Genomic DNA, 53,710 nt, shown 5'->3' with positions numbered 1-53,710 from the left:
CGCTGGAAGACTATGCGACGGCGATGCGATTGCTGACGGACCGCCGCGCCATCGGGCGCGTGGTGCTGGCGATGCGCTAGGTTGTAGCCGTCACCCTGAGGTGCCGTAGCGAAGCGGAGGCCTCGAAGGGCGACGGCTCTGCGCGAAGTTCTGTCCGCATCCTTCGAGGCTCGCCGCAAGGGCGGCTCGCACCTCAGGATGACGGCCCGAACGCCCTGCTGTCGCAGGGTTACTTGTATTCCCGCTCGGTCCACCACGGGAAATACGACGGCATGTCCTTCGACACGGTCTGCGCGAATTTCGCGGGCCGCTTTTCGAGGAAGGACATCACGCCTTCGCGCACGTCGGCGGACTGGCCGCGCGAGTAGATGCCGCGGCTGTCGATCTTGTGGGCTTCCATCGGATCGTCCGCGCCCAGCATGCGCCACATCTGCTGGCGGATCAGCGCGATCGACACCGGCGCGGTGTTCTCCACGATCTCGCGCGCGATGGCGCGGGCGGTGGTCATCAATTCATCGGCGGGCACGACCTTGCTGACGAGGCGGCCAGCGAGGGCTTCGCCGGCGGGGAACACGCGGCCCGAATAGCACCATTCCAGCGCCTGCGAGATGCCGACGATGCGCGGCAGGAACCAGCTCGAGGCCGCTTCCGGCACGATGCCGCGCCGCGCGAACACGAAACCGAACCGCGCATCGACCGAGGCGATCCGGATGTCCATCGGAAGCTGCATGGTGACACCGATGCCGACCGCCGCGCCGTTGATCGCGCCGATCACCGGCTTCAGCGACTTGAAGATGCGCAGCGTCACGCGGCCGCCACCGTCGCGCACCGCATCGTCGCTCCACTCCACTTCGCCATTCGCGCGCAGCGGCGCGGTCTTGCGATCGGGCCGTGCCGCGCGGTCGAATGTCGCGCCGCCTTCGGAGAGATCCGCGCCCGCGCAGAACGCGCGTCCCGCGCCGGTCACGATAATGGCGCGGACATTGTCGTCGGCGTCGGCGGCATCGAACGCAGCGATCAGTTCGTCCATCATGATGTGCGTGAAAGCATTCATCTTGTCGGGACGGTTCAGCGTGATGGTCAGGATGTGGTCCTGAACCTCGTATTTGATCTGCTGATAGGCCATCGCGCATTCTCTCCCGCTGGTTTTCTTTTGTTAATGCCGTTTGAAGCCTCATCCTAGCGTGCCTGCCTGAGTGCTGGCAATTTACGCAGGCGGGACGCCACTATGCGATGGACGTTTTAAACGGCGAAGCTTAGCCTTGTGCCAATCGGAATGGAGACTGGAATGCGCGCGGTTCTTGAACATTGCACAGGCGGGCGGGAGACACACCTTGCCGCGGACACGATTCTGATCCGCGAGGGTGAAACCACCGGGCGGCTGTATGTTCTGCTCAATGGCCGGCTTGATGTTCTGAAGGGCGAAACGATCGTCGCAACCGTGACCCAGCCCGGCGCGATCCTCGGCGAGATGTCCGTGCTTCTGGGCCTGCCGCATACCGCGACGGTGCGCGCGACGGTGGCATCGACGGTTTATCAGTTCGATGATGCCGCCGCGTTCCTGCGCGCACAGCCTGCGGTTGCGCTCCTTGTCGCGCAGCTTCTCGCGCACAGGCTCAATGCAGCGACGACATATCTCGCCGACATCAAGCGTCAATATGCCGATCACGGCAATCATCTGGCGATGGTCGGCGATGTGCTCGAAAGTCTCGTCAACTTGTCTCCGGGCGCGGCGTCGCCGGGATCGGACCGCCAGCCTGAGCGGCTGCCGGACTCCCGGCTGTAAGCCAGTCCGGAAATGCCTGGAGATTGTCCGCGGGCCGCCGCAGCGGCTTGCCGAGATCGATCGACTGCTCGCCTGCCGCCGAAAACCAGTAGGCCCTGTCGCTGTCCAGCTCGAGTACGATGTGCGCGGGCGTCGGCCCGAACTGTTGCCCCATATTAAAGACCCACGTGCCGCCGATCCGGTCGAACCACGAGCCGTCCTTGACGAACGGCGACTGGTGGACATGGCCCGACAGAACGATGTCCGGCTTGTAGCTATCGATCCACTGCACGAGCTCGGCGTCGCCGAACGTGCGCGCGCCGCCCCAGCTTGTCGGTGAGTTCGCGGCGGGCGCGTGATGTATCCAGATCCAGCGTCCGCGATGCGCGGCGGCGGCCTCCTCAAGCTGCACGCCGATCTGTTCCTTGACGCGAGGACCGTCCCACCACGGGCAGACCGTGAAGAAGGTCTCGCCGATGGTCAGGCTGTCGCCATCATGGGCAATGCCGAGATTGCCGAGGTCGCCGATCCAGCGCGAGATTCGCTCGCCCGCCTCATCCCGTTCGTCGAGATCGTGATTGCCCGAGCACAGGATCACGCGCGTCCTGGCTGCGAGACGTTCGAGATATTTCCGCACCACGACGATCTGGGCACGGAAATCGACAATCGATCCGATATCGAGCGCGTCGCCGGCGATGATCACCACGTCGAACCGCGGCGCGATGTTGAGCACCCAGTCGAACTGCGGCAGGGCGTAATGCAGGTCGGCGACCACAAGGCAGCGCATGACGAATCACACCCTTGATTCCAGTTCGCGAAAGGCTCCCGAAGGCACTGTTCGCTATGATCCGTCCGGCAAAAGACTTGTACCGTCAAACCCGAGCCGTGCAAATCGGCTGCGTGGAATTCAGCCGGGTTTATCGCCGCATGACATGCGATTGAGGCCTGCTATGCCTATGTTTTTTGCATTCGCGGGCGCGGGGACAGCGTAGCGGAGAGCGCTTCGGGGTGTTCTCAGCCGGTGCCGGAAGGGCTGACTTTCGGCCCCGGCGCGGGGCTCTGCGCGCCAAACCGGGCTTTCAGCCGCACCCCGCGCGATGTTACAACCCGCGCGCGCGGACGTGGCGGAATTGGTAGACGCAAGGGACTTAAAATCCCTCGATGGCAACGTCGTGCGGGTTCGATTCCCGCCGTCCGCACCAAGACAAATCGATGATGCTTTCGAAGAAGCGATGTTTTCAGGATACCAACGTGTTTTTCAGAACTGCCGGCTGCGCTGCATTCCTCGCCTCAAGCATACTGATCCCAACCGCCACACTTGCTCAGGAGTCAGCCTGGCCGAACGCGCTGGTCTGCCAGGCGAGCGTCCAGTCCTATTTCAACCTGACGCAACCGCCGCGCCAGATCGATGAAAGTTTCGGCTGGCTGATTTTCCGAAGCGCGCTTGGCGGCGTTTATGACTGCAAGGTGTGGGGCAGCTCCGTTTCGTTGAAATGGAAAAGCCACAACGGGACCATGAGCAACTACAATACGCAGGTCGACGCGAGCGGACCCGTGCTGACGGTGCGTCCCGGCGGCACGGGGCAATGGCGATTTCGCCGCGTCGCCGACGGATATGGTTTGTTAATCGGAGGCAAGCCTCGTTAAATGCGGCGACCGGGAATCTCCCGGAACCTCATCCGATTTGCCGACCGGAGGACCAGACAATGGACAAGAAAGCGCTGCGTGAAGAGACCGAGCGCCTCGTCCGCGAGGCGATGGAGCGTAAGGCCCTTGTGGTCAAGCAGGGCAACACGCGCTTCGAGGCGACCTGCGGCAAATGCGGCAAGGCCAACCGCGTTCTGGCCGCGAAGGGTACCAAGCGCGCGACGTTCGTCTGCAAGGAGTGCGGTCACAAGCAGGAAACGCTTTGATCGCCTTCGCTCCCGACCGCCCACCACAAATTCAACACGAAGACCCGCAACACGACGCATATGGAACACGAGTGGATGTTTAAGGGTCTGAACCGCGAACATGCGCGGCGAGGGGCGGGCGGGCCATGCTCCGTTCCGCGCGTCGCGCTCCTTGGCGCGCTGGCGATCGGCCTGGGCGCTTGCGCAGGCGGGGGCGGGTCAACTTTCGGGTCGAGCGTGTTTGTCGATCCGTCCAAGTACGATCTCTATAGCTGTCAGCAACTCCTTCAGGCCCGCAAGGACACCAACAGCCGCGTCGTCGAACTCGAAGGGCTGATGGCGAAAGCCGAAACCGGGGCGGGCGGCCCGCTGATTTCGGGCCTCGCGTACCAGACCGACTACCGCGCCCAGCGTGCGCAGCGCGACGACCTCGACGCGAGAATATCGCGCGAAAATTGCAGTGCCGAGGTTGCTGCTCCCCAGGCTTCGCCTGCGCCGCCGACAAGCAGGCGACGCCGCTGACCGGATCGGGAAAGGCGCATCACGACACGCGCCAGTCGTAGATCCAGTCCTGCCGCGACAGCAGCCGCGATCCGCCCAGCGCCCTGATGACCTGATCGCGCGCAAAGCCGACAGGCCCGCCAAGGTGATAGGTCTTGCCATTGTTGCGCGCCGTGCGCGTCACGCGCGTCACGCGCGGCGCGCGCATCGCCGCGTACTGCGCGAACGCCGCCGTTGGGCTGGCCGGCGAGCTTTCGAGGCATTTCGCGATCACGGCGGCGTCCTCGATCGCCATGCCGGCGCCTTGCGCGGCGAACGGCAGCATCGCATGCGAGGCGTCGCCCGCAAATGCGATGGGACCCTTATTCCAGACCCCGCCGTCGCGCATCGCAAACAGCGCCCATTTGCGCCAGCCGTCGACCGCGCCGATCATCATACGCGCGGCGATCGGCCATCGCGGTGCTGAAAACTGATTGGCGATCTCGACGACGTCGCCGGGCTCACTCCAGCCCGGCCTGTTCCATTTGCCCGAGACGATGGCGACCACGTTGATGCGCTTGCCGTCCGACATCGGATAGGCGACCAGATGCGCGTTGGTTCCCATCCAGAGCTGCACGCGCTGCGTCTTGAAACCGCGCGGCAGCTGCGCGGCGTCCACCGTGCCGCGCCAGGCAATGCTGCCGGTGAACTGCGGCTGCGCCTCGGGGAAAATCTGATGCCGCACGCTGGACCAGACGCCATCGGCGCCGATCAGCGCCAGCGCCTGTTCCTGCTGCCGCGCCGTGCCCCGCCGCTGAACGACGGTGACGCCCTTCGGGTAGACGGCGACGTCCTCGAACTGTGCGCCGAGCCGCAGGTCGATGTCGGGGTGGCTCGTGACCCGCGCCACCAGCGCCGCCTGAAGGTTGGCCCGGCGGACGATCCAATAGGGTGCGCCATAGCGGAAGGTGGCGGCTTCGCCGAGGGGAATCCGGCCGATTTCCTTGCCGGTGCGGGCGGTCATGATGCTGATCGAGTCGGGCGCGATCACATGGGGCGCCAGAAGGGGCTCAAGACCGAGATCGATCAGAATGCGGCTTGCATTGGGTGACAGTTGCAGTCCGGCACCGGCTTCCTCGAGCCGCTCCGCCCGCTCGAGAACGATGACGCGGAAACCGCGCGCGGCGAGCGCCAGCGCAGCCGTCAGTCCCCCAATGCCGGCACCAGCGACAACGATGGTGCGCGAGTCGGCCACGGGCTTCTTAGGCGACCTTGTCTTTCAGCACGCATTCGGGAGGGCGTGCCTCGCCGGCCTTGAGATCGGCGGCATAACGATACAGCGTCGAGCAGTACGGGCAGATGATCTCGTTGTCATCACCGAGGTCGAGGAACACATGCGGATGATCGAACGGGGGATTGGCGCCCACGCACATGAACTCCCGCGAGCCGATTTCGATGATGGCCACGCCCGCATCGTTGTGAAAGTGAGGGACGACGTGATCCGCCATGAAAATCCTACCTTAAGTCCTTGTTCGACAGCCTGAACCCACGCACGGGCAAAGCGCGGCGGAACGCCGCCGCAGCCTCGCACCATACCGAGCGATACAGTTTATTCCTAGATTGCAGTGCCGGATTCGTCCAATTCGCCGCACCCGTCAGCATGTGAATTCGACACAATCCTGCCGCCTTGGGAAAGCCCTTCTTTCGTTGGGGAGGTTGTGTCCGAAAAACGGCACACCATGTCATCGGCCAGTCATGCCTTCCGAACTGGCGGGGCATTGAGGAGCTATCATTGAAGGCCAACTGGCGCATCGGTTTGACCCTCGCGGGTGCGGCGGCTTCGGCGGCGGCATTTGCCGCGTTGTGGCCCCATGCGCGTGACGCCTCGGCGCTGCTGCTGGCTCAGGACAACCCGGCGCAGTTGTCCGATATTCAGGTCGGTTCCGCCTTGCAAACGAATGCCGCCGCCATCGCGCAGGGCGCCGCGCGGGCGCTCGACGACAACGACGCGGATCTGGCGAAAAGCTTCACCGACCTGGCGCAGGACAAGGGCGTCCCGCTGCCGTCCGGTCTGGCGGCGCGGGTCGATGCGGCGGTCACGGACGAGAATTCCACCGCCAGCGTGGCGAGGCGCTTTGCCACGGGTCTGGTGACCGGCGAGGCGGACGATATGGCGAGCCTCTCCGGCACGGTCGCGGGCGACCTGTTCGTGTTCGGCGACATCCGCGATGTGGTGCGCGAGGGCAAGCGTTTGGCGATGGGCGAGAACGCCGACCAACTGGTCCTCGGGCTTGCGAGTGTCGGCCTCGTGGTGACGGCGGCGACCTATGTTTCTGTTGGCGGCGCGACGCCGGTTCGAGCCGGGCTGTCAATGGTGAAGGATGCGCGCAAGGTCGGCCGGCTCGGCGCGGGTCTCACCGAATGGGCGGGCCGCTCAGCGCGCGGCGTGGTCGATGCGCCGATGCTGCAACAGGCGGTGGCGAGCGCATCGATCGCGCGCCCTGGCCAGACCGTCAGTGCGGTGAAAGCCGCGTTCAGGGCGGAGAAGGCGGGCGCGCTGGTTCGTCTCGCCAAGGATGTCGGGCGCGTCAGCGAGAAAGCCGGCACCAAGGGCGCGCTTGACGTGCTGCGCATCGCCGACGGGCCGAAGGATGTCGCGCGCGCTGCGAAGCTCGCGGAATCCAAAGGCAGCCAGACCCGCGCCATTGTGAAGATTCTCGGCCGCGGCGCGCTGCTGCTGACCGCAGGCGCATTCAATCTGGCGTGGTGGGTGTTCGCCGCATTGCTGGCGTTGTTCGGGTTTATCGCCTCGGTCAAGGCAACGACCGAACGGCTCACGCTGTCATGGATTCAACGCTCCAAACTCAAACGCGCGCGGCGCGAACTCGCAGCGGCGCGAGCCACGCAGGCGATCTGACACGTCTGGTCAGGCGCGTTGCGTCCGGATAAACTGCAGTTCACATCATGACCGCTCCGGTCACGCCGTCTTTCCCCAACACTGGACTTACCCGATGCCGAGTTTCAAAAACGGCTCCGTTGAAATTGCGTATCTCGATGAGGGCGAGGGTGATCCGATCATCCTCGTGCATGGCTTTGCATCGACGAAGAACGTCAACTGGGTTTATCCGGCGTGGACCTCGACGCTGACCAAGGCGGGACGCCGCGTCATCGCGCTCGACAACCGCGGCCATGGCGATTCCACGAAGTTGTACGATCCCGAAGAATATCACATCGGCACCATGGCGGGCGACGTGCGCGCGCTGATGGATCATCTGAACATCGAACGCGCCGACATGATGGGCTACTCGATGGGTGGGCGCATCACGGCCTATCTCGGTCAGCGCAGCCCGGAGCGTCTGCGCAAGGCGATCCTCGGCGGTATTGGCATGGGTTTGATCGAAGGCGGCGGGCCGGGCGAAAATGTCGCCTCGGCACTGGAAGCGGCATCGCTCGACGATGTCGCCGATCCGGTTGGCCGGACATTTCGGGCGTTCGCAGATCAGACCCGCTCGGATCGCAGGGCGCTCGCAGCGTGCCTGCGCGGCTCCCGGCGGCTGATGACGCGCGAGGAAGCGGCCGCGATTGCCGTTCCCACGCTGATCGCAGTGGGCACCACCGACGACATCGCAGGCTCGGCATCCCGGCTTGCGGACGTCATTCCGGGGTCGCAAGTGCTTGATATTCCAAACCGCGATCACATGCGCGCAGTCGGCGATCGCGTCTACAAGGACGGCGTTCTGGAGTTCCTTGCAGAGCGGCCATGACATCGGCCCGTGAGAGGAGATGTAGATAATTATTCTACGGACGCGGGAGATAATTATTCCAACGTCAACCTTGGTAGCTGTTGCGGCCTTTCAACTTCCCATTATGTGGTAATATCTCCTCAGCGCCCATCAGCCGGACCCTTCACCATGGCCAAGCATCAACTTGATACCAAGTCGGCCCTTTCGACCGTCGATCCCGTCTGGACTCGTATCCGGGACGAGGCCGAGGAAATCGTGAGGCGTGAGCCGGAACTGGCGACCTTCATCTACTCCACCGTGCTGCATCATGACCGGCTCGAAGATGCGGTGGTGCATCGTATCTCCGAGCGTCTCGATCATTCGGCGCTGTCCGGCGATCTGATCCGTCAGGCCTACAACGACGCGCTGGAATCCGATCCCGACATTGGCAACGCGTTCCGCGCCGATCTCGTGGCGGTGTTCGATCGCGACCCGGCTGTGTCGCGGTTCATCGATGCGCTGCTCTACTTCAAGGGCTTCCATGCCATTCAGGCGCATCGCCTTGCGCACTGGCTCTACAACAACGGCCGCAAGGATTTCGCCTTTTACATCCAGAGCCGCTCCTCGGCGGAATTCCAGACCGACATCAATCCCGCCGCGAAAATCGGCCGCGGCATTTTCCTCGACCATGCCACCGGTTTCGTCGTCGGCGAGACCGCGGTGATCGAGGACGATGTGTCGATCCTGCACGGCGTTACCCTCGGCGGCACCGGCAAGGAAAATGAGGACCGGCATCCGAAGATCCGCCACGGCGTGATGCTCGGCGCGGGCGCCAAGATCCTCGGCAATATCGAAGTCGGGCACTGCGCGCGCGTGGCGTCTGGTTCGGTTGTGCTGAAGGACGTTCCGCACAACGTCACGGTGGCGGGCGTGCCGGCGAAGATCGTCGGAGAGGCCGGATGCGCCGAGCCGTCGCGCACCATGAATCAGATGCTCAACGGCGGCAATTGATTCCACGGGTGGCAATTTATCGCGATCCTGCACTAGCGATCCGCGCCGGATCGCTCTAAACCTGTCGCCAACAAACATTGTTCAGTTGGAGAAATGCCCGTGGACGTTACGGAAGTCAGAAAGCTCGACGCTTATCTCAAGCGCCTGTTCGGCAATCCCAAAATCCGCGTTGTGCCGCGTCCGAAGAAGGATGACTCGGCCGAGGTCTATATCGGCGAGGAGTTCATCGGCGTGCTGTTCGTCGATGACGAAGACGACGACCGGTCCTACCAGTTCCAGATGGCGATCCTGGAGACCGATATCGAGGAAGAAGTCTGATATCTAACGGCTCGTCGTCCCCGCGAAAGCGGGGACCCATCGAAAACGATATCGCGTCATCCTGAGGTGCGAGCCGTGCTTACGGCGAGCCTCGAAGGATGCTCGGGGAATGTGCGGACTTCGCCGTCGTCCTTCGAGGCTCGCAAGTACTCGCACCTCAGGATGACGGCGATCCGGGTGATCTTGCTATCTCACAATGTATTGTGGTCATGGGTCCCCGCTTTCGCGGGGACGACATTTCATTAAATGCGCTATTCGCGCAGTCTCCTAGCCGTGCGGCCTGCGCATCCGGATGATGATCTGATCCATCGCGCCCGCGACGTCGCGCCATTTCGACAGCCAGCCGCGCGGAAACCTGAACGTCAAATCCGCTCCCTCGATACGGCGCTCGGCAAGACACATGCCGGGCGTTTTCGCGTCGCGCGTGCAGCGCGCGATGATCTGCGGGGTTGAGGCGTAAACCAGATCCTCGTTCGCGTAGGGCGTGCCGTCGCGGAACGGGCGAATGCTCAGTCCGTCCATCAGGCTTCCTGAATTCTGATCGAGATAGCGCGGATAAATCGTCCGCGTCCGTTCGTCCGGCGACAGCGCGTCGTGATGCGCCGCGATCGACAGGAAGATGCGGTCGATGTCGGGCAGGTTCTCCTCGACCGTTTCCGCGCTGACCGGCTGCCGCGCCTCGGGCGCTTCAAGCGAGGGATAGGAGAAGTTGAGATCGATCCGCTCCTGCGGGCCGGTCCGCTTTTGCAGTTTCACCCGGATCGCCTGGGTCGGCACGTTGAACAGCGTGTTGCCGATGCTGATCGGCAGGCGTGACGGATCACCGGCCTTCTCGACACCCCAGGTCGGCCACAGCAGATAAGCCACGGCAGCGACCGCGCAGGCGCCGATCGCGCCCATGACCAGAAACGGCACGAGGTGACCGCGCTGGGCGCGCCGCGTGGAGGCCGGTCGGGGCGTTGTCGAAGAATACAGAGCCATGAGCAGGAGACAGACGTTCCAGAGAGCGGCTCGCCATATGCGTGCCGAATCGCGACGATTATGCCATGCGCCGGCCGATTTCCCGTAGGTTCCGCACGGGTGAGAGAACTCCGAGCCATGCGTCCCAGGCCCGGCGCGGTCGCGGTGTTAACCTTTCTTTAAGGATAAAGTGGCGGGCAAGGCAGCATTTTGCGAAGCCTAGGGACGAGCCTGCCGGCCAGTGCGGATCGCGTGACGCCGGTGTGCATCGAATTGTTCTCGTGCGTTGTGAGTCCCGGTTGATGTCGCCTGAAGCCCTCAATTCCTTCTTCGCCATTCTGATCGGATTTGCGCTCGCGGGCGCGCTGACCAGCGGCTTTCAGGCTTTCATGGAAAAGCCGCCGGGTTTCGGATTGCTGATGCAGGAGGCTTCGCCTAAGGCTTTCGCCGCCGTGCCGTTTCTGGTGTTCGCGGCTCCCTTCATCATCATGCGCAACACCGTGCGCGGCCGCTCGATCGAAGGCCGCCGGGTTCAGTTCGTCGCGATGGCTACCGTCATCGCCGGATTCTGGAGCATGATGTCAGGCACATTCGTGCTGATGCTGCTGGAAACCACCGGCATCATCGCCTGATCTTCACCCGTTCGCACACTCGCCAGACCCCGTTCGTTCGTGGCATGGTCGCGCCGGATTTAGTGCGCTGACTGGAGACAACAGGCGAAATGGCGATCTACGAACTCGACGGGCGCGCGCCCGAACTTCCTGCCGATGGACAATACTTCATCGCCGAGACCGCGACGGTGATCGGCAACGTGCGGCTGAAGACCAATGCCAGTGTCTGGTTCGGTTCGGTGCTGCGCGGCGACAACGAACTGATCGAGATCGGCGAGGGCTCCAACGTGCAGGATAACTGCACCTTCCACACCGATCCCGGATTTCCGCTGACCATCGGCAAGAACTGCACCATCGGCCACAATGTGATCCTGCACGGCTGCACCATCGAGGACGGCGCGCTGATCGGCATGGGTTCGATCATCATGAACGGCGCGCGCATCGGCGCGGGCTGCATCGTGGGCGCTGGCGCGGTCATCACCGAAGGAAAGCAGTTCGAGGAACGCTCGCTGGTTGTCGGTGCGCCTGCGCGCGTGGTCCGCGCACTGACGCCAGAGCAGGTGAAGGCGTTGACCTACGGCGCGCCGCATTACGTCCACAACGGCAAGCGCTTCAAGGCTGGCTTGAAGAAGATCGGATAGACTGGCGCTGCGCCTTGATCTTTACGGACGTCTCGTTTTCAGGGTGGGAACGTGAAGCGTTGTCCTCGCGCATCAGGCCTTTCGCGTCCGCAACCGCCTTGGCTGCTTCGCGACGGCTCGCGCATTTGAGGACGTTTTGCTCCCCCGACTGAACGATAAAATCCCGTCCGTCCCTGACGATCGCGTATCGCACCATGTGGCCGATCCCCGTGTTTACCGTCGCTTGTAGAGAAAAAAGCGCACGCCGTCGGCAAACATGTGGCGTTATACCCGACGCCGTTGCCGATGGTTTCCGGGTGATTAAGCCGATAGAACAGCATGCTCATTCTCGCAATGTTCGGAGCGGTCCACGCCACCCGGCTAGTTCTGGAACTCAACCCCGACGGTCGAACCCTTGCGCCAGACCACCTTGCACAACCGTCCTGTGCGCTCCTCCCGCGAGAACTTCAGGCTGAACGTCGGCTTCAGGAAGCGTTCGTCCTCGCAACGAAGTTTTGCGCCGGCCGCCGAGACGTCCAGCACCTTGCATTTGCGCGCGGCGAAATCGCCTTGCTGCGTGATCCACGCGTCGGTGTTGATCTGCCGGCGGGACGGGCGATTTTTTCGGCCCCACATGGCTCTGCTCCTTCGGCTGCGAGCAGAGTCAACGCCGATCGGCGTGCGCCGTTTCTGATGTGGAGAATTGGACTAAAAGCCAAACAAGGCGTGCTGCCTTTCGCGCACGGAGCCACTATATTGATGGTGTCGTCAACAAACGAAAGGAGGTGGTCCAGTGTCTATTACCAAACGCTGTCACCTCGCTGAGGCCGCCCGCTAAGCCATCATGGCTTCGGACAGGGCGGTCTTTCCGCCTGGTTCAGCGAGATTCGGGAAGGGCGCGTTGGGGGAACCCGGCGCGCCCTTCTTGCTTCGCGCGGGCGGATGGCGCTGTTCCGTCACTAGCCTACCAGCAAAAAGATCGCGCCGACGGCGAGCAGCGCGAGACCGGGCCATGTCTCCTTCAGGCTGAATCCGGCAGCGGGTTCGGATGGTTCCAAAGTGGGTTCTGGCGTCGCCGCAGGTGTCCGTCTGACAGAGCTGAGCCGCGCCCGAAGCATCGGCTGTGCTGCCAGGAATATCAGGCCGCCGAACATCAAGAGTGCGCCAAACAGAAGGGTCAGCATCCTCGCCTCCGAGGCTTGCCCCGAAAGAGTCAAACCCGCGCAGGCGACTTGGTTCCGGCAAGGCGGCATCATTGACGGTCTGGAAAAAGTTGCGGCCAGCTCTTGGGGGAGAGCTGGCCGCGCACGATCCGGTCTGGGACGGGGAGGGGTGGGGATACGACCGGAGCGTGGGTTCCTATGATTTCAAGTATTCATTTTCGAGCATGACGTTTCGATCATGCTCCAAATCTCAACGTGAACTTGCGGTGGCGACGGCCGGACGCGAGTCTCCGAGCGACACCCAGGCCTGCGCATCGGTCTGCGACTGACGCTTGACGAAGCGGTAGCCAGTCTCGGTCCACGACACGACTTCCTCGTTCTGGTTGTCGAGGATGAATTCACCCTTGTCGGACTTCACGGTCAGCACCGCGTGGCCTTCGCCCTTCTTGTCGCGCACCACCGTGATCAGCAGCGCTTCGCGCGGCCATCCGGCGTCGATCAGCATCTTGCGCTTGAGCAGGACATAGTCCTCGCAGTCGCCGTATCCGTCGGTGGGATACGACCACTTCTCGATAGCGCCCCAGTGATCCATGTCGGTCATCGGCTTGACGGTCTCGTTGACCCAGCGATTGACCCGCAGCAGATCTTTCCACGCGGCCTGCGTCATCACGATGTCGCGGGCCTGCGTCGCGCCGCCCCGGCAGTCACCGGGATTCTCGGTGCAGAACTCAACCCAGCCGATCGGCGCACGCGTGGTGTCGCCCAGGCTGGCATAAAGGACGCGTTCGCCTGCGGCATGCGCCGAGGCCGTTATGCTCATCAGGCCGGCGACAATCGCCAGACCAACTCCCCGTCCACGAATTGAAAACATTGTGGCCCCCGTTTCTTGTTGGGACCACTTTTCACACAAAGGATTTTCGCCGCAGCTAAGTCGTCAAAGTACAATTGAGACGAATACAAGTAAAAACTGAGGATAACTCGATCTATACTTGAATAAAATACGCATAAAATTTGAAATACTTGGATTTGATTCAAGTTTTATCTATTTCAGATAAGCAATTGATGTAATTGATGTTTTATGGCGCGCGCGAACGCGACCGGATCGGCCAGGCAGCCGCGCAAAATGGATCAGGGCGATACCCCGGATGCGGGTATCGCCCTGATGAGCCTCAAAAATCAGAGATTGGTAACCGCCGCTTTTTACCGGGCGCTTACGTTGTCCTCGACAGTCTCGGGAAGCTGCGCGTGTACGAACTCGATCGCGAAGCCTTCCTCGAGGTGACGGACGACCCGGGCCTGTACACGGCCGAGGGTCACGGGTTCGCCGACCAGCGGCTTGATTTCGGCGGCCAGGGCCGCGCCGGACAGTGAAAGGTCCATGATCCGGCAGGCCATCGCGCGGCCGTCGTCGAACTTGAGGATCGACATCGGGTTGCGCGGCACGATGCGGTCGTGGCGGCGGTCTTCCGGCAGATTGAGGATCTGGCGGTTGGCAAGCCAGGTGAGCTGGGCCGCGAGCTTGTCGCGCTTGCGGGGCGTCGCGCCGACCGTCATGGCAAAGCCGTTGTCGAGCAGGCGGGTGATCTTGCCTTCGACGCGGCCGATATGATCGAGATAGGCCACCACACGCTCACCGACACTGCCGATGCCGGGCGCCAGCATGGCAAGGCCGCCGGGAGACATATTGATAACCTGGCAAGGAAATTCGCGCCGGTCCGCCAGCATGTAGCGGCCGAGCAGATGAACCTTTACGCGCTGAAAGCGTCGCCGCTCCTGAGCGGACGGACGAATTGATTGTCTTTGCACCAACGCCATCATCACACCGGTCGACCGGTTTTTCGGTATGATGAACCTTACGGCGCTCACGGTTAACGATGTGTTAGCCCTAACGAAGTGCGCTGTCCTGGTGATCCGGTTCTGACATTCGCATCACCTCTTTCGCCAGCACTTTTGCGAATGTCAGAACCAAAGGATCACCAGAATCATAGTTTGCTAGTGTCCTTTCGTATCCGACGTTTGCACGGGAGCCGCGGCAAAATGAAGCAAACGTCGGATACGGGACACTAGCGCAGACCCTCGTAGACCGTCAGACCGCGGATCAGCGACCACTTCCGGAGCGCGCGCGGCCCACGCCGGTCCTGCTTCAAATGACGCCATGAGGTGAGGCTGAAGTCCTTCAGGCTGCCATAGGCCTGCGACTCCCCGAGAGGACTGAGCGGCGCGAGCAACCCGGTCATGCTGATCGGTGCGTGCGAACGGGCGCTGAACGGCAGCAGCAGCAGTTCGAGATGAATGCGCGTTCCATCAGGGGCCAGTGCCGCCGCGCCAGCAACGGTCGCCTGGGTTTCCTGGGCCACAATTCCGAGAATGTCCTGCACCTCTCCGCGATCGGCCTCGCGGAACAGGCTGAGGAGGCTTCGCCCCTTCAGATCGGCGCCGAGCAGGGCGCACATCCGGGTTCCCGCCACCCGGAACGGGTAGCCGGCGGAGGCATCGCAGGACAGCACGAAGATGTCGCCGAGCAGATGCCGAACGTGGCCGGGTTCCAGATCGCTCCGTTCGGGAGCGGCAGCGCCGGCGCGCTTCTGGTCCCAATAGGCATAGAATTCCTGGCTTGCTGGATGCTTCATGACCCGATTCCGCCCCGCGGACGACGTTGGCGGGACAGATTTGTCCCGCTTTCAGGCGCCGCGAGGCTCCTTTCTGTTGTGCGGGACTTGAGGTGCAGCGTCCATGCCGGAGCGGGGATTTGACGTTCCAGGAGCCGGGTTTGCGTTGTTAATATTAATTTAACTATGAGCTTCGTGGATCCACGCAGGACGGCTAGTGTCTGTTCACTCCAAGTTGCCGGTCTTCTCCAGGGATCGGCGGTTGCGAACTCAAGTTGAATACAGGCGGCGGAAAACGATCTGGTCGTTGTACGGGGAGGGGTGGGGATACCCGGAGCGTGAAGCAGCGCTCCTACTCGGACAGTCCGTACAAAAAGACCGGCGAGACCAAGGGAGGGCCTTCAAGCCCTCCCTTTTTCTTTTCCGAACCAGCCCTTGCGCTTGCGCCGCCCCGCCAAAGCCGCCTATCTCAGAAGAACGCTCGCTTTTTCCGGATATTGTGTGCCCTTGGACTCTCCTGAATCGCCCCGCGAACCGATCCTGACCATTCCGTTCGGGATGACAGCCATTCTTGTCATTATGGCTGTGGTCCATGGCGTGCGCGCCCTGTTGCCGCTCGCCACCGATCAGGAGGTGATCTGGACATTCGGCTTCGTGCCCGCACGCTACGATGCATCGGTGCTGGCCGGGCAATTTCCCGGCGGCGTCGGAGCGGAAATCTGGACGTTCCTGACCTACGCCTTCCTGCATGCGGATATCACCCACATCGCCTTCAACATGTTGTGGATGCTCCCGTTCGGCAGCGCGGTCGCGCGCCGGTTCGGCAACGCGCGGTTCTTCGCATTCTTCGCCGTGACCGCGATTGCAGGCGCGTTCGCGCACCTCGTGACGCATCAGCACGAGGTCGCGCCGATGATCGGCGCATCCGCCGCTGTGTCGGGCATGATGGCTGCGGCCATCCGCTTCGCTTTCCAGCACGGAAGTTTCCTGTCGTTCCGGCGCGGCGATGCGGAAGCCGCGGCGCGTGTCCCCGCGCTTTCGCTGGTGCGGTCGTTGCAGAACTCGAGTGTGCTGGGATTCCTCGCCGTCTGGTTCGGCCTCAATATCATCACCGGCCTCGGCGCGATTGCCATCGGGGCGTCGGCACAGAGCATCGCGTGGCAGGCGCATATCGGCGGCTTCATCGCCGGTCTGGTGTTGTTTTCATTGTTCGATCCGGTGCCGCGCGCGATTGTGCAGGACAACAATGCTGGCGTTTTGCCGCCTGCGTCAGACTGACCCGCGCCCGTTGCTTCTGGCTGCCCTGCGCAATACCTGCCGTCTTGCGAGCAGGTGGTATTTGCTCCATCATCCGGGCAGATGTTGGAGGTGCGAGAAACCAATCAGACGATACGTTGTTTGACTCGACAGCAGAATTGAAAGCCGCGCCGCGCACGACTTCAACGCGACGGCTCGCGGCCGAAGTTTCGGGAGACTAAAATGACGGTTCGAGCAGTTCTGGGTAACAAGGGTCACCAGGTGATCAGCGTGTCGCCGGACACCAAGCTTTCGGCGGCGATCAAAATCCTCTCCGAGCGCCGCATCGGCGCTGTCCTGGTGATGAGCGGCCAGAAAATCGACGGCATCCTCTCAGAGCGCGACGTGGTGCGCGTGCTTGGCGAACGCGGAGCAGGCGTGCTCGAAGAGCCGGTTCGCAGCGTGATGACGCCGAAGGTCATTACCTGCCAGGAAACCGATACCGTCGGCGCGATCATGGAAGTCATGACGTCCGGGAAATTCCGGCATCTGCCTGTCGTTGAGAACGACAGGATCGTCGGTCTGATTTCGATCGGCGACGTGGTGAAATGGCGCGTCGCCGAATACGAGCGCGAGCAGGAAGCGCTTCAGGACTACATCAAGACGGCGTAGGCGATCGTTGATCGCGTCATCCTGAGGTGCGAGCCGCGTTTGCGGCGAGCCTCGAAGGATGCGCGCCGTCCTCCTTCGAGGCTCGGGCTTCCGCCCTCGCACCTCAGGATGACGGCAAACATCCCTTATAAATGCTACGGCTGCGTCGGCTGCGCGGTGCCCGGCGTCTGATTGGTCGTCGGGCTCAACAGGCTGATCGCTTCCTGAATCGATTCGATGTTGCGTTCAGCCGCGCGCACGCCGTGGTTGATGATTTCCTCGGCGCGGTGGAAGTCGAACCATCCGACCTTGCCGACGCGCGGCGAGATCAGGACATCCGGCGGATCGCCCGCAAGGCGCGAGCGCGTGATGCGATCCTGCATGATGTTGAAGGCTTCGACCATCACGGTCGAAATTCCCGGACGTCCGGCGCTGCCGAAGAATTCACGTTTCACGGTTTTTTCGGCCGAGAAGAACTTTCCGAACCCGCGCTTCCCGGGCACCGCAGGCTCAGCCGGCGGCTCCGGCTCCACATCGGCCTTGCCGTGCGCGGAAATAATGGTGCCGTGTCCGAACACGTCGGTCGAAACATTGCAGGCGATCACGATTTCGGCGCCGAGCGCGCGCGCGGCCGACACCGGCACCGGATTGACCAGCGCGCCGTCCACCAGCCAGCGCTCGCCGATCAGCACCGGCTCGAAAATACCGGGCAGGGCATAGGACGCGCGCACGGCATCGACCAGCTTCCCGTTCGTGATCCAGATTTCGTGACCCGTATTTACTTCGGTGGAGACTGCCGCGAACTTCAGCGATAGCTCGTCGATGTAGGTGCCGCCGAACGTCGCTTCGAGCTGGGCCGCGAGCTTGCTCCCGCCGATCAGGCCGGAGCCGTTGAGGCGAATGTCGAGATAGCTGAAGATGTTTCGCGGCAGCAGTCCCCTGGCCCAGGTCTCCAGCGTGTCGAGATGACCTGCGGCATAGGAACCGCCGACAACCGCGCCAATGGAGGTGCCGACTACGATATCCGGTACAATTCCATTGGCGAGAAGTGTGCGGAGAATGCCGATATGGGCGAATCCACGCGCCGCGCCGCCGCCGAGCGCGAGGCCGATCGTCGGTTTTCTGATTACGGGCGCTCCCAGCTCCATCTTGTTCCTTGCGCCGTTCTGCCGAAATCCAATTAAACTCTCGAGCAACGCATATCTCCTGGGGGCTGATAACAGCGAATCGGTCGCCTTTGACCGGATATGGTCATCAGAACGCGAAATGGGTGTGATTGTGCCGTGGACACGCGTCCCGCGTAATCAGGAAATGTGACTGTAGCGCGGCCTGTCCCCGCGCAGAAGGCGTTATTCTCCCCAGGACAGCCCTTGAGGGCCGTCAAGCATGTTGTCAGGCTTGAATTTGCCTCGTTTTCGGTGAAAAACCTCCGCCATGACAGCCCCCGGACACCGCCGCAGGATAGCCGTGCGCGACGCGCGCACCGGCTCGCTTGATGCTTTGTGCCGTCACGCACTGGCATCGCTCGGTGTGCTGGCGTGGCTGGTCGTGTGCGTAGCGCCGCAGCCCGCGGCCGCCCAGTTCATCGGCGATGCGCCGCCGCCAATTCCTCCGGCCAATGTCCCCGTGCTGCCGACGCCATCGGGCCCGGCGATCAGCCTCGCGCCGCCGTCCGGTCCCGCCGCGACGCCGGGATTGCCCGCAACCCTCACTCAGCCTCCGGTCACCACGGCCACGCCGCCGCAGCCCGCAGCGACCCCGGCGCAGGGCGTCCTCGCGCTCAACGCGCGGTTTGGAAAGGACCTGCCGGCCGTCTCCAGCGGCGTGGTGTGGCGCGTCTATTCCGACAAGCCGGACGCCAGCGGCGCGTTCCAGCTTGTGCGTGAAGATCGCAGCCCGACGCCGAACATTGTTCTGGCGCCCGGCGGCTATGTTGTTCACGCTTCGCTCGGCCTGGTAAGCGCGGTTCGTCCGGTCACGCTGCGCAACGACACGCTGCGTGAGCAGTTCGATCTTCCCGCGGGCGGACTGCGCATCGAAGGCCGCGTCGGTACCAGCAAGATCCCGCAGGGACAGATCACGTTCTCGATTTACAAGGGCAGCCAGTTCGAAGTCGGCGAGCGTGCGCCGCTGGCACAGAATGTTGGCGCGGGCGATGTGTTGCTGGTGCCGGAAGGCACCTACTACATCATCTCGAACTACGGCGACGCCAATTCGGTGGTGCGCTCGGACATTCGTGTGCAGGCCGGCAAGCTGACCGATGTGACCGTGACGCATCGCGCGGCGGTCATCACACTCAAGCTGGTGAGCGACAAGGGCGGCGAAGCGCTGGCCAATACGGCGTGGTCGGTGATTACGCCCGCCGGCGACGTCATCAAGGAATACAACGGCGCGTTCCCGAAGGTGATCCTTTCGGAAGGCGAGTATCGCGTGATCGCGAAGAACGAAGGCAAGGTGTTCGAACGCCCGTTCAACGTCAGCAATGGCGTCGACGGCGAAATCGAAGTCGTCGCGCGGTAACACCGCTGTAGCAAAAACGTCATAGTCTCTAAGCCGCACTAACCATCAGACCACTTAGAACTTTCACAAATCACACATCGGCTGCATCGGCGCGCGTCGTTTACGCGGCCTTAAGCGCCCCTGCATTGGATACCGCCCGCTGACACGACAGAAAGCCGTGTCGATCGGGTGGGGTGCGTTGTGGTTGCCATCGCGAAGTCAAAGAAGACAAATCCGGAATTGTTCAGCGACGTTTCGGTTCTGCGCCGCAAGTGGCAGGCAGCTCTCAAGCCGGGAAAGGATTTGCCGTTCTTTGAAGACGTGATGCTCGGCAGCCTTGGCCGCCTGGCCGATCATGTCATGCTCATCAAGGACGAGGCCGCGCAGTTCAAGGTTTCGCGCGCCGGACGGTATGCCGAGCAATGGCTTGAGACCGACGCGTGGGATACGGCGCTCGATGCGTTCCCGCCGGACTGCGCGCTGATCCTGAGCGAAGCGGTGGCGAATGCGCGGCGGAGCCGCAAGCCGCATCTGGCGGCCGCTCACCGTGTCCGCGACGGTCTCGTTCAGATTTACGATGTTCTCGCGCTTCCAGTGGCCTCGCGCTGGGGCGGGACCATGACCAGCGTTTACGTCAACCAGCGCGGTCTGCAATACAGTCTGCTCGACGCCATCTTCTGCGCGACGGACGACGGCATCCTCTCGCTCGCGACAATCCGCGACGCCGATGGCCAGCCCGCCGATTTCCAGATCGTCCATCTCAATCAGGCAACTGCGCGTCTGCTCAAGCTGCCGCCGGACGAACTGCGCTGGCGCCGGTTGAGCGCTGGCGCGCACGCATTGTGCTCGCCGCGGGTTTTCGAGCGGCTGCGCGCCGCGGTCAAAGGCGGAATGAGCGAACAGTTCGAGGTGAGCGATGACGAAAGCACGCTGAAGATCAGCGCGGCGCCGGTTGGCGACCTGCTGTCGCTGTCGCTGACCGACGTCACGGATCTCAAGCGCCGCGAACAATCGTTCCGTCTGCTGTTCGACAGCAATCCGATGCCGATGTGGGTGTTCGACGTCGAGACGCGGAGATTTCGCAACGTGAACGACGCGGCCCTCAGCCACTATGGTTATGACCGTGCCACGTTTCTTTCCATGGAACTGCATGACCTCTGGCCCAGGGACGAGTGGGAAGAACATTCCCGCGCGCTGGTCGGCATCGGCGACGTTTACAACTCCGGCCGCAACTGGCGGCATCTGAAAGCCGACGGCAGCGAGATCGAGGTGCTGACATTCGGGCGCCGCGTGTCGTTCGAGGGGTGCGACAGTTTTCTGGTGTCGGCCGTCGACATCACCGAGCGGCGCAAGGCGGAAGCCCGCATCGCCTACATGGCGCATCATGACGGACTGACGAATCTCGCAAATCGCGTGATGTTCCAGGAGCGTCTGCGGCACGATCTGGAACGCAGCTATCCGGTCAACAAGCGCGTCGCCGTGCTTTGCATCGATCTGGACCTGTTCAAGAACGTCAATGATTCCTTCGGTCATCACACCGGCGACAAGCTGTTGACGCTGGTGGCGGCGCGCCTCGCGGCGGATGCGCGCCAGGACAGTCTGGTGGCGCGGCTTGGCGGCGACGAGTTCGCGATGATCCTCGGCGGAGACATGCCGCCAAACGATGTCAGTGCGCGCGCGGTCGAGATCATCGAGACCCTGAGCGAGCCTTATCAGATCGACGGCCTTGAAGTCGTGATCGGGGCCAGCATCGGCATCGCGATCTCGCCCGGCGATGGCAGCACCGGCGAGGAGCTGCTCCGCAATGCCGATATGGCACTGTACCGCGCGAAGTCCGAAGGCGGCGGCGTGCATCATTTCTTCGAGAAGGAAATGGACCGCCACGCGCAGATGCGCCGCGACATGGAGATCGATCTGCGCCGCGCATTGGCGACCGGCGAATTCCAGCTTTACTATCAGCCGCTGGTCGATCTCGCGCTGGACCGCATTGTTGCCTTCGAGGCGCTGCTGCGCTGGCATCATCCGGTGAAGGGCATGGTTTCGCCTGCCGACTTCATTCCGGTCGCCGAGGACATCGGCCTGATCGTTCCGCTCGGCGAGTGGGTCTTGCGCGAAGCCTGCATGCAGGCGGCGGCGTGGCCGTCTGATATCAAGGTCGCCGTCAACCTGTCGCCGGCGCAATTCCGCAGCCGCAACCTCACTCAGGCCGTGTTCAGCGCACTCGCGCAATCGGGCCTGTCGCCACTGCGGCTGGAGCTGGAAATCACCGAGTCGATTTTCCTGGCGGACAGCGAGGCCAATCTCGCGACGCTGCATCAGTTGCGCGATTTCGGCGTCCGCATCTCGATGGACGATTTCGGCACCGGCTATTCCAGCCTCAGCTATCTTCGCAGCTTTCCGTTCGACAAGATCAAGATCGATCGCTCCTTCGTGCGCGACCTTGCGGAGCGGCCGGATTGCGCCGCGATCGTGAGGGCGATATCGAGTCTTGGCCGCAGCCTCAACATTTCGACGACGGCGGAGGGTGTCGAGACGCTGGATCAGCTCGACCGGCTGCGCGCCGAAGGCTGCACCGAAGTCCAGGGCTTTCTGTTCAGCTCCGCGCGTCCGGCATCGGAGATCGGCGCGTTGCTCGGGAAGTTCGGAGACCGCGCGACAAAGGCTGCCTGAGCTAGAATCTCGTCACGATATCGCCAAGCGAAGGACGCGGGCGGTCGTCGGTCGGCCGCTCGGCCTTGCCGATGTGGATGAAGCCCGCGATTTTCTCGTCCGCGCTCAAGCCCAGCGCGTCAAGCACGTCGCGGTCGAACGCCATCCAGCCGGTCAGCCAGTTCGCGACATAGCCGAGCGCGTGAGCGGCGTGAACGATGTTCATGGCGCTGGCGCCCGCCGAGAGTTCCTGTTCCCACAGCGGCACCTTGGGGTGTTTCGATGTCTTGCTCACCACGGCGATGACGAGGGGAGCGTGGGTGAATCGCTTCTTCTCGGTTTCGACCTGATCCGGCGTCGCCGTCACGTTCTTGGCGCGAAACACCTTGGCGAAGATATCGCCGGCCTTCGCGCGCGCATCGCCTTCGAACACGATGAATCGCCACGGCACGATCTTGCCGTGATCGGGCACCCGCGCGCCGATGGTCAGGATGGTTTCGAGTTCGGCGGGCGAGGGGCCGGGGCCGGTCATCTCAAGCGGCTTGAGCGAGCGGCGCGTCTTCAGAAGATCGAGTGCATCGGGCATGATTCATTCTTTCGTCATGGCCGGAATTATTCCGGCCATCCGCGTCTTCTTCTAATTAGTAAGACGTGGATGCCCGGGACAAGCCCGGGCATGACGACTTACTTTAGAATTCCTCAGGTCTAGCTTTGCGCGCGCTTCAGGTCCGGCGGCATCGCTTCATACGCCAGCGCCTTGAGCGCTTCGTCGAGCGGCAGCACGGTCTGACCCTCGCTGCCGAGGCGGCGGATCGAGACCATGCGGCCTTCGGCTTCTTTCTTGCCGACCACGAGCAGGGCAGGAACCTTCGCCAGCGAATGCTCGCGCACCTTGTAATTGATCTTCTCGTTGCGAAGATCGATCTCGGTGCGCAGACCGGCCTTGCGGCAGGCGGCCAGCACTTCACGCGCATAGTCGTCGCCATCGGAGGTGATGGTGGTGACGACCGCCTGCACCGGCGCGAGCCAGAGCGGGAAGTGACCGGCGAAGTGCTCGATCAGGATGCCGGTGAAGCGCTCCAACGATCCGCAGATGGCGCGGTGAATCATTACCGGCGTCACCTTGTTGGAGTGATCGTCGATATAGAACGCGCCGAACCGGCCCGGCAGGTTGAAGTCGACCTGCGTGGTGCCGCACTGCCATTCGCGGCCGATGGCGTCGCGCAGCACGTATTCGAACTTCGGCCCGTAGAACGCGCCTTCGCCGGGGTTGATCGAGGTCTTGATCCGGTTATGGTCCTGCGCCTTGATCTGCTCCAGCACGTTGGTCATCACCGTCTCGGCGTGATCCCACGCTTCATCGGAGCCGACGCGCTTTTCAGGCCGCGTCGAGAGCTTGACCGTGAGTTCGCCCTCGAAGCCGAAGTCGGCATAGGTCGACAGGATCAGGTCGTTGATCTTGAGGCATTCCTCGGCAAGCTGGTCCTCGGTGCAGAACACATGCGCGTCGTCCTGCGTGAAGCCGCGCACGCGCATCAGCCCGTGCATGGCGCCCGATGGCTCGTAACGATGCACGATGCCGAACTCGGCAATGCGGATCGGCAGTTCGCGATAGCTCTTCAGGCCGTGCTTGAAGATCTGCACGTGACCGGGACAGTTCATCGGCTTGATAGCGAACCAGCGCTTGTCTTCCGCCTCATCGCCGGCCGACTGCGCCGCGAACATGTTCTCGCGATACCACTCCCAGTGGCCGGAGGTTTCCCACAGCGACTTGTCGAGCATCTGCGGCGCGTTGACCTCGTCGTAGTCACCCGCGAGGCGGCGGCGCATGTAGGCGATGATGGCCTGGAACACGGTCCAGCCCTTGGCGTGCCAGAATACGACACCGGGGCCTTCTTCCTGGAAATGGAACAGGTCCATCTCGCGGCCGAGGCGGCGATGGTCGCGCTTTTCGGCTTCCTCAAGCTGCTTGAGGTATGCGTCGAGCTCTTCCTGTTTGGCGAACGCGGTGCCGTAGATGCGCGTCAGCATCGGATTGTTGCTGTCGCCGCGCCAGTACGCGCCCGCGACCTTCATCAGCTTGAAGGCGTTGCCGACCTTGCCGGTGGACGTCATATGCGGGCCGCGGCAGAGATCGAACCATTCGCCCTGCTTGTAGATCTTCAGCGACTGGTCTTCCGGAATGGCATCGACCAGTTCGATCTTGAAGGCCTCGCCCTTGTCGGCGAACACCTTCTTGGCGCGGTCGCGCGACCACTCCTCCTTGGTGAAGGGCGCATCCCTGGCGATGATCTCGCGCATCTTCTTTTCGATCGCGGCGAAGTCTTCCGGCGTGAACGGTTCGTTGCGGAAGAAGTCGTAATAGAAACCGCTGTCGATCACGGGACCGATGGTCACCTGGGTGCCGGGCCACAGCGTCTGCACGGCTTCCGCCAGCACGTGCGCTGCGTCGTGCCGGATCAGCTCCAGCGCGCGCGGGTCGTCGCGGTTGATGAATTCGATCTTCGCGTCGTGCGCGATCGGATCGGCAAGGTCACTCACCACGCCGTCCAGCGCCATCGCGACGGTGCGCTTGGCCAGCGAGGGCGAGATGCCCTTGGCGATGTCGAGGCCGGTGGTGCCTTTGGAAAATTCGCGCTGCGCGCCGTCGGGGAAGGTGACTTTCACCTTGCTGGATTCGACAGGCTTCAGATTGGCGAGGCTGTACTTCAATGCGGGCGCGGAAGGGTCTTTATCGGGCATTCTGTTCTCCTGTGGCTCACTCCTGCGAACGGGCGCAGGTAAGCGGTAAGGGGAGGAGATATAGCAGCGGAATCAGGCCGTGCAATCCTGATATCCCGCGAAGACCCCGACCTCGGGAGCGTCGCATACGCTGGTGACAGTCGGCCGATGTGCATGCCTTTCATGCAATTGCATTTAACTGCTCGTGTGCTAACAACGCGACGTGAGACGTTTCGCCCCCACGGCATTGATGCTCGGCAATTTCGTCACCGGCGTGAGCATTCTCGCGCCTGCAGGCATGTTGCCGGAGCTGTCGCAGGAATTCGGCGTTTCGATTCATGAGGCCGGACTTCTGATTACCTTTGGCGCGATCGTGCTGTGCATCGGCTCGCCGGTGTCGGCATGGCTGACCAGTGCCTTCGACCGGCGGATTTTGCTGTCGGTGACGGTGGCGATCATCGCCGCGGCGCAGTTCGCGTCCATGGTTGCACCGAACTACGCGACACTGATGGTGATACGCCTTGTGATGCTGGCGGTCGCCGCGCTGTTTACGCCGCAAGCGGCGGGCACGGCCGCGCTGATGGTGCCGCCGGAGCGGCGCGGCAGCACGATGTCGTATGTATTTCTCGGCTGGTCGCTGGCGCTCGCGGTGGGGCTGCCGCTGATCGCCTATGTCGCAAGCCATATCGGATGGCGTGTCGCGTATTGTGGCATTGGCGTCCTCGCGCTGTTGAACCTGGCGCTTCTTGTCTGGCGGCTTCCTGCGAAGCTCATCGGTACGCCGGTCGATCTCAAGACGTGGGGCGATCTCATACGCAATCCTCTGATTGCGCTGCTGGTGATCATTACGGTCTTGCAGACGTCCGGGCAGTTCGTGGTGTTCACCTATCTCGGACCGCTGTTCGCGAAGCTCGGCGGCAGCGCCGGGCTTGCGATCATCGCCTTCGGCATCTACGGCGTCATGGGCTTCATCGGGAACGTGATCGCCAGCCGTGTCGTCGATACATGGGGCGCCTACCGGACATCGCTGACGGCGATTGCAATGCTGCTGGCTGGAATTGCGATGTGGGCGCTGGGCGCGGGCATCGTGCCGGTCATGCTGGCGTCGATGGTTCCATGGGGCATGGCGTTCTCATCGGCCAACTCGATGCAGCAGGTCCGGCTTGCCAGCGCGGCACCGATATTCGCCAGCGCCACGGTGTCGCTGAATACGTCGGGGCTTTATGTCGGCCAGGCTATCGGTTCGGGTATCGGCGGCTTCCTGTTCGCGCACGAGATGTATTATGCCGTCGGCTATGTCGGTGTCGGCTTCCTCGTGCTGGCGCTGATCACGGTGTTTATCTCGCGGCGATGACTTAGCCGCCGTCGTTGACGCCGCGCCATCGCGCGTAACGCCACGGCAGATACCAGCGCGCATCGGCGCGGAGGGTGCCCGGTACGTTGTCGATCCCCGACGTCCCCCACGGCTGACAGCGCAACAGCCGCGCCAATGTCATCCAGCCGCCGGCCCACAACCCGAACCGCGCAATGGCTTCGTCGCCATAGACCGAGCAGGTCGGCAGGTGGCGGCAGTTGAAACCGACCAGCGGCGATAGCGTGTGGCGATAGATCCAGATCAGGCCGCGTCCGGCATTGCGCGGCAGATTTCGGACCCCGCCGGCGCAATCGGGACATCGTGCCGAATGTTTCATGTCAGTGCCTCAAGGGCTGTCGCGTCGGCGTTGCAGAATGTCAGCCGGGTTCCGTGACGGTTTTCCCGGCGCGTGCCGGAATTGCCGTCGCGCAGATGATGAGTTCCCGCGCAGGGAACCGCAACATGCTGTCTTTCACGCCACAGTTCCCCAACTATCGCATGATTTTGACTGCGCCGCAGCAAAAGTCGAATGGACGCGAATCCTTCATGCGGATACGTTTTTCATAACGTCCGTGTGACAGGGGTAGTCCTTACGGGTTGGGGCCGATACCGTTGTCGATCGGGGCGGGGAAGGAACCACGTTGTTCGTCGTGAGGTCGCTGCTATGGGGCGGCTTGGCGCGGCTTTGCGCCACTGCCATTTGTCTTGCGCTGCCTGGCTCCGCCACGCTCGGCGGGACGGTCGGCGCATCCACGACTCTCGAAGAACGCAAGCTTCCGATGAATTTCAAATGGCATGCGGCGCAGCCTGCATGTGCGCAGGATTGCGCCGGCTGGATTGGCGCCGTCGGCGTCATCACATCCGACACGCCTGCGAAGTTCGAGGAGTTCTCGAACGGCCGCGATCTCAAGGGCAGTACGGTGGTGCTCGATTCCAGCGGCGGGTCGGTGCTCGATGCCATTGCACTCGGACGGCGCTGGCGCGGTCTCGGCCTGCGCACCACTGTCGGCATCGTGATCGAAAAGGAGATCACGGGCGGCGTCGCGCGCGACCTCGTGCCTGATGCCTATTGCGAGTCGATGTGCGTGTTCCTGCTGCTGTCGGGCAAGACCCGACATGTGCCCGCGGGCGCGCATGTGCGTGTGCATCAGATCTGGATGGGCGATCGCGCCGACGACGCAAGGGCAGCGAGTTACTCCGCCGACGACCTGATGATTGTCGAACGCGATATCGGCCGCCTCGCGAAATACACGTTCGATATGGGCGGCACCGGCGACCTGCTGTCGCTGGCGCTCAGCGTCCCGCCGTGGGAAGCGTTGCACCGGCTGTCGGCGGATGAACTGCGCCTGACCAATCTCGTCACGATGGATGCTGTCGCGGACATCAAGAAGCTGTCCGACGATGTCGCGGGAAGCGTGACGCCGAAGGCGCAGGGCCGTGTCGTTAACGTGCCGGCGGTTCCGGTGATCTCCGATGTCCCGGAAAAGAGCATGCGCTCTGCTCCGGGGACCAGGACGGCGGAAGCGCATGCCCCGACCGGCGGCGCGGCGCCCGCTACCGCGGATCCGAAGTAATTCCGTTAGCTTTGTGCCGGGGCGAGGGCGCCTGCGGCTTTGGCCTCGATCTGGCCGACGGCATCCACCACCGCATCGAAGGTCAGCAGGGTCGAGGCATGGCGCGCCTTGTAGTCGCGCACCGGCTCCAGCATGGCGACATCCGCCCATTTGCCCTGCGGTGGTGCGCCGTTTTCCTTGAGCATCCTGCGCACGGTTTCGCGCAACTCGCGCAGCTCGGCGGCGTTGGAGCCGATCACATGGCGGGCCATGATCGAGGAGGAGGCCTGGCCCAGCGCGCAGGCCTTCACGTCATGGGCGAAATCGCTCACCACGCCGTCCTGCATCTTTACGTCGACTTTGACGGTCGAGCCGCACAGTTTGGAATGGGCGGTCGCCGAAGCATCCGGGTCGGCAAGCCTCCCCAGACGCGGAATATTGCCCGCCAGTTCGATGATTTTCTTGTTGTAGATGTCATTCAGCATGGCGGTCGAATTTCGCTCTTGCATGAGACCCTTAGTGTCCCGTATCCGACGTTCGCTTCACTCTGCAGCGCCTTTCCGAGCGAACGTCGGATGCGAAAGGACACTAGAAAACTATAATTCTAGTGATCCTTTGGTTCTGACATTCGTAAAAGATGCCTGCCGGGAGGTAATACGAATGTCAGAACCGGATCACTAGTCGCACCCCCGCTCTTGGCGGTCGCGGCCCTGAGCCTATATAATGACCACGATGCAGGAATAAACCGCCTGCATTTCAGCAATGCACGGAAATATAGACGATTTTCCTGCGATTTGCTGCAATCATGCAGGCTAGGCGTCCGGCGGGTGAGTATTGCCGCCGCGGCTGACCGGTGACACTCCGGCCCTCCGTCGAGGTTACCATGGACCAGGGCCGGTCGAACGGAGACGAAATGGACGCGATCATCAAGCCAATCCGCACCGGCAAGCCGGCGGAAAAATCCGAAATTCCTGCTTCCGACTACCTGGCCTCCGCCATCAACCCCGAACTCATCCGTCCATCCCGGGACGAGGCTGAGGCGGCGGCGAAGACGCTGCTGGCCTATATCGGGGAGAACGTGAACCGCGAGGGCCTGCTCGATACGCCGCGCCGGATGATCGAGGCCTATGACGAACTGTTTCAGGGCTATTCCCAGTGCCCGGCTGAAATCCTCGACCGCACATTCGGCGAGACGGCGGGCTACGACGATTTCGTGCTGATCCGCGACATCGCCTTCCATTCGCATTGTGAGCATCACGTGATGCCGTTCTACGGCAAGGCGCACATCGCCTACGCCCCGGTGGACCGCGTGGTCGGCCTGTCGAAGCTCGCGCGGCTGGTCGATGCTTTCGCGCATCGGCTTCAGACCCAGGAGCATCTCACCGCGCAGGTGGCCGGTGCGATCAACGCCATCCTCAAGCCGCGCGGCGTCGCGGTGGTGATGGAAGCCGAGCACACCTGCATGTCGGTGCGCGGTATCGCCAAGGAGGGCGCGAAGACCCTGACCACGCGCTTTACCGGCGTGTTTCAGGACAATCCGGACGAACAGGCCCGTTTCCTCAACATGGTGCGTGGCGTATAAGGCCTCCTTTCCGAGAGGCCTTGCGCCTTCTCTGCAAAGGACACCGACGTGACCGCTGCTTCATCACACACCCACTCGCATGACATCGAAGAGGGGCTGACGTTTCAGCCCAAATTCGACGCGTCCGGCCTCGTGACCTGCGTCGCCACCGACGCCGCCTCCGGCGACGTGCTGATGGTTGCACACATGAACGACGAGGCGCTGCGCAAGACCATCGCCAGCGGCGAGGCGTGGTACTACAGCCGTTCGCGCAAGAAACTCTGGAAGAAGGGTGAAAGCTCGGGTCATGTCCAGCGTGTGATCGAGATGCGGATGGACTGCGATCAGGACGCGGTGTGGATTCGCGTCGAGCAGACAGGCGCTGCCTGCCATACCGGCAGGCGCTCGTGCTTCTACCGCGCTGTCACCGGCGCGGGGGGCGAGGCGAAGCTGAGCTTCGTCGACGCCGACAAGGTGTTCGATCCGGCGAAGGTATATCGGTGAGTTCTAATCGTCATCCTGAGGTGCGAGCCGTCTTCGGCGAGCCTCGAAGGATGACAACGCCGCCGTCGCCCTTCGAGGCCTTCGCTTCGCTACGGCACCTCAGGGTGACGGCTAATCGCCGTTAACCCTTCGTTAACCATAAATGCGGCACGCTGGTTCAGGTTCCTGGGGAGCGGGCACCGAACATGGCTGTCGATACTTCAACCATAACCACCGGGCTGGATTCCGCGCGCGCGAAAATCGCGGGCACGATCAAGAATGCCGCCAGCGCGACCGGCGCCAGCTTTGAATATCTGATCTCGGCGGCAAAGATCGAATCCAACCTCAACCCCGGCGCGCAGGCCTCAACCTCGTCGGCGCGGGGACTTTATCAGTTCATCGAGCAGACTTGGCTCGGCACGGTGAAGGAGGCGGGGGCCGCCTTCGGCTTCGGCAAATACGCCGACGCGATCTCGAAATCACCCTCGGGCCGGTATTCGGTGAGCGATTCCTCCACACGCGAGGAGATCCTCAAGCTGCGCGATGACCCCGCCGCCAACGCCGCCATGGCCGGCGTACTGACGCAGTCCAACAGCTTCAAGCTGACCGGCATGATCGGCCGCCGCCCGACCGACGGTGAACTTTACATGGCGCACTTCATGGGCGTGAGCGGCGCATCGCGGCTGATTTCGGGCGCGGAGGACAATCCGCGCGCCTCCGGTCCTGCGATGTTTCCGAGCGCCGCCGCGGCCAACCGCTCGATCTTCTACAACCGCGACGGCAGCGCGCGCAGCGTCTCGCAGGTCTATTCGGTGCTGACATCGCGCTACGATGCCGCGGCGAATTCCCAGACGGCGCGCACGGCGATGGCCGCGGCCGGGGTCACGCCCGGACAGCCGCGCACAGCGGCGGCGCCTGTCGACAACGCCGCGTATCTCTCGAGCTTTCCGCAGGTTCGTACCCCTGCCGATGCGCCAACCCAGGTCGCATCGTTGCAGACGCCCGCCCAGCCGGTTTTTCGTTCGCTGTATCAGACCGGCGATCGCCCCGAGCCGGTGTCCAACACCGTGCGCGAGCTGTGGGGCAACAACACATCGCTCACGAACCCGCTGCCGGCGGGAGCTGCCGCCCGGACGGAGGCTCCGCAGGGGCTTGGGTTGTTCAGCGATTCCACCGGCGTTTTCAGCGGCTAAGTCCAAACCCCTCCAATCGTCATGCGCGGGCTTGACCCGCGTATCCATCTTCAAAAGATTCCTCCAGCGCGATGGATTGCCGGGTCAAGCCCGGCAATGACAATCTGGACGCGTCGCCGGTTCGTGCCCTTCAACACAAGGCCTGCCCCTTGATCTACGCTTTCGTCCTCATCGTCGGCCTTGCGGCCGGCATCCTCAGCGGCATCGTCGGCACCGGGTCGTCGATCATGCTGCTGCCGGTGCTCGCCTATGCGTTCGGGCCGAAGCAGGCGGTGCCGATCATGGCGATCGCCGCGATCATGGCGAACCTGTCGCGGATCATGGCATGGTGGCGCGAGGTCGATTGGCGGGCGGTCGGAGCCTATTCAATTCCCGCGGTGCCTGCCGCCGTGCTCGGCGCGAGAACGCTGCTCGCGCTGCCGCCGGGCGTTGTCGATATCACCATCGGCGTGTTTTTGATTGCGATGATCCCGCTGCGGCGCTGGATGGCGGCGAACAGCTTCACGCTCCCGCTCTGGTCGCTGGCAATCATCGGTGCGGCGATGGGCTATCTCACCGGCATCGTCGCATCGACCGGGCCGATGACCGTGCCGATCTTCATGTCGTATGGTCTTGTCAAGGGCGCGCTGCTCGGAACGGAAGCCGCCGGTTCGCTGGCGATCTACATCACCAAGGCCTTGACGTTCCGCCGGTTCGACGCGTTGCCGCTCGATGTGATCCTGAAGGGGCTGATCGCGGGGTCGTCGCTGTTCGCCGGCGCGTTCATCTCCAAGCGTTTCGTGATGCGGCTCGATCCCGATTCCTTCCGCCTCTTGATGGACGGTCTGATGCTGGTCGCGGGCCTGTCGATGTTCTGGAGTGCGGTCTCACCCGGTTAACAAAACCTCAACAAACGCAGCCGTTTATGGTGAACGTTTTCTTAAGTGTCATGGTTTACGGTTCGTAACAGTGGCGTCGCGTCGCGATGCCTTGGCATGTTGCGTAAGCCGGAACACCCATGATCGTTCGGCAGTTTATTAGTTGGGTTCGTACAGCTCCCGCAGGGGAGCGTGCAGAGGCGACGCGGTGTCTGGCCCGCGCCTGGCTCATTTCCGATTTGTCGGAAGATGATCGCGCCGCCGCGGAAGGCGCGCTCCTGATGCTTCTCGACGATGCCTCGCCGCTGGTGCGGCAGGCGATGGCGGAAGTTTTCGCGCACTCGCTGGATGCGCCCGCCGCGATTGTCGCGGCGCTCGCCATCGATCAGGCATCGGTGGCGATTCCGATCCTCGAACATTCACCGTTGCTGCTCGACTCCGATCTGGTCGACATGGTCGCGACCGGAAACGCCGAAACGCAAAGCGCCATCGCGCGCCGTTTCGATCTGCCGCCGTCGGTCTGCGCGGCAATCGCCGAAGTCGGTTGCGCGTTGTCGGTGCTGGAGCTGATCGAAAATCGCGCGGCCCAGCTGGCGGATTTCTCGCTGGCGCGCATCGCCGAGCGTTTTGGCCATCTCGCCGCGATCCGCGAATCCCTGCTGACGATGGACGAACTGCCGGCCGCGATCCGGCTCACACTGGCGCAGAAATTGTCCGACACGCTGACGCAGTTCGTCACCGCGCGCGACTGGCTGAACCCCGATCGCGCCCGGCGCGCGGCGGGTGAGGCGATGGAGCGCTCCACGGTCAACATCGCGGCCCAGACGCGTGGTGCCGATATGGCCGTGCTGATCGGTCATCTGCGATCTGTCGGCCAGCTCAATGCAGGGTTGATCCTGCGCGCGCTCCTGTCGGGCAACATCGAGCTGTTCGAGGAATCGCTGGTCGAGCTGTCCGGCCTGCCGCGCAGCCGTGTGGCTGCGATCGTCCATGATCGCGGCGGCGCCAGCCTGAACGCACTGCTCGCGAAAGCGGGCCTGCCGGAATCGACCTATCGCGCCTTCCGCGCGGCGCTCGACGCTTCACATGAAATTGGTTTCGTCGGTACCGTCGCCGGCGCGACGCGGCTGCGCCGCCGCATGGTCGAGCGTGTGCTCACCCAGTGCGAAACCGCCGAAACGGTGTCCGAGCCGCTGCTGATCCTGCTGCGGCGCTTTGCGATGGAATCGGCGCGGGAAGAAGCGCGCCTGTTCTGCGACGAACTCGCGGCCGATGACTTTATCGGCACACTCAATGCGCATGTTGCCGAAGAGGCAGGCTACGACGCCGACGAAATTGACGATGCGGCTGGTGCTTATGAAGCCGATGATACATACGGGTTGTCCGAGGCGGACGACACTTATGAAGCTCACGATGTCGATGATGTGCGCGCGGTTCAGCCGCGATATCACGATCATATCGAGGCCGTCCACTATATCGATGATTGTGCTGCGGATGAATACACGGCGCGTGATGCGTATGCGGTGGTGAATTCCGATCCGCTGTATCGTCACGAGGTGCAAGCCGAGGATTATTCTCCGCGTGATGACGTGTCCGTCCAGACCTATGTCGACGCCGCCATGGATCGGTATGACGGATACGACCGCTATGAGGATTACAGCTACGACCAGCGCATCGCGGCGTGATCTTTTGAGGCTAAATCGTCATCCTGAGGTGCGAGCACTTGCGAGCCTCGAAGGATGACGGTGAGATTCGGATTTCTTCGCCGCGCATCCTTCGAGGCTTGCCGAAAACGCGGCTCGCACCTCAGGATGACGCGCTATCGTACGAGATGGATCCGGCCTTAGCCGGGACGACATCGCAGTCGTTCAGCCTTCCGGCACGATGCTCGGTGACATCACCGCTTCGAGATGTTCCGGACGATCGCGGTTGACGTGGATCAGATACTCGTCGGCCACGCCGCGCAGCTTCTTGCTCAGTTCGTCCGCCATGCCGACGGCCTCGATCCGCGACTGCTCGCGATAGATCGCCTGAATGGCGTTGACGTGGTGTTTGATCAGTTCGCCCGGCACCTGAGCGAGATCCGGCGCATGTTCGATGATCCGGCACAGGCTTTCCGCCGCCGCAGCCGCGGTGGGGAAGCCGAACGTCGCGGCGCCGCCCTTGATGTCGTGCGCCGCGCGGAACAGTTCCTCGCGGTTTTCGCCGTTCAGCCCGTCGCGTGCGATTGCGGCATAGGCCGCGCTCAGCCGATCGCACTCCACCTGCATCCAGTTGTTGAACTCGCCGGACAGGCTGGCGAGCGCCTGTTCGGCCCGTGCGACCGGATCGTCGAGGTCCTTCTCTTCGGAATACCGCACCATCTTGCGCAGCGGATTGGGCTGCGAGATGATCTGATGATCCGCGAAGGTATCGACCTTGATCTCGGCTTGCGGCTTGCGGGCCATGGGTGCTCCTAGTTTCCGGAACGGGCTTTGTCGAGCAGCGAAGGCTGCTGCATGACTTCGGCTTTGCCGCCGGTGCGCCGCTCGACGCCGATATAGGCGGCATTGGTGTTGCGGCGGCGGTCCGGTCCGAAATAGTTCTTGGTCTTGATGAAGGGCCGGGGATTGGCCACGACATTGAGGATGCGCTGGTAAAGCCCTTTCGCGGAAATCGGCTTCGCCAGGAATTCAGTGACGCCGGCATCGCGCGCCACCATGACACGGCGCTTCTCCGAGTGGCCGGTCAGCATGATGATCGGCGCGTAGGGATTGCCCACGCCGTCGGGCTGACGGATCATCTGCGCGAGTTCCAGCCCGTCGAAAATCGGCATCGACCAGTCGGTGATGACGATGTCGGGGACATAGTGGGAGTACATCTCGAGCGCGGTCGCGCCGTCTTCCGCCTCATAGACTTCGCGCGCGCCGAACGAATGCAGCAGCGTGCGCAGAATACGCCGCATATGCGCATTGTCGTCGCACACCAGAAACCGCAGCTTGTTGAAATCGATAATAAACATGCGCAGCCCGAGATGGCGCACCCGGAACAGGGTACACCTCGCATTAACTATATGCGGGTGCCCGTTAACGAATGGTTATCCAAGAGGAGGCAGGTCGCCTTGCTTCACCTCTCCCGTGGGGAGAGAGAGTTGATCTGCCCGGGAATCCAGGCGCGTGCCCTAGAACCCGAACTGCTCGCTGAGAATGCGCTCTTCCAGGCTGTGGCCGGGATCGAACAGCATGCGGATCGAAATGGTCTTGTCCGCGATGATTTCGACCCGTTGCACGTCGCGGGCCTCGTCATGGTCAGCGACGGCGGCGACTGGCCGCTTGTCGGATTCGAGAACCTCGAACACGACGAAGGCAGTGTTTGGCAGCAGCGCGCCGCGCCAGCGGCGCGGGCGGAACGGGCTGATCGGCGTCAGGGCGAGCAGGGCCGCATTGATCGGCAGGATCGGGCCCTGTGCCGACAGATTGTAGGCAGTCGAACCGGCGGGCGTGGCCACCATGATCCCGTCGGAAATGAGCTCGGCCATCCGCTCGTGCTCATCGACCAGGATGCGCAGCCGCGCGGCCTGATGGGTCTGCCGGAACAGCGAGACCTCATTGATGGCGTGATGGATATGCACCTTGCCGTGAACGTCGGTGGCACGCATCAAGAGCGGGTTGATCACGGTGAGCTTCGCGGCTTCCAGCCGTTCGATCAGCGAGTGCTGGCTGAACTCGTTCATCAGGAAGCCGACGGTGCCGCGGTGCATGCCGTAGATCGGGATGCCGGAGCGCATGTGCCTGTGCAGCGTTTGCAGCATCAGCCCGTCGCCGCCCAGCGCCACGACCACGTCGGCCTTGTCGGACGGCTGGTTGCCATAGGCCGCGGTGAGCTGGGCGAGGGCCTGCTGGGCCTCATCGCTCGGGCCTGCCACGAAGGCAATCCGCTCATATTTTCTCGGCTTCGTCATATCCGGATCAGCCCCTGGGCACGCATGCACGAGGTCGTGACGCGCGGGCTTGGTCTATACGAGGTTTTCCGGTGTTGTCGAGGCGCGATCGGCCGCGCAAAACAGCCCCGCGCGGCCGATATTCAGCCGGCGGGGCTTGATCTGCCGGTTAGCCAGGGCGGCTAACCGATATCTCCGGTCAGTATGAGGTCCGGCCGCTGGTCAGGGCGGAGGCCAGCGACTGATACTCGGCGCTGTCGCGGCCCGCGAGGGTTTCGATCCTGGCGAGGTGGTGCTTCGCCTGTTCGCGATTGCCCTGTTCGACCTGCCACAGGCCGTAATACTGCCAGGTGCGGACGTGGTTCGGATCCGCCTTCAAGGCTCGCTCATACCAGACGCTGGCAAGCTCGTAGTTGCCGAGCTTGCGATACGAATAGCCGATCAGGTTGGCGACATCGGCGCGGTCGTCCTGACCGAGCGCCTTGAGCTGCGGAATAGCGGCGGCGTAGTCGTTCCGCTCATAGATCGTGGCGTAGGCGGTGCGATAACCCTGGAGGAAGGCGGGGTCCTCGACCGACGATTTCTTGTCGTCTTTCTTCTTGTCCTTCGGCTGCGATTTGGTGTCAGAAGCGGGAGGCGAGGGTGTATCCGAGCCTGCGGCCTGCACCTGGCTGATCACGGGTGCCGTAACGAACGCCGAAAGAAGAAGTGCCAGAGAAATCTGCCTGATGGTCAAGTTGCTCATGCGTAGCCTCCGTTGATCTGCAAGGTCGATGCTATACCGACTTGTCGGTTTAAACACCCGGTCGGTTCAAACATTCCCGCGACTGCCGGCCATAATTCCGGCGGCTTTCAGCCGGTTTCGGACGTCCGCACATGTCCAAACTGTCATTCAGATGAACGAAAGCCATTGGTGCGCTTCAGATTGAGTTCAGCGCGGCGGTCCTAGCGTTGTTGCGACGATCGGCAACCCGGCCATCTGACCGGCCACACCGGATCGCATAACGACAGGAGAGACCCATGCTGAAGATCATGTCTGCCGCCCTTGTCGCGGGTTCGATGATTGTCGCGCCTGCCATGGCCGCCACCGTCATGAAGACCGAAACGGCGCCCGCCGCGAAGTCCGAAACGTTGAAGCCGTCGGTCGCGAACGCCAACGCGAAAGTGAAGGCGAAGAAGGTCAAGCATCACAAGGTACACAAGAAGACCAGCGCCGTCGTGAGCAAGAAGCACATCTCGTCCACGGCGCCTGCGAAGCACATCGCCGTGCAGAAGAAGGGCTGATCCCTTCTTCAATGATATTTCCGTGACCGCTATTGCATAGCCCCCGCATCGAAGCGGCTCATGGAAAGAAGAACGGCCTGCGGATCATCGCGAGATGAGCGCAGGCCGGGCTGTTTTGCGGCAGTTCTTCTGGAATCAGAACGTCATGCCGGCTTTCACCAGGAACATCCGGCCGGGAAGCGGGTAGATCGCGTAAGAGCCCGGCGTGAACGCGCTGGCGATGCCGTAGTCGTAATACTGGGCGTCGAACAGGTTGATAACAGCAGCCGACCAGAAGAAGCGGTCGATCTCGCCGCTCAGCTTCAGGTCGATGGTTGCGTTGGCACCAATCAGGCCCTGTGTGTTGGCCTGATCGTTGTCGAGACGGCGGCTGCTCCAGAAGCGTGCGCTGGCATCGAGCACGGCGTACTTCTGCCAGATGTTCCATGTGAATCCGGCACTTCCGGAAAGCCGTGAAACAAGCGGCACGTCCTTTCCGGCAAACTGGCCTTCCTCGAACACGGCGCGCGTGTAGGCGAAACCGCCTTTCAGTCTGAAAGATTCGTTGATGCGCAACGAGGCCTGGGTCTCGGAACCATAGCGATGCGTCGGATCGAGGTTGTAGTTGAAGAACGCAGCCGGATTGAAGTGAATCTCGTTCTTCAAGTGCATGTCGTAGAAACTGGTCTGAATGTCCAGCGGCCCACCGTGAATACGAATGCCGCCTTCGACGTCGTAGGACGTTTGCGTTTTCAGCTCGAAGTTTTGCGGAATCGGCGGAAATGGGAAGGCCCCTCCGAACGCCGGTCCGGTGACGACGCGCTCATCCACATTGGGTGTGCGGAAAGCTCGCGCAGCGCGGCCGAAGACGGCGAAATTCTCGTTGAAGCGATGTTCGAGCCCGACATGCAGCGCGTGGTTGGTCTCGTCCTTGTCGAGAGGCGTCGCCTGAGCCAGCAGACTGCCTGCGGGCGCGGTGGGATCGTACCTATCGCGTGCCTTCAGGCTGAGTTGCTGGATGCGTCCGCCGTAGGAGAAGTCGGTGCTCGGCAACAATCCCAGCGTTTGCTGCCAGTAGCCGGCAATGGTCTGCTGCGAGAGATTGTAGACGTGATTGGGCGGATCGGAGATCGTGTACTGACGGTTCGAGCTGTAGCGCGCATCGTAGTAGTCGAGGCCGGTCAGGATGTTCGACGTCACGCTGCCGAACGTGTTCTTCATGCTGAGGCGCGGCGTGATCGACCACGTTGTCAGATCGGAGTCGACATAGGCGTAAGGAAAACGATCGCCCGGAAACGACAGCACATAGTTGGGATCGCCGAAGAAACCCGCCTGCTGCTTCTTGTTGCGGACGCCGCCATCGACGATCAGCTCCGCGCCCGCCCACAAGGATTTTGTGAAACCGGCAGTGGCGTTGACGCCCTGCTTCTTGCCGTAGTCGTTCGGCGTGCTCGTTCCGCGCAGATCGAGCAACTGGTTGGTGAAGGTGAAAAAGTCGAGGGTGTACATGTTCGCGCGCGTGCCGGGAAAGCCGAGCTGCTGCCGGTCGCCGGACAAATTGAAAAATGCGCTGAACTCAGGCGTGGAGTAGCGGATCTCGCCGACCCCATTCTGCTGGTCGAGTTTGTTGTTCTTCCGGTATCCGTCCGAATGAACGGCGTTGCCGAACACTGCGGACGACCATGGTCCCGAATTGGTGCTGAACGAGCCATTGCCTTCGCGCTGCCCGTAAGAGCCCACACCGCCCTCGATGCGCCCCGCGATCGGCTTGCCGATGCCTGCACCGGTTTTGGTGATGATGTTGATGACGCCGCCGACGGCGTTGTCGCCGTACAGCACCGCACCGCTGTTGCCGCGCGTGATCTCGATGCGCGCGATCGATTGGATCGGAATTGTCGACAGATCGACGCCCTGAAGGTCGGCCTCATTGAGGCGGCGGCCGTTGATAAGGAACAATGTGTTGGACGACGCAAAGGCGCCGAACCCGCGAAGATCGACGACGGAGCCGGTACCGTTCACAGCCCCATAGAGATTCGTAAGCTGCACGCCCGGAATGGTCGCGAGCACATCCTGAATCGTCTGGTTGGGAGAACGCGCGATGTCTTCCGCGGTGATAACGCTGGTCGATGCGCCGATAATGCCGCCATAGAGACGGCTGGCATCGACGTTGATCGGCGGCAACGCGCCGCCATCCTGCGCGCGGGCAGGGGTTACAAGCGCGGTGCCCGCAAGACACGCCGCTGCGAAGGAGAGTCCGAGCGTCGCCGCCGGAAAGAGAGATTTAGAAGAATGAGTCACTATGAAGCCCCGCCGATGCATGTGATCGCGGAGGCGCGGTGAAAACGCGCAGACATGACGGCCGGCGGCAGGTTGCTGCCTCCATACGTTCCGTCCTGACTGAGGAAACAGGCCATCGGCCGAACCTCCGCAACAGTTACGTCACGTCACCGCTGCGGAACGCCGCCCCTTCGCACGCCCCGTGCGACGGAAGGATGACCGGTACAGGCAGGTCTCCTGGCTCGCGGATCGTCGCCGTTGTCCGCCTTCCCAAGCCCGGCTGAAAAGCCTTCGCTCAGTGGCCTCATGGACAACGGCTCACCGCTGACAGTTGCGGGGGCAGCTTCGGACTGGCCGTGCATGCGTCACTCTGACGAAACGCACGGCGGCACCGAATTCCCTATTCGCCAGCTTGCGCTGGCACCTGTGCCGTGGTTGCAATCAACCGGCGAGGGGTTGCCTTGTCAATGACACAGTGTGCAAGAAACCCAATGCGATGCCTCAGGCCATGGACTTCATCGGAATGCGTTGCAAATTGGTGACATATACGCGGAGCGCGGCGCTGGCGCTGGCTGCGCTCTGTGTTTCCGGCTGTGCATGGACCGGCGGCAGCGATGGCCTGTCCTACACCGCCGATCGCGGTGTCGAGAACCAGCCGTATCCGGCGAACTACCGCCCCGAACTGCTGGCTCTGCTGCGCACCTATCTGAACGACCCGGCCGGCATACGCGAGGCGGGAATTTCGGAGCCCGCGCAAAAGGAGGTCGGCGGACGCCGCCGCTACGTCGTTTGTGTGCGCTTTAATGCGCGCAGTGCGGGGCGTTACGCCGGCATCAAGGAACGCGCCGGCATGTATATCGACGGACGGCTCGATCGCATCATCGAGGAGACCGAGGATCTTTGTAAGGGCGTCACCTACGCCGCGTTTCCCGAACTGGAAAAGCTGACGCGCTGACGCCGGCTTCGATGCGACGGCGCCGTTGCAGCGCCGCCGCGATGAAGCGAGGTCCTATGAGAAGTGCTGGACGATGGCCGCGAAGCCGCGTCCCCATGCGCGGTAGTTCGCGACTTCGAGCGGGATCGGCTCGGCGGCGACCCTGACGATCACCAGTTCGCTGATCGGATCGATGTAGATCCACTGGCCATGGATGCCGATGCAGCACAGCGTGCGCCGCTTGCGGTCGATCTGGTAGAACTTGCTGCGATAGGCCGCGTCCGGAAACATCGCGGCGAATTCGCCGCGCGCCCACGCCGCCGGATCGCCGTTGTCGTTGATGTCGTCGATCCACCAGCCCGGCACCACTTGCCTGCCGTTCGCGACACCGCGTTGCCGGATCATTTCTCCGAAGCGGGCGAGGTCGCGCGGGGCGGCGCAGATGCCTCCGGCGGCGCGCATGGCGCCTTCCGGATCGAGGGTGACATAGGCGTCGATTTCCGCGCCGAGCGGCGTCCAGAGATACTCGCCGAGCAAATCGGAGAGGGCGCGGCCCGCCGCGCGCTCATAGACCCAGCCGAGCATGTCGGTGTTGGTCGAGACATAATGGAACGTGTCGCCGTGGGTCTTGCCGTCGGGCCTCTGGGTCGCGAGATATTCGCGCAGCGCCATGGTGCTCTGGCCGGGTTTAATGACATCCCATCCCACCGCGCGGCGATAGCGCGCGACATCGCCATCCGGATCGACGTAATCCTCGGTGAAGGCGATGCCGACCGACATGTCGAGCAGGTGCCGTACCGAGCAGCCGCCATACACCGACGACGAGACTTCAGGCACGTAATCGGTCACGGGCCGGTTGGGATTGAGAAATCCCTTGTCCGCGAGAATTCCGCCGAGCGCGCCGCAGATCGACTTGCTTACGGAGAACACGATATGCGGCGTCAAAGCATCCATGCCGCCCGCGTACCACTCGGCTGCGATCCGGCCGCGGCGAAGAACCAGAAACCCCTTGGTGTTCGTGGTGCGCAGCGCATCGCGCAATGTGGTCCGTCCCTTGTTGCCCTCGAAGGCAACGTCGCCGATTTCGACCAGCGAACTGTCCAGCGGGATGGGGTTTTTCGACGCCGCGATGTTCGCGGTCGGCAGCAGGCGGCGGACGTTGTGAAAGCTCCAGTCGCTGGAGGGCTGTGTGCGCCAGTTGGCGAGGGTTACAAGATTGTCCCGCGCTGGCGGGAATTCGGTCATCAGATTTTTAGAGAGACTCTTTGCGGTCGGTTTGGCTGTCATGTTTTTCTTTTTCTCTGGCTGAAAGAAACGCAGGCATTGTGCGTTTAAATCGGCGCATGACAACACTGCGCCGCACAACCATCCGGCGGAGACCGGGAGAATCGGACTCCGAAAGGGAAAACTGACAAGGGGGTCCGTGAAAAACAATGGGCGAGACTCCGCGCCGACACCGCGTTCAAATCTCCAAATGACGAGGATGATTCTCAGACTGGCTCCCGAGGGGCCCATTGCCGTCGATACGCTGCTCGCCGTCACCTTGGCGGTCGCGGCTGCGCTCAACGCATGGTGCCTCAGCGCCTATCTTTAGACAGGCACACGAACGGCCGGACCGGCTGAGCCGATTCGGCCGCGCTGATGTGATGTGCAGGCTATCCTGGCCCTGGCTTCGCCATTACTTCGCGTTGTCCGAGTACTTGAACGCGGGCATGGCCTTGAGCTGATCCTTGGTCCCGCTCATGACTGCATGGTCCGGGTACCATTCATTCCTGGTTGCGGTCGCAGCCATGCCGCCGCCCGCGGCGCCTGTCGTTGTCGAAGGCCGCGCCGTTGAAGTTGACGACGTGCCGGACGGCCCCGGCATCTTGTCGGCGGAGGCCGAGCGGATCGGCTCATCAACCCATTTCAACTTGTCGAACGTCACTGCGATGTCGTGCTGGCCGACGCCGAGAAAGCCGCCGACGCCGATGATCACGGCGTTGATCTTGCCGCTCTTGTCGAGCAGGATTTCGCTGATGTCGCCGAGCTTTTCGTTGGAGTCGTTATAAACCGCGAGGCCGACAAGCTTGGAAGCCCGCCAGTTGCCCTTCAGGTTCATCTGTTCGCTGGATGCCGACGCGGCCGGTGCAGGGGAAGGCGACGCCGGCGTTGTGGTCTGTGCGAACGCCGCTCCACCAGCCAACGCGGTTCCGAGCAGAGCTGCCGCCACATATTTCTTAATCATCGGATTCTCCTTTCAATACGTCGATTGAAACGGAAGAACCCAAACCGTTTGCTTATGTTCCGGGAACTATCACTGTTCCCCCGCGTCAATTTAGCTGGTTACGCGGTATCGTTTGCGACCGCAGCGGAACCTCGCCGGTTTCGATCGCGGCATGGAGATTGTTGAGCTGTGCTTCAAGAAATTCGTTCGCCGCGAGCAGCGCCATCAAGGCACCGCGCGTGTCACCGCCGCATTGTGCGATGACGTCGTCGAGGGCATTTTCATAACGGTCGTCATGTGGCTTTGCAAAAGGCATGATCGTCCTCGTTCGTTGATCGCCTGAATCGCCGTCTACCTGTGCGGGCAACGGTGACAGGACCGTGACCGTTCCAAGGCATGCCGACTTGTCCACGCAATTCACAGGCATTTTGACGCAGGACAGAGGAATATCCGGCTCTCGCGCGATGTTATTTCGCGGCCTGATCCACTGACCAGACGTCGAAAATCCCGAGATTGTAGAGGAAAGCGAGAGCGGCAATCACACCGATCGCGGCGATCAGGTATTTGTGGTGCGCACGAAATCCACCATTGCCGTCCATGCGAAATCCTCCGGGCACACATTCCCTGCCGCATCATTGGTGACGCAAACCGGACGACAGCGCAAACCGATTGATGCCCGCGGCGAAATCGCCGGCGGACCAGATCATGGAAATATCAGACGAGGTTGATGGCGGGGTTCCCGGAACCTCCTGCGCGCGCCGTCGCTGAAAGCTCGTCCGGGATGAACGGAGCGAAGATGCGAAGGCTTGCGGCGGCGGCTATTTCGCTGGTCCGGTGCCCTGGCGGTGCCGATGGGTGGTCTTGTCCCCGGACGGCGGCGCTGATAGCTGTTCCCCCGTTGCCGGTTTAGCTCAGCGGTAGAGCAGCGGTTTTGTAAACCGAAGGTCGGGAGTTCAATCCTCTCAACCGGCACCACGTGCCTCCTGGCAGTGCGCTTCTCCGGCCGGCCGTTAACCTTCCGCTTTCCAAAATCTTATTGAAATCGCTCGCAATTGAAGGAGTGAGAATGCTTACGCGTTAGGCTTACCTAACGATTGGGCAGGGCCTTTAACTCCTCTAACGGCCTGCTGGAATAGGGTGCGCCTTCAACCGAAGGCATAATCCCATGCGCGCGATAACGGCTCTGGCGATACTGATTGGAACGGCGGCAACGGCTTTGGCCGATACCGGTCCGCTGATCGTGATCCCCGGCCGCGCGGGTGTTCCCGTGATGATCAACGGCCGCGACGCATCCTACGCCGTCGTCGAAGGCGAGTGGGGCCTCGCAAAACATTTCAAGAATGCGGATCGCGTTTACGGCGGCTGGGACCGCTACATCGGGCCGGAGGTCGGGCACTATTATCCGAGCGCCGGACGCACGCCGGGCTATGGCCGTCTCGAAATTCAGCCGCCTGCCAATCGCGCGCTGCCGCAGCCCGCGGAGAGCTATCACCGCTCCTGGTCCGCGCAATCCGCGCCGCCCGCGCCGCAGCCGCAGTACGACGTTCCCGAATATCCGCCGGCGATCATTGAAGCGCCGCGGGATAGTTATCGGCCGAACGGCTTCAAGCCCAGTTACCGGCCGAATGGTTTCCGGCCCGATCTGAAAAAATAGACCAGAACCAAAACAAAAGCGTTCAACAGGAGAGAGTAATGCGTCAGACGATTGCAGGATTGATTGCGGGAGTGGCCTTCGCCGCGACCATGGCGACGGCGGCCCCGGCGCAGGCATGTGCGGTGACCGATCCGTGCGGCAGCTACGGCTATTACGCTTACAGCTACGGATGCGGTTACGGCGCGTGCGGCGTGCGCGAGCGTCTGACCGATCCGGACGCTTATCAGACTTATGCGAGCCCGCAGTATTACTGGGTGAATCAGGGCCCGACCTATACCGGCCCCGGCAATTTCGCTCCGGTGCCGACCTATCAGGAACGCGCGGTGGTCGGTTCGCGCTACTACGGCCGGCCTTATCGCTACGGTTATGACGGCGGCCCGTATGGCAACGCCACCAGCCATTACTATGACGGCGCCCCCGGCGTGCAGGGACCGGTGGTCACCAGCTATCGCTTCGCCCGCCGCCACTATCACCGTCATCACGGCTATCACCGCATGCACATGCGCCCGCATCGCATGGCGCCGAAGTACTATTACACGCAGCGCCACCATGGCCAGTCGATGGCTCACGGCCCGCGCATGCATCGCATGAAGCCGCATCACCATATGCATTGATCGATCGTTCGGTCTGAGCGCATAACGCCCGCCTGCATCGCGCAGGCGGGCGTTTGTGATTCAGCCCATCAGGCCGAGACGGCTCGTGCCGATATAGAGCGCGAGCGCGGCGGCGTTCGAGACGTTGAGGCTCTTGATCGCACCGGGCATGTCCATGCGCGCGACGACGCCGCAGGTTTCACGCGTGAGCTGACGCAGGCCTTTGCCTTCCGCGCCCAGCACCAGCGCCAGCGGCGCGTGCAGCGGCACGGTGCTGAGATCGCCCTGGCCTTCGCTGTCGAGACCCACCGTCAGGAAGCCTGCGTCGTTCATCTCGCCAAGCGCGCGATGCAGGTTCGGGACTTCGATGATCGGCACAAGCTCGAGGGCGCCGGACGCGGATTTCGCCAGCACGCCGGTCGCTTCCGGGCTGTGCCGTCCGGTGGTGATGATCGCCTTGACGCCGAAGGCCGCGGCCGAGCGCAGGATCGCGCCGACATTGTGCGGATCGGTAATCTGGTCGAGTACCAGCACGATGCCATCCTGCGGCAGTTCGTCGAGATGCAGGCCGGGCAGGGGATCGGCCTCGGCGAGCAGGCCCTGATGCACGGCATCCGGCCCGAGCCGGCGGTCGATGTCGCCCGGATGCACCAGTTCCGGCGGAACGCGGGTGTCGATCTTCTCGTCGGCAAGCCGGCGGGCCACGTTTTCGGTGACGAACAGCTTGCGGATGCGTCTCTGGGGATTGGCCAGCGCCATGGTGACGGAGTGCCAGCCATAGAGGATGACCGGGCCTTCGCCCTTGGCGTGGCTTTTGGCCTCGCGGTCGCGCCAGTGAGGGCGTCCTTGAGGCTTTCCCTGATGCTTCCCGGAACGCTCCCCGTGGCGCTCCCGGTCGCGGTCACCGCCGCGTCCGCCCGGTTTGGGGCCTTTGAAACGTGATTTGCGGTCTCGATCGCTCATGCGGCCTTGTCCCACGGAGCTGAAATAATGGCAATTTCCGGCTTTGGACGGCGCGAAGGGAAATGTGACATTTATCCCGGCGTTGGTTGACTTTACCCCGGCGCTTCGCCCATAAACGCGCCGACCGGGCGCCCGTCTACGGGCACGCTTTTTACCGTCATCCATGGCCGTTCAACCACCCCGTTCGGGTGGGCGAGGGTGTCGGGTGACGTCGAGCGGGGGAGTGTCCCGAGTGGCAAAGGGAGCTGACTGTAAATCAGCCGCCGTATGGCTTCGAAGGTTCGAGTCCTTCTTCCCCCACCAATTTGAAATCGCCCGGAATTTGTTTCCGGGCGATTTTTTTATTTGTACGCGCCTGTGCGCCCAGCAGCGCTTTCGGCAGGATATTCACGATGGGATTTCAATCGGCGGCATCAGTCCGATGCTCGTCTTCGTGTCGCGTCTGGCCGCCTGCCGGGATTCGGCGAATCGGGACTGACCCGTCATTCGCCTCCGTCTCAGTCGTAATTCGGTCTCAGTCGTAATAATGCCGGTGATGACGGCGAACCTTGCGTGGCTTCACCACGCGCACGCCCGGTTCGGCATATCGGCCTTGTTCGGCAAAGGCGAAGACCGGGTTGACCTGACAATATGCCCTGCGGCCGGATGCGCTGGCCATGCACTGGGCGTATGTATTGTAATAACAAGTGCCTGGGCCGGCAGCGAAGCCTTCGACCAGGCAGTAACGGTAGTCCCGTGCTTCGGCAGAACCTGTGCCGAACACGGCAACGCCTGCCAGGGCCAGAGCGGCTAAAAGTGCCTTGCGCATGAAATATCTCCCGGTTGGAATAGGCTTAAAGCGAGAACCCGCACCCGGGAATATGGTTCCGCTGGTTACGCACTGCAAATCAATCGTGGTTGAGGCGGCGGGACGGCCATGCTAGGTCTCGCCGCGCCGCGGGTGTAGCTCAATGGTAGAGCAGCAGCCTTCCAAGCTGAATACGAGGGTTCGATTCCCTTCACCCGCTCCAATCTCGCGCCCCTAAAAACCTCGACACATCAACGGTTTGTAAACGGGCCACGTTTGCAGTTAAGCGGACGTTGACGGCGTCAAGAGACGTGTTGGGCGCACATCGAGCGCAACATATTTTTCTAAGTCGATGTAATCACAATAGAGCAATAGCTTCGCGCGAAGCATACTGAGTGAGGATTGCAAGATGTCATCGGATGGCGGGATTTTCCCAACGGTAGATCGCGTCTCAGTCGACCTTAATGCTGTAACGGCCTTTACTCGCGAAGCAGAGTTCACCGCGCTTGCATTCGATCTCCTGAAGGAAGTCGCGCACTACGTAACCATCGCTGCGTGTGTGATGGGTCCAAAGCCAACGTGGACTAGAGACTTGGCCGCGGTTGGAGGCAATATGGTCAGGCTCTGGAAAATACTGGGCGCATTTCTGGATCAGACGATGCAGCGCAGGTACGAGACGACGACGATCTTTGCTCGCTTGGCTTTCGAAACTATAGTCAATGTTCGATACCTCGCTGAAAATTTTAGCCCTGGTCTCGTCGACAGCTTTGTCCGACATTCGTTCCGGCATGAGAGGCGCTTGGTCGATAAGATCAACCAGAACGTCTCAGAGAGAGGTGGGGAAGCGCTTCATATTGAGCAGCGTATGCTCAAGTCCATTAACAGGTCTGCTCACTTTGCCGGCATAAGACTCGAAGATGTTGATCTGAAAGATCGTGCTCCATGGGGAGGAAAACATCTGAGAGACAAAGCAAAGGCGGTCGGGCTCGAAAGTGCATATGATGCGGCTTTCGGCGGGATGTCCCATAATGTTCATGGAGCCTGGCAAGACCTTTATCAGTTTCAACTTGAATCAGAAGACGGAGAACACTTCGCTCCCAAGCTCCGTTGGGGCAATCCAAGGCCACAAATCATATTGGCGCTAGGTCAACTATCAATCGGTGCGGTTCGTTCGTCAGTCGCTTTCCTTGCAGGTGAGGAAGCACTCCAGGCGCTGGAGGCACAACTAGACGATCTCGAAGATCGGTTGCACTCCGTAAACGTTGCTCACGAAGCATACCTGTCTAAGAAGATTTGGCCTGCAATTTAACAACGGGACGAGCGCGTGACATCGCGATCAAAACTTGGACGTCCGATCGCCGGACGAGGGTTCGATTCCCTTCACCCGCTCCAAACTTCCCTGAAAATTGATATTCAGCGCGCCCCGAGAGATCGCCTCACGAATCGTCGAGCTTGTTGAGGTCACGCACCGACTGCATGATCGGGTCGAAATTCGAGCGCGCATCCAGCGCATCGAACAGTTGCGCGGTGTCGGAGAGGAGCGCGTGGGAGCGCTGAATCGCGATCCGCACGTCATCCTGCGGTGTGTCCGACAGGCGGCCATGCCCGGACAACAGTATCTTTGAGTCCAGGCCCTTCAGCCGCTCCAGCGACTGGATGTAATCGCTGATGCTGCCCGATCCGAACACGCCGCCCATCACGCCGCCGGGCATCAGGGTGTCGGCGGCGAACAGCAGCCCCTTGTCCTGATCGAACAGGCTGATGCACGCGGAGGTGTGGCCGGGCGTGTACATCACGGTCAGCCGGAAGTTGCCGAGGTCGATCAGGTTGCCTTCCTCGAGCCAGATGTCGATGTCGATCGGCACGCTCGGCTCGTTGAACATCTTGCGCAGCATCGAGAAGTCGTCGCGCAGCATGATCTTGTTCGCGGCCAGGCGGTGCGCGGCGATGATCGTCTTCCCGGTGAAATGATATGCGGCGCCGATATGGTCGAGATGCTCGTGGCTCAGCACCACCATGTCGATGTCCGCAGGCTTGACGCCGAGATGCTGAAGGCATTCCAGCAGATGCGGATAGTTCGACGACAGGCCGACGTCGATCATGATGGTCCGCTTGCTGCCGCGGACCAGATAGGCGTTGGCGGCGCGGTTCTTGAACCGGATCTGATAGACGTCCGCGGCGGCCTGGATCAGGGAGCAGACGTCATTGTTGAGAAGAATCGGAAAGGGCGAGGGTTTCCGGTCGCTCATGGCGCCGCGGTCCTGAAGTTGACGGCGTTGGAGGCCCGCAACCGTTTGCTCAGCGCGTCCATGATCATCAGCGCGAAGGCCGGCTGCTGGCTGACGAGGTAGACGAATCGGGCGTGATTGATCCGCATCACGCGGGTGCCGGGCACGGCCGCGATCGCGCTCGCCGAGCGCGAGGAGCCGTCGATGACAGCCATTTCTCCGAAGAACTCACCCTTGCCGAGCGTGACGATGATCGTCCTGTCCGCGCCGGAATTCTTGACGATGTCGACCTTGCCGTCGAGCACCACGAACAGCTCGCGGCCGGTCGATCCCTCCTCGAAAATGACCTCCGAGGCGGCATACTCATTGATGCATTTCTCGATGGTCATGGCGCACCTCAGCCTTCCGGCGACGGTTTGCCTATATACTAGGCGGGAATCCGGGCGACGCAATCGCGACGATACGGCGCGCGAGAATTGCCGCAGAGCACAAGCAAGCGAGGAACTGGCGGCAATTTTAAGCGCTGGCCGTATTCCGAGGCGCGGGTCTGTCCGCGGCAATCTCGCGGACGATCTGGAAAAAGGCCGTCATCGCGGGCGACGGCGTGCGATGACGTTGGGTGATGAGGCCGAATACGATGTCGATCGGTGTCGGGTTCATCACAAGATGAGCGAGTTCGCCCCGGCGCCAATAGGGCTCAAGCAGGGGGATCGGCGCCCAGCTGATGGCATCGCTTGCCATCACGGCTCCCCGCATAGCCGCAAAGCTCTCGACCCAAATTCGGGGGACGAATCCGCCGGACTTCGGCACGGTCAGCGCGCGATTGTCGCCGACGCTGTCCATGACTTCAGATGAGTAGTGTGAGGGACGAGGGCCGGCCAGCGGATAATCCGCGAGATCCATCTCTCCGATCACGCCGCGTCGCAGCAGCGGATGACCGGGGCGACAGAACAACGCCACGTTGACGGTGATCAGCTTGTCGAACGCGAGATCATCGAGCCCGCGCACTTCGACGAGGTCGCCGACCGCGATGTCGGCATTGCCGTTCAGCACGTCTTTCACGGCGCGACGGCTTTCGCTGGAGCGCAGGCGGCAGCGGACATTCGGAAATTCCATGGCGAGCCGTCCGAGCGCCTGAGGCACCCAAAGCTCCGACGGAAAGGTTCCTGCAACGACAGCCAGTTCGCCGACCTCAAGTCCCTTCGCCAGCCGGATCTCGCGGATGAGGTTATCCATGCTGCGCGCAACGGGCTGGCCCCACTCCAGCAGAATTTTGCCAAACATCGTCGGTTCGGGAACGCCTGTCCCGCGGTCGAACAGCCGGGCGTCCAGTTCGGTCTCCAGCGCCTGAAGTGCTCGCGTCAGGGCAGACTGGGTGATGCCCAACGCCTCGGCAGCGCGCCCGAAGTGGCGGTGGCGCTCAAGCGCCGCGACAATCTCGATATGCCTCAGCGTTATCACGATGTGGATTTCTCATTGATATTTGAGTTCCATGAATTTGACACATCAGACGGTGCTTTGCCATCCATTTGATGGGGGCGTTGATGCGATTCGCGTCGCGGGTGCGCCAATCTTCATCAGTCGTTCTGCGTGACCAGGAATCGGGGGCTTACGTTGCTGCCAGTTTGTTGTGCGGGTGCTCGCCCGTTTTCGTTTGCGCGCCGCTTAGTTTTTGGAGTTGCCAGCGTTGGCATCCTGTTCTGCGGGAGCGGCGAAGCACGCGCCTCTGCAGGTTGCGACAGCGTCAATGCCGGAACATTGAATGTCACGCAAACCGATGGGCCGGCGTTCTCGCAGAAAACGGTCACAGGCTTTGTGGTCGGCGACAAGATCACGTTCACCCTCACCGGGGTCAACGCCACGCTCGCGGCAGGTGGACAGTGGTGGATCACATCGGTTTCGGTTCCCGGAACGCTGCTCGATGACTACGGCATTTACTCCAGTGGTACGGTGGTTCGCACCTATACGGTGACCGGCAATGGCGGGGACACATCCCTCAAGCAAGTTTTGCGGTTACAGGTTCAGAATATCGGGGAAACCATCAGCGTGACCGCCGCCTGCTTACCCATCGGCGGCCACGCTTCGACAACACCGACCGATAGTCAGAAGCTGCGGGCCGTGCAGGTGCAGGGCTCGACGATGGCGGCGCAGGCCTCTGGCGCTGCGATTACCGGTGCGGTTGATGGCGCGATCGGCGATGCATTCGCCAATGGCGGCAGGCCGGTGACGTTCGGAGCGAACGGGATGTCATTCAATTTCGCGGCTGATCCGGATGCAGGTGTGGGCACGCGCTCGAATGTGACACGCCGCGCCGATGATGCGTTTGCTGCGCTGGCCTATGCTGGCGGTGCCACCAAGGCACCGCGCGTACCGGTGCCTGAACGGCAATGGAGTCTGTGGGCTGATATTCGCGGCACCGGCTGGGATCGCAACAATGCAACCGCGGGCGATCTTCGCGGCACGCAGATCAACGCCACCGTCGGCCTCGGATACAAGCTTCGTCCGGATGTTCTGGTCGGCGCGTTCGCGGGCTACGAGAACTTCAACTACGACTTCGCTTCGCTCTCCGGAAATCTCAAGGGCAGCGGCGGCACCGTTGGCGGCTACACCGCCTGGCGGATAGCGCCGACGCTGCGCTGGGACGCGATGGCGGGTTGGTCGGGTCTTTCCTATGACGGCGTGGCCGGCACGGCGAGCGGCAGTTTCACCGGCTCGCGGTGGATCGCGTCGACCGGGCTGACCGGGAATTACCGTGTCGCGGCTTTCGTCTTCGAGCCGTCCGCCAAGATTTACGCCCTGTGGGAGCACCAGGGCGCGTGGACCGACAGCGTCAAGGCGTCGCAGGCCTCGCGTGATTTTGCCACGGGCCGCATCTCGACCGGCGGTCGCGTGATCGTGCCATGGCAGGTGTCGGCCACGGCGACGCTCTCGCCCTATGTCGGTTTTTACGGCGACTGGCGCTTTGCGACTGACAACGCGCTGCCGGTCGGTGTGCCGTTCGTCGGCATCAGCGATGGCTGGTCCGGCCGGGTCACGGGTGGCGTCAACATCGCCATGGCTGGTGGCGGATCGCTTGCGCTCGGCGGCGAGTACGGCGGCATCGGTGCGAATTTCGGCGTGTGGACCGCCAACGCGCGGGCCAACTGGCCGTTCTGACTTGCCTGCGACAAGGCTCGAGGGTTGCCTCGCATCAGCTTTCTGTTTTTCGCGGATAACAAAAAAGGCGCGGAGCTATCCGCGCCTTTGATGGTTTTGCAGCGAAGGCTATCTCAATTACCTCTGGCTTCGCATTGCTGGAAGCGTGGGCCTTTCGGAGATCAAATCTGCCTCTATTTCCGCCTCAGGATAGCGGCCGAGAGACAGGAACAATGCTGCGGGAATCAGTTGCGCTGCGGCCAGCGTGAAGAGCGGCACCACCGCCCCGCCGCAGGCGACTGAGAGTTGCGCGAATGCAACCGGGCCGATCGCCGCGCCGACAAAGAATGCGAACAGAAACCAGCCAAAGGTCTTCGAGACTGCGCGTGTGCCGAAATAGCGGCTGGCGAGATAGGGCATAAGGTCCGTTTCGCCGCCGACCGCGCTGCCGCCAAGCGCTGCCGCAACGAAGATCAGCGCCTGTGTCGTCGTTGTTGCATAGAGTCCGAAACAGGCCGCAGCGAGCGTGATCGCCAGGATGCCAACGACCGGGGCTTGCAGTTTGTCCAGCAGATAGCCGAACCCGACGCGCCCAAGCAGAACGGAGAGACCCGACACGGCCTGTATCATCGCCACGTCGGCGAGGTTCATGCCTGCGGTCTCGGTCAGAATGAAGGCGATGTTGGCGGCGATCGCGTAAAGCGACAGGCCCATGATCGCGAAGCAGCCAGCAAGTTTCCAGAACGTCGCGGTGCGGATGATATCGCGAATGTCCATGCCGGCGGCTTCGCGCTTGCGAGCAGTTTCAGCTGATTGAGCGCCGCCCAATTGCACCCCGTCGGACGCCGGGCTGTCCTTCACGAGGAGAGTGACAAGAGGCAGGCAGACGAGCAGTTCGACGGCGGCCAGTGAGAGCAGGGTGGCCGACCATCCGGACTGCGCGATAATTTTCTGCGCCAGGATGGGAATAAGGAACGAGCCGACGGCCTGCGCACTGGCGGCAAGTCCCAGAGCTAATCCCCGCCTGCGGTCGAACCAGAGAGCAATGGCCCTCGCATAGGACACCACGTTGGTGCCGGCACTGACCAGACTGACCAGCCCGAAGGAGAGATACATTTGGGCCAGCGAATTCCCGATCTGACTCAACAGAATGAGCGAGATCGCGAAGAGCGCGATACTTCCCGTCGCAACCTTGCGCGAGCCCCACCGGTCGAGCATCCACCCGCAAACCGGATACATCGCTGTCTGGATAAGCAGGAAAATCGTGGCGGCTTTGGCAAGGTCGGGTTGGGTCCAGCCGAATTGCCGCGCCCATGCGCTGGCGAGGAGGGCAAAGCCCGCTCCCATGAAGACGAGTGAACCGAAGGAAATTCCAATCCCCGATCCGATAACAACTTTCCATCCCGCCTGGGATGTCCGCGCCGCCATGGTGATTCCTGCCTCAACCCTGAACTCAGGTGACGCTTTAGGGAAAGAGGCGACGAGCGCAAGGTTCGTTCGCAGGTGCAGCCTGCGGCGATCTCACGCGGAGGTCGTCGTGCCGGTTTTCGCGGTCACGCCGGCTTCATGTTCGCCATCACCATGGTTGCGATATCGGTATAGGTATTCACCAGCGGTCCCACGATCTTGTGCATTGCATTCTTGGAGACCAGCGTGTTGTGCATCACCAGATGATCGATGCCGGTGGTCAGGAAGCAGATCACCGCATCGCGCGGCGTCTCGATGATCGGCTCTCCCTTGACGTTGAATGACGTGTTGATGAGGACGGGCACGCCGGTCAGGGCGTCGAACTCTTTCAGCAGCCGATAGAGCGTCGGATTGGTTTCCTCGCGCACCGTCTGCA

General features: G+C 62.2%; 59 protein-coding genes, 4 tRNA genes and 1 riboswitch (2 of these 64 running past the window's edge). Of the genes, 32 read left to right on the top strand and 31 right to left on the bottom strand.

Annotated features, from left to right (window positions below):
* Positions 1 to 80, top strand: the final stretch of a protein-coding gene (locus AC1Q6J_RS06070) for an NADPH:quinone oxidoreductase family protein (RefSeq protein ID WP_492278418.1). The gene continues 895 nt to the left of window position 1, outside the view; the window shows 80 of its 975 coding nt (coding positions 896–975); its start codon lies off the left edge, out of view; it ends in the stop codon at positions 78 to 80.
* Between the two features lie 149 nt (positions 81 to 229).
* Here AC1Q6J_RS06070 and AC1Q6J_RS06065 read toward each other — a convergent pair whose 3' ends face one another.
* Positions 230 to 1,126: a crotonase/enoyl-CoA hydratase family protein gene (locus tag AC1Q6J_RS06065; protein ID WP_492278417.1), complete on the bottom strand. Its 897-nt coding sequence runs from the start codon at positions 1,124 to 1,126 to the stop codon at positions 230 to 232.
* 162 nt (positions 1,127 to 1,288) lie between these two features.
* On the opposite strand from AC1Q6J_RS06065, the gene AC1Q6J_RS06060 reads away from it, so the two are divergent.
* Positions 1,289 to 1,786, top strand: a complete 498-nt coding sequence (locus AC1Q6J_RS06060) for a cyclic nucleotide-binding domain-containing protein (RefSeq protein WP_492278416.1) — start codon at positions 1,289 to 1,291, stop codon at positions 1,784 to 1,786.
* Here the strand turns inward: AC1Q6J_RS06060 and AC1Q6J_RS06055 are convergent.
* Positions 1,713 to 2,552: a metallophosphoesterase family protein gene (locus AC1Q6J_RS06055; RefSeq protein ID WP_492278415.1), complete on the bottom strand. Its 840-nt coding sequence runs from the start codon at positions 2,550 to 2,552 to the stop codon at positions 1,713 to 1,715. The two genes, AC1Q6J_RS06060 and AC1Q6J_RS06055, sit on opposite strands and share 74 nt — an antisense overlap.
* Positions 2,553 to 2,880: 328 nt before the next feature.
* On the opposite strand from AC1Q6J_RS06055, the gene AC1Q6J_RS06050 reads away from it, so the two are divergent.
* The 4 genes from AC1Q6J_RS06050 to AC1Q6J_RS06035 all read left to right on the top strand — a co-directional run bounded on the left by AC1Q6J_RS06050 (position 2,881) and on the right by AC1Q6J_RS06035 (position 4,179).
* Positions 2,881 to 2,967, top strand: a tRNA-Leu gene (locus tag AC1Q6J_RS06050).
* A gap of 10 nt (positions 2,968 to 2,977) precedes the next feature.
* A complete protein-coding gene (locus tag AC1Q6J_RS06045) occupies positions 2,978 to 3,412 on the top strand; it encodes a hypothetical protein (RefSeq protein ID WP_492278414.1) in 435 nt (144 codons plus the stop codon).
* 59 nt (positions 3,413 to 3,471) lie between these two features.
* On the top strand, positions 3,472 to 3,678 hold the full coding sequence (locus AC1Q6J_RS06040) for a hypothetical protein (protein WP_492278413.1): 207 nt from the start codon (positions 3,472 to 3,474) through the stop codon (positions 3,676 to 3,678).
* 75 nt (positions 3,679 to 3,753) lie between these two features.
* Positions 3,754 to 4,179 carry a hypothetical protein gene (locus tag AC1Q6J_RS06035; protein WP_492278412.1) on the top strand — a complete coding sequence of 142 codons (426 nt, stop codon included), beginning with the start codon at positions 3,754 to 3,756 and terminating at the stop codon, positions 4,177 to 4,179.
* Between the two features lie 19 nt (positions 4,180 to 4,198).
* Here the strand turns inward: AC1Q6J_RS06035 and AC1Q6J_RS06030 are convergent, their stop codons facing one another.
* Positions 4,199 to 5,392: an FAD-dependent monooxygenase gene (locus tag AC1Q6J_RS06030; protein ID WP_492278411.1), complete on the bottom strand. Its 1,194-nt coding sequence runs from the start codon at positions 5,390 to 5,392 to the stop codon at positions 4,199 to 4,201.
* A 7-nt stretch (positions 5,393 to 5,399) separates the two neighbouring features.
* The gene (locus AC1Q6J_RS06025) at positions 5,400 to 5,645 is read right to left on the bottom strand and encodes a zinc-finger domain-containing protein (RefSeq protein WP_019196414.1); all 246 of its coding nucleotides are present in this window, start codon (positions 5,643 to 5,645) and stop codon (positions 5,400 to 5,402) included.
* 284 nt (positions 5,646 to 5,929) lie between these two features.
* Between AC1Q6J_RS06025 and AC1Q6J_RS06020 the strand changes: the two genes are divergently transcribed.
* From AC1Q6J_RS06020 to AC1Q6J_RS06005, 4 genes are all read left to right on the top strand, one after another.
* Entirely contained in the window at positions 5,930 to 7,054 is a 1,125-nt protein-coding gene (locus tag AC1Q6J_RS06020) for a hypothetical protein (protein ID WP_492278410.1), read from the top strand.
* Between the two features lie 94 nt (positions 7,055 to 7,148).
* Complete coding sequence (locus AC1Q6J_RS06015; protein ID WP_492278409.1) at positions 7,149 to 7,901, top strand: alpha/beta fold hydrolase; 753 nt, start codon at positions 7,149 to 7,151, stop codon at positions 7,899 to 7,901.
* Between the two features lie 147 nt (positions 7,902 to 8,048).
* A complete protein-coding gene (gene cysE, locus AC1Q6J_RS06010; protein ID WP_492278408.1) occupies positions 8,049 to 8,870 on the top strand; it encodes a serine O-acetyltransferase in 822 nt (273 codons plus the stop codon).
* 99 nt (positions 8,871 to 8,969) lie between these two features.
* Positions 8,970 to 9,188, top strand: a complete 219-nt coding sequence (locus AC1Q6J_RS06005; RefSeq protein WP_024574927.1) for a DUF3126 family protein — start codon at positions 8,970 to 8,972, stop codon at positions 9,186 to 9,188.
* A 267-nt stretch (positions 9,189 to 9,455) separates the two neighbouring features.
* On the opposite strand, the gene AC1Q6J_RS06000 is transcribed toward AC1Q6J_RS06005, so the two are convergent.
* Entirely contained in the window at positions 9,456 to 10,169 is a 714-nt protein-coding gene (locus AC1Q6J_RS06000) for a hypothetical protein (protein WP_492278407.1), read from the bottom strand.
* A gap of 281 nt (positions 10,170 to 10,450) precedes the next feature.
* Between AC1Q6J_RS06000 and AC1Q6J_RS05995 the strand changes: the two genes are divergently transcribed.
* Together AC1Q6J_RS05995 and AC1Q6J_RS05990 are read left to right on the top strand one after the other, a co-directional pair.
* Positions 10,451 to 10,780, top strand: a complete 330-nt coding sequence (locus tag AC1Q6J_RS05995) for a DUF6949 family protein (RefSeq protein WP_492278406.1) — start codon at positions 10,451 to 10,453, stop codon at positions 10,778 to 10,780.
* A gap of 89 nt (positions 10,781 to 10,869) precedes the next feature.
* A complete protein-coding gene (locus tag AC1Q6J_RS05990; protein WP_492278405.1) occupies positions 10,870 to 11,400 on the top strand; it encodes a gamma carbonic anhydrase family protein in 531 nt (176 codons plus the stop codon).
* A gap of 360 nt (positions 11,401 to 11,760) precedes the next feature.
* Here the strand turns inward: AC1Q6J_RS05990 and AC1Q6J_RS05985 are convergent, their stop codons facing one another.
* From AC1Q6J_RS05985 to AC1Q6J_RS05965, 5 genes are all read right to left on the bottom strand, one after another.
* Positions 11,761 to 12,015 (bottom strand): PilZ domain-containing protein, encoded by a 255-nt coding sequence (locus tag AC1Q6J_RS05985; protein WP_492278404.1) that lies wholly within the window; start codon positions 12,013 to 12,015, stop codon positions 11,761 to 11,763.
* A 323-nt stretch (positions 12,016 to 12,338) separates the two neighbouring features.
* Entirely contained in the window at positions 12,339 to 12,563 is a 225-nt protein-coding gene (locus AC1Q6J_RS05980) for a hypothetical protein (RefSeq protein WP_492278403.1), read from the bottom strand.
* A 229-nt stretch (positions 12,564 to 12,792) separates the two neighbouring features.
* Positions 12,793 to 13,413, bottom strand: coding sequence for a transglutaminase-like cysteine peptidase (locus AC1Q6J_RS05975; protein WP_492278402.1), 621 nt, complete (start codon positions 13,411 to 13,413; stop codon positions 12,793 to 12,795).
* A 329-nt stretch (positions 13,414 to 13,742) separates the two neighbouring features.
* The gene (locus AC1Q6J_RS05970; RefSeq protein ID WP_492278401.1) at positions 13,743 to 14,357 is read right to left on the bottom strand and encodes a PilZ domain-containing protein; all 615 of its coding nucleotides are present in this window, start codon (positions 14,355 to 14,357) and stop codon (positions 13,743 to 13,745) included.
* Between the two features lie 248 nt (positions 14,358 to 14,605).
* Positions 14,606 to 15,172, bottom strand: a complete 567-nt coding sequence (locus AC1Q6J_RS05965) for a PAS domain-containing protein (RefSeq protein ID WP_492278400.1) — start codon at positions 15,170 to 15,172, stop codon at positions 14,606 to 14,608.
* A 486-nt stretch (positions 15,173 to 15,658) separates the two neighbouring features.
* Between AC1Q6J_RS05965 and AC1Q6J_RS05960 the strand changes: the two genes are divergently transcribed.
* Positions 15,659 to 16,429: a rhomboid family intramembrane serine protease gene (locus AC1Q6J_RS05960; RefSeq protein ID WP_492278399.1), complete on the top strand. Its 771-nt coding sequence runs from the start codon at positions 15,659 to 15,661 to the stop codon at positions 16,427 to 16,429.
* Positions 16,430 to 16,630: 201 nt separating this feature from the next.
* Positions 16,631 to 17,059 (top strand): CBS domain-containing protein, encoded by a 429-nt coding sequence (locus AC1Q6J_RS05955; RefSeq protein ID WP_492278398.1) that lies wholly within the window; start codon positions 16,631 to 16,633, stop codon positions 17,057 to 17,059.
* 134 nt (positions 17,060 to 17,193) lie between these two features.
* On the opposite strand, the gene AC1Q6J_RS05950 is transcribed toward AC1Q6J_RS05955, so the two are convergent.
* A complete protein-coding gene (locus AC1Q6J_RS05950) occupies positions 17,194 to 18,234 on the bottom strand; it encodes a patatin-like phospholipase family protein (protein WP_492278397.1) in 1,041 nt (346 codons plus the stop codon).
* 238 nt (positions 18,235 to 18,472) lie between these two features.
* On the opposite strand from AC1Q6J_RS05950, the gene AC1Q6J_RS05945 reads away from it, so the two are divergent.
* Together AC1Q6J_RS05945 and AC1Q6J_RS05940 are read left to right on the top strand one after the other, a co-directional pair.
* On the top strand, positions 18,473 to 19,558 hold the full coding sequence (locus AC1Q6J_RS05945; protein ID WP_492278396.1) for an RgsD C-terminal domain-containing protein: 1,086 nt from the start codon (positions 18,473 to 18,475) through the stop codon (positions 19,556 to 19,558).
* A 180-nt stretch (positions 19,559 to 19,738) separates the two neighbouring features.
* Positions 19,739 to 22,207, top strand: coding sequence for a putative bifunctional diguanylate cyclase/phosphodiesterase (locus tag AC1Q6J_RS05940; RefSeq protein ID WP_492278395.1), 2,469 nt, complete (start codon positions 19,739 to 19,741; stop codon positions 22,205 to 22,207).
* Between the two features lies 1 nt (position 22,208).
* Here the strand turns inward: AC1Q6J_RS05940 and AC1Q6J_RS05935 are convergent, their stop codons facing one another.
* Both AC1Q6J_RS05935 and thrS read right to left on the bottom strand, forming a co-directional pair.
* The gene (locus tag AC1Q6J_RS05935; protein WP_492278394.1) at positions 22,209 to 22,772 is read right to left on the bottom strand and encodes a nitroreductase family protein; all 564 of its coding nucleotides are present in this window, start codon (positions 22,770 to 22,772) and stop codon (positions 22,209 to 22,211) included.
* A 119-nt stretch (positions 22,773 to 22,891) separates the two neighbouring features.
* On the bottom strand, positions 22,892 to 24,928 hold the full coding sequence (thrS, locus tag AC1Q6J_RS05930; protein ID WP_492278393.1) for a threonine--tRNA ligase: 2,037 nt from the start codon (positions 24,926 to 24,928) through the stop codon (positions 22,892 to 22,894).
* Positions 24,929 to 25,157: 229 nt separating this feature from the next.
* On the opposite strand from thrS, the gene AC1Q6J_RS05925 reads away from it, so the two are divergent.
* The gene (locus tag AC1Q6J_RS05925) at positions 25,158 to 26,261 is read left to right on the top strand and encodes an MFS transporter (RefSeq protein ID WP_492278606.1); all 1,104 of its coding nucleotides are present in this window, start codon (positions 25,158 to 25,160) and stop codon (positions 26,259 to 26,261) included.
* Between the two features lies 1 nt (position 26,262).
* Here AC1Q6J_RS05925 and yidD read toward each other — a convergent pair whose 3' ends face one another.
* Positions 26,263 to 26,598 carry a membrane protein insertion efficiency factor YidD gene (gene yidD / locus AC1Q6J_RS05920; protein ID WP_492278392.1) on the bottom strand — a complete coding sequence of 112 codons (336 nt, stop codon included), beginning with the start codon at positions 26,596 to 26,598 and terminating at the stop codon, positions 26,263 to 26,265.
* A 304-nt stretch (positions 26,599 to 26,902) separates the two neighbouring features.
* Here yidD and AC1Q6J_RS05915 point away from each other — a divergent pair, with 304 nt between their 5' ends.
* Positions 26,903 to 27,835 (top strand): COG3904 family protein, encoded by a 933-nt coding sequence (locus tag AC1Q6J_RS05915; RefSeq protein WP_492278391.1) that lies wholly within the window; start codon positions 26,903 to 26,905, stop codon positions 27,833 to 27,835.
* A 5-nt stretch (positions 27,836 to 27,840) separates the two neighbouring features.
* Here the strand turns inward: AC1Q6J_RS05915 and AC1Q6J_RS05910 are convergent, their stop codons facing one another.
* Positions 27,841 to 28,299 carry an iron-sulfur cluster assembly scaffold protein gene (locus AC1Q6J_RS05910; protein WP_492278390.1) on the bottom strand — a complete coding sequence of 153 codons (459 nt, stop codon included), beginning with the start codon at positions 28,297 to 28,299 and terminating at the stop codon, positions 27,841 to 27,843.
* Positions 28,300 to 28,727: 428 nt separating this feature from the next.
* Between AC1Q6J_RS05910 and folE the strand changes: the two genes are divergently transcribed.
* The 5 genes from folE (at position 28,728) to AC1Q6J_RS05885 (ending at position 33,593) form a co-directional block, all read left to right on the top strand.
* Positions 28,728 to 29,396 carry a GTP cyclohydrolase I FolE gene (gene folE / locus AC1Q6J_RS05905; protein ID WP_492278389.1) on the top strand — a complete coding sequence of 223 codons (669 nt, stop codon included), beginning with the start codon at positions 28,728 to 28,730 and terminating at the stop codon, positions 29,394 to 29,396.
* A gap of 48 nt (positions 29,397 to 29,444) precedes the next feature.
* A complete protein-coding gene (gene hisI / locus AC1Q6J_RS05900) occupies positions 29,445 to 29,879 on the top strand; it encodes a phosphoribosyl-AMP cyclohydrolase (protein ID WP_492278388.1) in 435 nt (144 codons plus the stop codon).
* Between the two features lie 185 nt (positions 29,880 to 30,064).
* The gene (locus tag AC1Q6J_RS05895) at positions 30,065 to 31,051 is read left to right on the top strand and encodes a lytic transglycosylase domain-containing protein (RefSeq protein ID WP_492278387.1); all 987 of its coding nucleotides are present in this window, start codon (positions 30,065 to 30,067) and stop codon (positions 31,049 to 31,051) included.
* Between the two features lie 149 nt (positions 31,052 to 31,200).
* Positions 31,201 to 31,929: a sulfite exporter TauE/SafE family protein gene (locus tag AC1Q6J_RS05890; protein ID WP_492278386.1), complete on the top strand. Its 729-nt coding sequence runs from the start codon at positions 31,201 to 31,203 to the stop codon at positions 31,927 to 31,929.
* A gap of 119 nt (positions 31,930 to 32,048) precedes the next feature.
* Complete coding sequence (locus AC1Q6J_RS05885; protein WP_492278385.1) at positions 32,049 to 33,593, top strand: DUF2336 domain-containing protein; 1,545 nt, start codon at positions 32,049 to 32,051, stop codon at positions 33,591 to 33,593.
* A gap of 183 nt (positions 33,594 to 33,776) precedes the next feature.
* Here AC1Q6J_RS05885 and AC1Q6J_RS05880 read toward each other — a convergent pair whose 3' ends face one another.
* From AC1Q6J_RS05880 to AC1Q6J_RS05865, 4 genes are all read right to left on the bottom strand, one after another.
* The gene (locus tag AC1Q6J_RS05880) at positions 33,777 to 34,355 is read right to left on the bottom strand and encodes an Hpt domain-containing protein (protein ID WP_492278384.1); all 579 of its coding nucleotides are present in this window, start codon (positions 34,353 to 34,355) and stop codon (positions 33,777 to 33,779) included.
* Between the two features lie 8 nt (positions 34,356 to 34,363).
* Complete coding sequence (locus AC1Q6J_RS05875; protein ID WP_492278383.1) at positions 34,364 to 34,909, bottom strand: response regulator; 546 nt, start codon at positions 34,907 to 34,909, stop codon at positions 34,364 to 34,366.
* Positions 34,910 to 35,068: 159 nt separating this feature from the next.
* A complete protein-coding gene (locus AC1Q6J_RS05870; protein ID WP_492278382.1) occupies positions 35,069 to 35,848 on the bottom strand; it encodes an NAD kinase in 780 nt (259 codons plus the stop codon).
* A gap of 178 nt (positions 35,849 to 36,026) precedes the next feature.
* Positions 36,027 to 36,572 carry a tetratricopeptide repeat protein gene (locus AC1Q6J_RS05865; protein WP_492278381.1) on the bottom strand — a complete coding sequence of 182 codons (546 nt, stop codon included), beginning with the start codon at positions 36,570 to 36,572 and terminating at the stop codon, positions 36,027 to 36,029.
* Positions 36,573 to 36,847: 275 nt separating this feature from the next.
* Here AC1Q6J_RS05865 and AC1Q6J_RS05860 point away from each other — a divergent pair, with 275 nt between their 5' ends.
* On the top strand, positions 36,848 to 37,111 hold the full coding sequence (locus AC1Q6J_RS05860) for a His-rich protein BRANT (protein WP_492278380.1): 264 nt from the start codon (positions 36,848 to 36,850) through the stop codon (positions 37,109 to 37,111).
* 135 nt (positions 37,112 to 37,246) lie between these two features.
* On the opposite strand, the gene AC1Q6J_RS05855 is transcribed toward AC1Q6J_RS05860, so the two are convergent.
* On the bottom strand, positions 37,247 to 39,409 hold the full coding sequence (locus AC1Q6J_RS05855; RefSeq protein ID WP_492278379.1) for a TonB-dependent receptor: 2,163 nt from the start codon (positions 39,407 to 39,409) through the stop codon (positions 37,247 to 37,249).
* 168 nt (positions 39,410 to 39,577) lie between these two features.
* Positions 39,578 to 39,810, bottom strand: a riboswitch (cobalamin riboswitch).
* A gap of 80 nt (positions 39,811 to 39,890) precedes the next feature.
* Between AC1Q6J_RS05855 and AC1Q6J_RS05850 the strand changes: the two genes are divergently transcribed.
* Complete coding sequence (locus AC1Q6J_RS05850; RefSeq protein WP_492278378.1) at positions 39,891 to 40,322, top strand: hypothetical protein; 432 nt, start codon at positions 39,891 to 39,893, stop codon at positions 40,320 to 40,322.
* A gap of 54 nt (positions 40,323 to 40,376) precedes the next feature.
* On the opposite strand, the gene AC1Q6J_RS05845 is transcribed toward AC1Q6J_RS05850, so the two are convergent.
* The 4 genes from AC1Q6J_RS05845 to AC1Q6J_RS05830 all read right to left on the bottom strand — a co-directional run bounded on the left by AC1Q6J_RS05845 (position 40,377) and on the right by AC1Q6J_RS05830 (position 43,106).
* Positions 40,377 to 41,588: a serine hydrolase domain-containing protein gene (locus AC1Q6J_RS05845; protein WP_492278377.1), complete on the bottom strand. Its 1,212-nt coding sequence runs from the start codon at positions 41,586 to 41,588 to the stop codon at positions 40,377 to 40,379.
* Between the two features lie 391 nt (positions 41,589 to 41,979).
* Positions 41,980 to 42,528: a PRC-barrel domain-containing protein gene (locus AC1Q6J_RS05840; protein WP_492278376.1), complete on the bottom strand. Its 549-nt coding sequence runs from the start codon at positions 42,526 to 42,528 to the stop codon at positions 41,980 to 41,982.
* Between the two features lie 85 nt (positions 42,529 to 42,613).
* Positions 42,614 to 42,823, bottom strand: coding sequence for a hypothetical protein (locus AC1Q6J_RS05835; RefSeq protein ID WP_492278375.1), 210 nt, complete (start codon positions 42,821 to 42,823; stop codon positions 42,614 to 42,616).
* Positions 42,824 to 42,974: 151 nt separating this feature from the next.
* Positions 42,975 to 43,106, bottom strand: a complete 132-nt coding sequence (locus AC1Q6J_RS05830) for a hypothetical protein (RefSeq protein ID WP_275451117.1) — start codon at positions 43,104 to 43,106, stop codon at positions 42,975 to 42,977.
* Positions 43,107 to 43,407: 301 nt separating this feature from the next.
* Here AC1Q6J_RS05830 and AC1Q6J_RS05825 point away from each other — a divergent pair.
* From AC1Q6J_RS05825 to AC1Q6J_RS05815, 3 genes are all read left to right on the top strand, one after another.
* Positions 43,408 to 43,482: transfer RNA gene (locus AC1Q6J_RS05825), tRNA-Thr, on the top strand.
* Positions 43,483 to 43,672: 190 nt separating this feature from the next.
* Positions 43,673 to 44,161 carry a hypothetical protein gene (locus AC1Q6J_RS05820; protein ID WP_492278374.1) on the top strand — a complete coding sequence of 163 codons (489 nt, stop codon included), beginning with the start codon at positions 43,673 to 43,675 and terminating at the stop codon, positions 44,159 to 44,161.
* A gap of 38 nt (positions 44,162 to 44,199) precedes the next feature.
* The gene (locus AC1Q6J_RS05815; protein WP_492278373.1) at positions 44,200 to 44,775 is read left to right on the top strand and encodes a hypothetical protein; all 576 of its coding nucleotides are present in this window, start codon (positions 44,200 to 44,202) and stop codon (positions 44,773 to 44,775) included.
* 60 nt (positions 44,776 to 44,835) lie between these two features.
* On the opposite strand, the gene AC1Q6J_RS05810 is transcribed toward AC1Q6J_RS05815, so the two are convergent.
* The gene (locus AC1Q6J_RS05810; RefSeq protein ID WP_492278372.1) at positions 44,836 to 45,717 is read right to left on the bottom strand and encodes a TrmH family RNA methyltransferase; all 882 of its coding nucleotides are present in this window, start codon (positions 45,715 to 45,717) and stop codon (positions 44,836 to 44,838) included.
* A 217-nt stretch (positions 45,718 to 45,934) separates the two neighbouring features.
* Between AC1Q6J_RS05810 and AC1Q6J_RS05805 the strand changes: the two genes are divergently transcribed.
* Positions 45,935 to 46,020 (top strand) — tRNA-Tyr (locus AC1Q6J_RS05805).
* A gap of 211 nt (positions 46,021 to 46,231) precedes the next feature.
* Here AC1Q6J_RS05805 and AC1Q6J_RS05800 read toward each other — a convergent pair.
* Positions 46,232 to 46,525, bottom strand: coding sequence for a DUF3551 domain-containing protein (locus AC1Q6J_RS05800; protein WP_492278371.1), 294 nt, complete (start codon positions 46,523 to 46,525; stop codon positions 46,232 to 46,234).
* A gap of 128 nt (positions 46,526 to 46,653) precedes the next feature.
* Here AC1Q6J_RS05800 and AC1Q6J_RS05795 point away from each other — a divergent pair.
* Positions 46,654 to 46,727, top strand: a tRNA-Gly gene (locus tag AC1Q6J_RS05795).
* A gap of 186 nt (positions 46,728 to 46,913) precedes the next feature.
* The gene (locus AC1Q6J_RS05790) at positions 46,914 to 47,813 is read left to right on the top strand and encodes a DUF5677 domain-containing protein (protein WP_492278370.1); all 900 of its coding nucleotides are present in this window, start codon (positions 46,914 to 46,916) and stop codon (positions 47,811 to 47,813) included.
* Between the two features lie 127 nt (positions 47,814 to 47,940).
* On the opposite strand, the gene AC1Q6J_RS05785 is transcribed toward AC1Q6J_RS05790, so the two are convergent.
* The 3 genes from AC1Q6J_RS05785 to AC1Q6J_RS05775 all read right to left on the bottom strand — a co-directional run bounded on the left by AC1Q6J_RS05785 (position 47,941) and on the right by AC1Q6J_RS05775 (position 50,193).
* Positions 47,941 to 48,753 (bottom strand): MBL fold metallo-hydrolase, encoded by an 813-nt coding sequence (locus AC1Q6J_RS05785; RefSeq protein WP_492278369.1) that lies wholly within the window; start codon positions 48,751 to 48,753, stop codon positions 47,941 to 47,943.
* Positions 48,750 to 49,121, bottom strand: a complete 372-nt coding sequence (locus AC1Q6J_RS05780) for a Crp/Fnr family transcriptional regulator (protein ID WP_492278368.1) — start codon at positions 49,119 to 49,121, stop codon at positions 48,750 to 48,752. The genes AC1Q6J_RS05785 and AC1Q6J_RS05780 overlap by 4 nt, the downstream gene beginning before the upstream one ends.
* Before the next feature lie 127 nt (positions 49,122 to 49,248).
* A complete protein-coding gene (locus tag AC1Q6J_RS05775; RefSeq protein ID WP_492278367.1) occupies positions 49,249 to 50,193 on the bottom strand; it encodes a LysR family transcriptional regulator in 945 nt (314 codons plus the stop codon).
* A 297-nt stretch (positions 50,194 to 50,490) separates the two neighbouring features.
* Between AC1Q6J_RS05775 and AC1Q6J_RS05770 the strand changes: the two genes are divergently transcribed.
* Positions 50,491 to 51,888: an autotransporter outer membrane beta-barrel domain-containing protein gene (locus AC1Q6J_RS05770; RefSeq protein WP_492278366.1), complete on the top strand. Its 1,398-nt coding sequence runs from the start codon at positions 50,491 to 50,493 to the stop codon at positions 51,886 to 51,888.
* Between the two features lie 117 nt (positions 51,889 to 52,005).
* Here AC1Q6J_RS05770 and AC1Q6J_RS05765 read toward each other — a convergent pair whose 3' ends face one another.
* Positions 52,006 to 53,295, bottom strand: a complete 1,290-nt coding sequence (locus tag AC1Q6J_RS05765; RefSeq protein ID WP_492278365.1) for an MFS transporter — start codon at positions 53,293 to 53,295, stop codon at positions 52,006 to 52,008.
* A gap of 125 nt (positions 53,296 to 53,420) precedes the next feature.
* Positions 53,421 to 53,710, bottom strand: partial view of a carbamoyltransferase family protein gene (locus AC1Q6J_RS05760; protein WP_492278364.1) — the end only. 1,522 nt of this gene lie beyond the right edge of the window; the window shows 290 of its 1,812 coding nt (coding positions 1,523–1,812); its start codon lies beyond the right edge, outside the window — the gene reads right to left on this strand; it ends in the stop codon at positions 53,421 to 53,423.

The sequence above is a fragment of the Afipia sp. MLSD5-FHT05B12 genome, from assembly GCF_058793355.1.
The sequence above is the reverse complement of the archived record's forward strand: the minus strand, read 5'-3'. Positions and strand labels throughout refer to the sequence as shown.

Excerpts from the sequence above, each read along its gene's own strand:
- AC1Q6J_RS06065 (WP_492278417.1), bottom strand. The coding sequence starts at position 1,126 with ATGGCCTATCAGCAGATCAAATACGAGGTTCAGGACCACATCCTGACC.
- AC1Q6J_RS06060 (WP_492278416.1), top strand. The coding sequence starts at position 1,289 with ATGCGCGCGGTTCTTGAACATTGCACAGGCGGGCGGGAGACACACCTT.
- AC1Q6J_RS06055 (WP_492278415.1), bottom strand. The coding sequence starts at position 2,552 with ATGCGCTGCCTTGTGGTCGCCGACCTGCATTACGCCCTGCCGCAGTTC.
- AC1Q6J_RS06045 (WP_492278414.1), top strand. The coding sequence starts at position 2,978 with ATGATGCTTTCGAAGAAGCGATGTTTTCAGGATACCAACGTGTTTTTC.
- AC1Q6J_RS06040 (WP_492278413.1), top strand. The coding sequence starts at position 3,472 with ATGGACAAGAAAGCGCTGCGTGAAGAGACCGAGCGCCTCGTCCGCGAG.
- AC1Q6J_RS06035 (WP_492278412.1), top strand. The coding sequence starts at position 3,754 with ATGTTTAAGGGTCTGAACCGCGAACATGCGCGGCGAGGGGCGGGCGGG.
- AC1Q6J_RS06025 (WP_019196414.1), bottom strand. The coding sequence starts at position 5,645 with ATGGCGGATCACGTCGTCCCTCACTTTCACAACGATGCGGGCGTGGCC.
- AC1Q6J_RS06015 (WP_492278409.1), top strand. The coding sequence starts at position 7,149 with ATGCCGAGTTTCAAAAACGGCTCCGTTGAAATTGCGTATCTCGATGAG.
- cysE (WP_492278408.1), top strand. The coding sequence starts at position 8,049 with ATGGCCAAGCATCAACTTGATACCAAGTCGGCCCTTTCGACCGTCGAT.
- AC1Q6J_RS06000 (WP_492278407.1), bottom strand. The coding sequence starts at position 10,169 with ATGGCTCTGTATTCTTCGACAACGCCCCGACCGGCCTCCACGCGGCGC.
- AC1Q6J_RS05995 (WP_492278406.1), top strand. The coding sequence starts at position 10,451 with ATGTCGCCTGAAGCCCTCAATTCCTTCTTCGCCATTCTGATCGGATTT.
- AC1Q6J_RS05990 (WP_492278405.1), top strand. The coding sequence starts at position 10,870 with ATGGCGATCTACGAACTCGACGGGCGCGCGCCCGAACTTCCTGCCGAT.
- AC1Q6J_RS05985 (WP_492278404.1), bottom strand. The coding sequence starts at position 12,015 with ATGTGGGGCCGAAAAAATCGCCCGTCCCGCCGGCAGATCAACACCGAC.
- AC1Q6J_RS05980 (WP_492278403.1), bottom strand. The coding sequence starts at position 12,563 with ATGCTGACCCTTCTGTTTGGCGCACTCTTGATGTTCGGCGGCCTGATA.
- AC1Q6J_RS05975 (WP_492278402.1), bottom strand. The coding sequence starts at position 13,413 with ATGTTTTCAATTCGTGGACGGGGAGTTGGTCTGGCGATTGTCGCCGGC.
- AC1Q6J_RS05970 (WP_492278401.1), bottom strand. The coding sequence starts at position 14,357 with ATGGCGTTGGTGCAAAGACAATCAATTCGTCCGTCCGCTCAGGAGCGG.
- AC1Q6J_RS05965 (WP_492278400.1), bottom strand. The coding sequence starts at position 15,172 with ATGAAGCATCCAGCAAGCCAGGAATTCTATGCCTATTGGGACCAGAAG.
- AC1Q6J_RS05955 (WP_492278398.1), top strand. The coding sequence starts at position 16,631 with ATGACGGTTCGAGCAGTTCTGGGTAACAAGGGTCACCAGGTGATCAGC.
- AC1Q6J_RS05945 (WP_492278396.1), top strand. The coding sequence starts at position 18,473 with ATGACAGCCCCCGGACACCGCCGCAGGATAGCCGTGCGCGACGCGCGC.
- AC1Q6J_RS05935 (WP_492278394.1), bottom strand. The coding sequence starts at position 22,772 with ATGCCCGATGCACTCGATCTTCTGAAGACGCGCCGCTCGCTCAAGCCG.
- thrS (WP_492278393.1), bottom strand. The coding sequence starts at position 24,928 with ATGCCCGATAAAGACCCTTCCGCGCCCGCATTGAAGTACAGCCTCGCC.
- AC1Q6J_RS05925 (WP_492278606.1), top strand. The coding sequence starts at position 25,158 with ATGCTCGGCAATTTCGTCACCGGCGTGAGCATTCTCGCGCCTGCAGGC.
- yidD (WP_492278392.1), bottom strand. The coding sequence starts at position 26,598 with ATGAAACATTCGGCACGATGTCCCGATTGCGCCGGCGGGGTCCGAAAT.
- AC1Q6J_RS05910 (WP_492278390.1), bottom strand. The coding sequence starts at position 28,299 with ATGCTGAATGACATCTACAACAAGAAAATCATCGAACTGGCGGGCAAT.
- folE (WP_492278389.1), top strand. The coding sequence starts at position 28,728 with ATGGACGCGATCATCAAGCCAATCCGCACCGGCAAGCCGGCGGAAAAA.
- AC1Q6J_RS05895 (WP_492278387.1), top strand. The coding sequence starts at position 30,065 with ATGGCTGTCGATACTTCAACCATAACCACCGGGCTGGATTCCGCGCGC.
- AC1Q6J_RS05885 (WP_492278385.1), top strand. The coding sequence starts at position 32,049 with ATGATCGTTCGGCAGTTTATTAGTTGGGTTCGTACAGCTCCCGCAGGG.
- AC1Q6J_RS05880 (WP_492278384.1), bottom strand. The coding sequence starts at position 34,355 with ATGGCCCGCAAGCCGCAAGCCGAGATCAAGGTCGATACCTTCGCGGAT.
- AC1Q6J_RS05875 (WP_492278383.1), bottom strand. The coding sequence starts at position 34,909 with ATGTTTATTATCGATTTCAACAAGCTGCGGTTTCTGGTGTGCGACGAC.
- AC1Q6J_RS05870 (WP_492278382.1), bottom strand. The coding sequence starts at position 35,848 with ATGACGAAGCCGAGAAAATATGAGCGGATTGCCTTCGTGGCAGGCCCG.
- AC1Q6J_RS05865 (WP_492278381.1), bottom strand. The coding sequence starts at position 36,572 with ATGAGCAACTTGACCATCAGGCAGATTTCTCTGGCACTTCTTCTTTCG.
- AC1Q6J_RS05860 (WP_492278380.1), top strand. The coding sequence starts at position 36,848 with ATGCTGAAGATCATGTCTGCCGCCCTTGTCGCGGGTTCGATGATTGTC.
- AC1Q6J_RS05855 (WP_492278379.1), bottom strand. The coding sequence starts at position 39,409 with ATGCATCGGCGGGGCTTCATAGTGACTCATTCTTCTAAATCTCTCTTT.
- AC1Q6J_RS05850 (WP_492278378.1), top strand. The coding sequence starts at position 39,891 with ATGCGTTGCAAATTGGTGACATATACGCGGAGCGCGGCGCTGGCGCTG.
- AC1Q6J_RS05845 (WP_492278377.1), bottom strand. The coding sequence starts at position 41,588 with ATGACAGCCAAACCGACCGCAAAGAGTCTCTCTAAAAATCTGATGACC.
- AC1Q6J_RS05840 (WP_492278376.1), bottom strand. The coding sequence starts at position 42,528 with ATGATTAAGAAATATGTGGCGGCAGCTCTGCTCGGAACCGCGTTGGCT.
- AC1Q6J_RS05835 (WP_492278375.1), bottom strand. The coding sequence starts at position 42,823 with ATGCCTTTTGCAAAGCCACATGACGACCGTTATGAAAATGCCCTCGAC.
- AC1Q6J_RS05830 (WP_275451117.1), bottom strand. The coding sequence starts at position 43,106 with ATGGACGGCAATGGTGGATTTCGTGCGCACCACAAATACCTGATCGCC.
- AC1Q6J_RS05820 (WP_492278374.1), top strand. The coding sequence starts at position 43,673 with ATGCGCGCGATAACGGCTCTGGCGATACTGATTGGAACGGCGGCAACG.
- AC1Q6J_RS05815 (WP_492278373.1), top strand. The coding sequence starts at position 44,200 with ATGCGTCAGACGATTGCAGGATTGATTGCGGGAGTGGCCTTCGCCGCG.
- AC1Q6J_RS05810 (WP_492278372.1), bottom strand. The coding sequence starts at position 45,717 with ATGAGCGATCGAGACCGCAAATCACGTTTCAAAGGCCCCAAACCGGGC.
- AC1Q6J_RS05800 (WP_492278371.1), bottom strand. The coding sequence starts at position 46,525 with ATGCGCAAGGCACTTTTAGCCGCTCTGGCCCTGGCAGGCGTTGCCGTG.
- AC1Q6J_RS05790 (WP_492278370.1), top strand. The coding sequence starts at position 46,914 with ATGTCATCGGATGGCGGGATTTTCCCAACGGTAGATCGCGTCTCAGTC.
- AC1Q6J_RS05785 (WP_492278369.1), bottom strand. The coding sequence starts at position 48,753 with ATGAGCGACCGGAAACCCTCGCCCTTTCCGATTCTTCTCAACAATGAC.
- AC1Q6J_RS05780 (WP_492278368.1), bottom strand. The coding sequence starts at position 49,121 with ATGACCATCGAGAAATGCATCAATGAGTATGCCGCCTCGGAGGTCATT.
- AC1Q6J_RS05765 (WP_492278365.1), bottom strand. The coding sequence starts at position 53,295 with ATGGCGGCGCGGACATCCCAGGCGGGATGGAAAGTTGTTATCGGATCG.